A 55,124-nucleotide genomic window follows, 5' to 3' on the forward strand; every position below is an offset into this window, starting at 1 on the left:
GCCCGCGCCGGGCCGGCGCCGGCGCGGTTCGCTCGTCACCACCATCGGCTCGCGCTCGACCCGCCGCGGCTCGGCGCGCAGCGGGCGCGGCGGCGGGCGATAGGTCAGCGGCTCCAGCGCCTCGCGCGCGATGCGCGAGGTCACCTTGCGCGACTCGTGCCCGTAGGCGTTCATCAGCGCGTTGTCGCACATGATGTTCAGCCGGCGTGGATAGCCCTCGGCTTCGCGCAGCAGCACGCGCAGGGCGCCCGGGGTGAACAGCTCGGCGACAGTTCCGCCGGCGGCGGCGATGCGATGCTCCAGGTAGCGGCGGCTGTCGTCCGGGCTGAGCGGCCCGATGCGCGCGCGCACGGCAATGCGCTGGTTGAGCGGCCGAAGCTCCGGCCGGTCCAGTATCTCGTCGAGCTCGGGCTGCCCGACCAGCACGACCTGAAGCAGCTTGGCCGTCCGTGTCTCGAAATTGGATAGCAGCCGAAGCGATTCCAACGCATCGACCGGCATGGTCTGCGCCTCGTCGATCGCGACCACGACCGAACGGCCCTGCTCGAGCCGGCGCAGCAGCGCCGCCTGGATGTCGGCGACAAGGCGTCCGTGATCCGAAGTCTCCGGCGGCGTGGTGTCTTCCGGCGCGAGCTCGCTGCGCAGCGTTTGCAGCAGCTCGGACGCGCTGTGCACCGGCTGCACCAGATGGAGCACGTCAGCATTGTCCGCGCTGACCTGATCGAGGGCGTGGCGCAGCACGGTCGTCTTGCCGACACCCACCTCGCCCGTAATGGTGACGAAGCCCTTGCGCGCCATGATGCCGTATAGGATCGCCGCCAGCGCCTCCTGGTGCGCCGCGGTCAGCATCAGCAGCCTGGGATCCGGCGTCACCTGGAACGGCGCGGCCCGCAGCCCGAAATAGCCTTCATACATAGGGGCACTCCAGCGACACGGATGCCCGGTCGGCACGCTGTCCCTAATCTATGGTGCAGTGCAATAGTTCCGCGTGACCACATCCGGACAATTCGGTGACCGCATCGCCCGGCGCCCTGCAGCCGGAAATTTGCAGCTCGAGTTCGCTGACACAGCCATACATTGCGCAAAGCCGGCCGCCCCCCGGCTGTCGATTGGATTTACAGAATCCGCCGAAGCGTCTCTTCTTCGCAAAATAACCATCTGAAAAAATTGGTTAGCAATCGTCGGCACAAAAGTTGCTTAACCAAGAAATTTTGAGGGAGTGGGGACATGCCGCGCTTTACGATGTTAGCGACACTTGCCGTCGCTTGGTTGTTCATTGGCCTCAGTAGTGCTCAGGCTGGTGTTGTCTTCAACATGACGGGGGTCTGTACCTCGGCATTCTGCGGATCCACCGGACAGAATCCGGGCGATCCCATCTCGGGCTTCGTCGAGTTCGAGAATTTCGACGCCGCACCCAACGGGTCCTTCCTGGTTCCCACCAACTATCACTTGGAATTCGGCAATGTGGTGCTGACCACTGCGATCACCAGCTACTTCCTCAAGGGCGGGCACGACACGTTCCAGAAGATCGACGATCAGCATATCGGCCCCGGCGACTTCAAGGTCTGGGGCAACCCGATCAACCTGGCGATTATCTTCGTCGGCAATTGCTTCGGCTGTGCGGCCAACGACTGGGCCTATGGGTTCTCGCCGGGATCGTTCGGCACCTTCGAGTTCACCCGCGAAGGCAGCTCGGAGGTTGTGGAGCCGGCCTCCATGGCATTGCTCGGTGTGGCCCTGCTCGCCTTCGCCGCATGGCGCCGCCGTCCGGGGCCCTGAGGGCGGAAGCCATCGGCTGGCTCCGGCGGCGCCCGCAGGCGCCGTTCGCAAAAGCGAATCCCGCTGTTCCGCTGAAGCCGCGTTGCGGTAGTTTCGCCGCAACGCGGGTTCAATCGGACAACAGAGGGAAACGCTCATGGCTGAAGCTTATATCGTCGCCGCGGCGCGCACGGCCGGTGGCCGTAAGGGCGGCCGGCTGAAGGACTGGCACCCGGCCGATCTCGCCGGCAAGGTGCTGGACGCCCTGGTCGCGCGCAGCGGTGCCGACCCGGCGCTGATCGAGGACGTGATCATGGGCTGCGTCGGCCAAGCCGGCGAGCAGGCCTTCAACATCGCGCGCAATGCGGTGCTCGCCTCCACACTGCCGGAATCGGTGCCGGCAACCTCGGTCGACCGGCAATGCGGCTCCTCGCAGCAGGCGCTGCATTTCGCCGCCCAGGCCGTAATGTCCGGCAGCATGGACGTGGTGATCGCCGCCGGCGTCGAGAGCATGACGCGGGTGCCGATGGGCCTGCCCGTGATCGTGCCGGCCAAGGCGGGTTTCGGCTTCTACAAGAGCCCGAAGATGGAAGCGCGCTATCCCGGCATCGAGTTCAGCCAGTTCACCGGCGCCGAGATGCTGGCGAAGAAGCACGACCTCACCAAGGACGAGCTCGACGCCTTCGCCTATGAGAGCCATCGCAAGGCGATCGCCGCGACCCAGGGCGGCCGTTTCAAGGACGAGATCGTGCCGGTGGAGATCACCACGCCCGAAGGTGCCAAGGAGCAGCACACCCAGGACGAAGGCATCCGCTACGACGCCAATCTCGACGCCATGCGCCAGGTGAAGCTCTTGGCCGAGAACGGTCGTCTCACCGCGGCGAGCTCGAGCCAGATCTGCGACGGCGCCTCGGGCTGCGTCGTCGTCAACGAGAAGGGGCTGAAGGCGCTCGGTGTTCAGCCGCTCGCCCGCATCCATCACATGACGGTGGTCGGTGGCGATCCGGTCATCATGCTGGAAGCGCCGATCGCGGCGACCGAGAGGGCGCTGAAGAAGGCCGGCATGAAGATCGACGATATCGATCTCTTCGAGGTCAACGAGGCCTTCGCCTCGGTGCCCAAGGCCTGGCTCAAGCAGACCGGCGCCGATCCGGATCGGCTGAATGTCCATGGCGGCGCCATCGCGCTCGGCCATCCGCTCGGCGCGTCGGGCACCAAGCTGATGACCACCCTGGTGCATGCGCTCAAGGCGCGCGGCAAGCGCTTTGGGCTGCAGACGATGTGCGAGGGCGGCGGTCTCGCCAACGTGACCATCGTCGAACGGCTCTGAGAAACAAGAATAGCGGGTGCCGGCTCGACCCGGCGCCCGCCAACGATCCAGGGAAACGTCCATGCAACTCGACAAATCCATCGCCGCCGTAATCACCGGCGGCGCGTCCGGCCTCGGCGAAGCCACGGCGCGGCTGCTGGCGAGCCACGGCGTCAAGGTCGCGATCTTCGACATGAACGACGCCAAGGGCGAAGCCGTTGCGAAAGAGCTCGGCGGCGTGTTCTGCAAGGTCAACGTGACCTCGGATGCCGAGGTCGATACTGCCTTCGCCAAGGCGCGGGGTGCCATCGGGCAGGAGCGCATCCTGATCAACTGCGCCGGCACGGGAAACGCCTTCAAGACCGCCTCGCGCGCCAAGGGCACCGGCGAGATCAAGCATTTCCCGATCGACCAGTTCGACCGCATCATCCAGATCAACCTGGTCGGCACCTTCCGCTGCATCGCCAAGTCGGCCGCCGGCATGCTGACCCTGCCGCTGCTGGCGAATGGCGAGCGCGGCGCCATCGTCAACACGGCGTCGGTCGCGGCCGAGGACGGGCAGATGGGCCAGGCCGCCTATTCGGCCTCCAAGGGCGGCGTGGTCGGCATGACCCTGCCGATTGCTCGCGATCTCTCGGGCGAAGGCATCCGCATCAACACCATCCTGCCCGGCATCTTCAACACGCCGCTGATGAACGGCGCGCCGCAGAACGTGAAGGACGCGCTGTCCGCCTCGGTGCCGTTCCCCAAGCGGCTCGGCGATCCTTCCGAATATGCGTCGCTCGCGGTCGAGATGTGCCGCAACAGCTATTTCAACGGCGAGGACGTCCGCCTCGACGGCGCCATCCGCATGGGACTGCGCTGATGGAGGTTTCGCTCAAGGGCCGCACCGCGCTGGTCACCGGCGCCAGCCGCGGCATCGGTCGCGCCATCGCCATCGCGCTGGCGCAATCCGGCGCCGATGTCGCGGTCAATTACCGCCGCGAGAAGGCCGCCGCCGACGAGGTGGTGGCGGCCATCACCGCCCTCGGGCGCAAGGCCAGGGCCTATGCCGCCTCGGTCGAGAGCGTCGAGGACGATGCCCGCATGGTGGCGGAGGTGGTGCGCGATTTCGGCGGCATCAGTATCCTGGTGAACAATGCCGGCATCGCCTCGCGCGGCCAGTCGGTGGCCGATACCGATCCGGCGGAACTCGAGCGCGTGCTGCGCGTGCACGCCATGGCGCCGCATTTCCTCTCCAAGCTGGTGCTGCCGCATATGCGCAAGGAAAAGCGTGGCGACATCATCATGATCTCCAGCGTGGCGACGCAGAGCCTGGCCGCCAACGGCGCGCCCTATTCGATGGGCAAGGCGGCGATGGAGGCGCTGGCGCTGACCTTGGCGAAGGAGGAGCGCAAGCACGGCATCCGCACCAACGTGGTCGGTCCGACCCTGACCGATACCGAGATGGGCCGCCGCCTTGCGCAGGCTCGGACCGGGGTCAAGAACATCCACGAGCTCGATGACCAATATCCATTCGGCCATGTCTGCAGCCCGGAGGAAGTGGCGGCCGCGGTGGTCTATCTGGTCTCCGATGCCAACCCCTATGCCAACGGCCAGAAGCTCTACATCAACGGCGGCGGCTGAAGCCGCGCAGAGGCAGTGACATGAAAGTTTCCGAAGCTCTGGCGAGCCGCATCTCGGCCCGCGCCTTTCTCGACAAGCCGGTCGAGAAGGAGAAGATCATGGCCATTCTCGAAGGCGCCGCCCGCGCGCCTTCCGGCGGCAATTTGCAGCCCTGGCATGTCTGGGTCATCGCGGGCGAGGAGTTGGCGCGGTTCAAGGCGCTGATCGCCGAGCGGATGAAGACCACCCCCGGCGGCGAGGAGACCGAGTACCACATCTATCCGCCGAACCTGAAGGATCCCTACCGCTCGCGCCGCTACAAGTGCGGCGAGGATCTCTATGCGACCATCGGCATCGGTCGCGACAACAAGCCGGCGCGGCTGATGCAGCTTGCCAAGAACTACCAGTTCTTCGGCGCGCCGGCGGCGATGTTCTTCGCCATCGACCGCGACATGCAGGAGGGCCAGTGGGCCGATCTCGGCATGTACATGCAATCGATCATGCTGCTGGCGCGCGAATACGGCCTGCACACCTGCCCGCAAGAAGCCTGGGCGCGCTGGCACAGCGCGATCCGCGAGTTCGTCGGCATGCCGCCGGAGCTGATGCTGTTCTCCGGCCTTGCCATCGGCTACCTGGACGAGGCGCACCCGATCAACACGCTGCGCACCGACCGTGCGCCGTTCGACGAATACGTTTCGTTCCGCGGCCTCTGAGGCGCGCCGCATGCAGCTCGCCAAGCCGCGCTTCGATGTCGGGCTGTTCACCAACCGGCTGGAGCCGATGCTGGCCTTCTACCAGGGCGAGCTCGGCCTCAGCTTCGACCACATGCTGCCGCTCGGACGCGGCCTCCGGCAGCATCGGCACGACGTCAACGGCTCGGTGCTGAAGATCAATCACGCGCGCGACCCGCTGCCGGTGGCGGCCCCGGCGGGCTGGCGCGAGCTGTTGATCGCGCGGCCCGGCATCGCGGTGCCGGAGCAATTGCACGATCCGGACGGCAACGCTGTGACCCTGGTGCCGCCGGGCCATCACGGCATCACCGGCATCGCCATCCGCTTGGCCGCACGCGAGCCCGATTGGCACCGCGATTTCCTCGGCCGCATCCTCGCCCTGCCGGCGCAAGGCGAGGACGGCTTCCGGCTCGGCGACGGCGTGATCCTGCTGGAGAAGGATGCGGCGGCGGCGGTCGACCTGGCGATGGACGCGAAGGGCTTCCGCTACATCACCATTCAGGTGATCAAGGTGGATACGGAGCATGCCGCGATCCTGGCGCGCGGCGGTCGCGAGGGCCGCGCGCCGCAGACGCTCGGCAGCACGGCGCGCATCTCCTTCGTGCGCGATCCGGACGGCAACTGGATCGAGATCTCGCAGCGCGCCTCGCTGACCGGCTCGCTGGATCAGGGCTGAAGCGCGAGCCGCGCCGCCGCTTCCGCCTCGATACGCGGCCAGGCATAGAGCATCGGCACGACGCGCCCTTCCGCCCAGTTCGCCACCTGGTCGGCATAATGCGGGCTGCCGGGATGGCCGGACGCGCCGTGGAATACGCCCCAGAGCGAGTTGTCGAAGCCGCCGACATCGATGACATAGCGCGCGATCGGCCCGTACGCGGCCTCCATGCCGCCGGCACAGAAGGCGCCGGTCGCGCAGACCGTGTCGCCATCGCCGGCGACGGACGCGGCGGGCGGATCGAGCAGTGCGGCGGCATCCGGAAAGCAGGTGGAGAGCGGATGCACGAAACGCGGCCGGTGCACCTCGCCCCAGGGCTTCGGCGCGCCCGCCCCGTCTACCTCGTCGAGCGCCGCAGCGATCGCCTCGTCCCAGCTTGCGCCGCCGAGCAGCGCGCTGTCGTCGCGGCGCAGCAGGCCCGGCAGGGTCCACCAGAGCTGGTTGAGCGGCGCCACGCCCGGCGCCACGGCAAGCAGCGGATCGCGCGCCGCGCGCGCGAGGCCGGAGCGCTCGGCCAGGATGCGCGTCATGGCGCGACGCACGGCGTAGTAGGCGGTCGCCGCGGTCGAGCTGCGCTCCATGCGGCAGTCCCAACCAGCGATCAGATCACGCAGTGGCGAGTGCGGCGCCTTGGCGATGCGGTCGCGCAGCTCGCGCGCCGGCACGCTCGCCACATCGGTGTGCAGTGCGTTCATGTCCTCGACTGTCGCGGCGTCGAGTGCTCTCAACCGTTCCAGAATGCGCCGGGCGCGATAGGGCGGATGGCAGTCGGTGGTCAGATAATCCGCGTGATCGTCGGCGACGAAGCGGTTGTTGGCGGTGACGATGACGCCTTCGGGCGGATCGATGTTGCGCGGCATGCGCTCGAACGGCACCGCGCCCTGCCATTCATGCGCGCCGGTCCAGCCCGGCACCGGCAGCCACCCATTGCTGCGCGGGCGCACCGGCACCACGGCGCGCACCAGATGGCCGATACGGCCCGAGATGTCGGCGGCGACCAGGTTGTGGTCGATCAGGCCGAAGCCGCGCGTCGCCTCGAACAGCGCGTCCACCGAACCCGCGCGCATCATCGGCTCCATGCAGGCGAGCGACAGGTCGGCCGCATCGAACTGCACCGATTGCAGCGTCACCGCCGCGCCGCGCGCCGGATCGCCCGCGATCACCGGGCCATGATGCGTCGACTGGACGATGACGCGCGCGGCCGCGGCGCTGCGTACGGAAATTGTCTCCTCCCGCCGCGCGACGGCCCGCCATTCGTCACGGAACCGATAGCGCTCCCCGCCGGCATCGAACCGCTCGACGAACAGGTCGTGGATATCGGCAAAGGCATGGGTGACGCACCACGCGACCTTGCCGTTATGGCCGTAATGCGGAAAGCCCGGCACGCCCGGCACCGTCAGGCCGATCACATCGAATGCGTCGCAGGCGACATGCGTCTGCGCGTACATGCCGGGAATGTCGAAGGTGCGGTGCGGATCCCCGGCCAGGAGCGGCCGGCCGCTCGCCGTGCGCTTCGGCGCCAGCGCCCAGTTGTTGCTGCCGCCGCCGGTGGCGTCCGCCGCGCCGAGTGCGGCGACCGCCTCCAGCGCCGGGGCGAGATCGGCCAAGGTCGCGACCCAGCGCTCGGCCTCGATGCCGGTCGGCATGCAGAGCAGGTCGCGGCCGCCATCGTCGTAGCGCAGCTTGCCGATGTTGTCGGGGCCGATGGCGCGCAAAGCGGCGGCGCGCCACAGCTTGAACCAGACCGATCCCATGAGGAATCCGCGCTGGCGCATCACCGCGATGCCGGCCCAGGGCTCCCAAAGCTCCGGCGCGGCGTCGAGCAGGCGGTATTCCACCGGCGCCGGTCCGCGCGCGATGCAGGCGTTCACGCCGGCGGCATAGGCTTCCAGCATGCCGCGCGCCGCCGGGGGCAGGGCGGCGAAGTCGCGCTTCGCGGCGCCGAGCGCGTCGAGCCGGCGCGCAAGCTTGTCGGCAGGCAGGCCGGACGGCCCGGCCCATTCGGCCCAGCGGCCGACCGCGCGGCGCAAGGTCGATTCCATCTGCCAGAGCCGGTCCTGCGCATGCGCGAAGCCGAGCGCGAACCAGGCATCGGCCGTACCGCGGGCGCGGATATGCGGAATGCCCCAGGGATCGCGGAAGATCTCCGCCTTGCCTTCCAGACCCGCGACCCTGAACTCGCCCTGCGTCTCGGGCACCGCCGCCCGCGCATCCGCCACCGTGATCGACGCCATCGCCACTTGCCCCTTGTCGAAGCCGATCTTGCCTCAGGCCGGGTGGTCGCGCCACAAACGGCACGTCGCTTGCAGGCCGGACGGGCCGATGCCTAAGGTTCGTGCAGGATGCTGCGCTTTCTGATTCGCCGCCTGATCGTCGCCCTGCTGGTCGCCGCCACGGTGCTGACGCTTGCCTTTGCCCTGACCCGGCTGTCGGGCGATCTCGCCATTTCCATCGCCGGCCCGAACGCGACCCAGCAGGATGTCGAGCTGGTGCGCAAGGCCTATGGGCTCGACCGGCCGCTGATCGTGCAGTTCGGCAGCTGGGTGGGGCGCGCGGCGGTCGGCGATTTCGGCGAGAGCTACTTCTTCAAGCAGCGTGTCGCTTCGCTGATCGGGGAACGCATGCCGATCACGGTCACTTTGGGCCTGGTCGGGCTCGCCATCGCGCTCGCGATCTCCCTGCCGCTCGGCGTGCTGGCCGCGGCGCAGGAAGGCCGCCTGGCCGACCGCATCGTGCAGGGCATCACCCTGATCGGCCAGGCGATGCCGAGCTTCTGGCTCGGCCTCATCCTGATGATCCTGTTCGGCATCCGGCTCGGCTGGCTGCCCGTCTCCGGCACCGGCTCGTGGCAGCATTTCGTCATGCCCGGCATCGTGCTCGCCTTCACCGCGGTGCCGGCGCTCACCCGGCTCACCCGCAGCGGCATGATCCAGGCGTTGTCGTCGGACTACATCCGCACCGCGCGGGCCAAGGGGCTGTCGCGCCTTTCCATCCTGCTGAAGCACGCGCTGCGCAACGCGGCCATCCCGGTCGTCGCCATCGCGGCCGTGCAGCTCGGCTTCATGCTCGGCGGCTCGATCGTGATCGAATCCGTCTTCGCGCTGCACGGCGTCGGCTTCCTCGCCTGGGAGAGCATCGGCAAGAACGACTTCCCGGTGGTGCAGGCCGTGGTGCTGGTCCTCGCGGTGATCTATGTCGGCCTGACGCTCGCCGCCGACCTCGTCAATGCGGTGCTGGACCCGAGGCTGCGCGGACAATGACCGACATTGCCGTCGTCTCCGTCACCACCGCGGGCCCGCGCCGCGGCTGGCGCTCGCTCGGCACCTGGCTCGGCGCCGCCGTGGTCGGGATCACGCTGTTCGCCGCCATCTTCGGCCCCTGGCTGGCGCCACACGATCCCTTCACCCAGGACCTGACCCGGCGTCTGCTGCCGCCGTTCTGGATGGACGGCACCGATCCGGCCCATCCGTTCGGCACCGACCAGCTCGGCCGCGACTATCTCTCGCGCCTGATCTACGGCGCCCGCATCTCCATGCTGATCGGCATCGCGGTCACCATCACATCCGGCGTGATCGGCATCGTGCTCGGCGTGATCGGCGGCTTTGCCGGCGGCAAGGTGGACGATGCCGTGCTTTTCGCCATCACCTGCCGCCTTTCCATCCCCGTGGTGCTGGTGGCGCTGGCGGTGGTCGGCCTGCTCGGCAGCTCGCTGACGCTTCTGGTGCTCACGCTCGGCCTCTTGCTCTGGGACCGCTTCGCCGTGGTGGCCCGCAGCACCACCATGCAGGTGCGCAATCTGGATTTCGTCGCCGCCGCGTGGTGCGCCGGCTGCTCGCGCGGCTACATCCTGGCCCGCGAGGTGCTGCCCAACATCGCAAGCCACCTCGCCGTCGTGGCGACGCTCGAGATCGCGCTGGCGATCCTGCTCGAGGCGGCGCTCTCCTTCCTCGGCCTCGGCGTGCCGCCGCCCTTGCCCTCCTGGGGGCTGATGATCGCCGAGGCGAAGGAATACATGTTCTTCAGTCCCTGGGTCATCATGATCCCCGGCGTCGCGCTGTTCGTGCTCGTGTTCGGCATCAACCTGCTCGGCGACGGCCTGCGCGACCTGCTCGGCACGGGGGAGCGCAGTTGAGCGAGGCGCTGCTCGACATCGCCGGCCTCAGGGTCACCTTCGCCGGCGGCACCGCCGCGGTGCGCGGCACCGCGATCGCCGTCAACCGTGGCGAGACCCATTGCCTGGTCGGCGAAAGCGGGTGCGGCAAGTCGGTCTCGGCGCTCGCGGTGATGAACCTGCTGGCGCGCGGGGCGAGCCGCAGCGCCGATCGCCTGCGCTTCGCCGGCGAGGATCTGCTCAGCCTCTCCGATACCGGCATGGCGCGGCTGCGCGGCAACCGGATGGCGATGATCTTCCAGGAGCCGATGACCAGCCTCAATCCGGCCTACACGGTCGGCTCGCAGATGACCGAGGTGCATCGCCGGCACAAGGGCAGCTCGCGCCAGGTTGCGACCGACCGGGCAGCGGAAATGCTGGCCCGCGTCGGCATCACGGCACCCGGCATGCGGCTCGGCCAGTTTCCGCACCAGCTCTCGGGCGGCCTGCGCCAGCGGGTGATGATCGCCATGGCGCTGATGTGCGATCCCGAGCTGCTGATCGCCGACGAGCCGACCACGGCGCTGGACGTCACCGTGCAGGCGCAGATCCTGCGGCTGCTCGCCGGCCTGCAGCGCGATCTCGGCCTCGCCGTGCTGCTGATCACGCACGACCTCGGCATCGTCGCCCGCGTCGCCGATCGCGTGTCGGTCATGTATGCGGGCGAAGTGGTGGAAAGCGCGCGGACCAACGACTTGTTCGCCCGGCCGCAGCATCCCTATACGCGCGGCCTGCTCGATTGCGTGCCGGTGCCGGGCAAGATCCGCCCGGGCGAGCCGCTCGGCTCCATTCCCGGCGTTGTGCCGCGCGTCCGTGCCGGCTTCCAGGGCTGCGGCTTTCGCGACCGCTGCGCCTTCGCCATGCCGGAATGCGCGGCGGAGGTGCCCCGCCATGCCGCCGGCGAGGCCCACGACTATCTTTGCCGCTTGGCCGCCGACTGGTCCGGCCTTCGGGGCGCGGCATGAGCGCAACGCCGGCGATCGAGGTCAAGTCGGCCCGCCGCACCTTCCGCACATCCGGCGGCTTGTTCGGAACGGCGCGGGAAGTGGTGGCGGTGGACGACGTCTCGCTGGCGGTGCCGGCGGGCAGCGTGCTCGGCATCGTCGGCGAAAGCGGCTGCGGCAAGTCGACCCTGGCGCGGCTGATCCTGGGTCTGCTGCCCACGACGGCGGGCGAGGTCCTGGTCGACGGCCAGCGCCTCGACGGTATGGACCGCCGCTTCCGCGCCGAGCTGATCCAGCCGGTCTTCCAGGATCCGTTCGCCTCGCTGAACCCGCGCCGGCGCATCGGCGACATCGTCGCCTTGCCGCTGGTCGCGCAGGGCAAGTTCGCCGGCGCGGAGATCGGCCGCAAGGTGGCGGAGATGCTGGAGCGCGTCGGCCTGGCGAGCGACATGGCCGGCCGCCTGCCGGCGGAGCTGTCGGGCGGCCAGCGCCAGCGCGTCGCCATCGCGCGCGCCCTGATCCTGCGGCCCCGCATCGTGGTCTGCGACGAGCCGACCAGCGCGCTCGACGTCTCGGTGCAGGCGCAGATCCTGAACCTGCTGGCCGAGCTGCGCCGCGAGTTCAACCTCACCTATCTCTTCATCAGCCACAACCTGGCCGTGGTCGAGCATGTCGCGACCGAGGTGGCGGTGATGTATCTCGGCCGCATCGTCGAGCAGGCGCCGACGGCGGAGCTGTTCCATGCGCCGCGCCATCCCTATACGCGGGCGCTGCTCGCCTCGGTGCTGACGCCGGAGCCGGGTCTCGGCGTGCCCGATGTGGGGCTCGGCGATATTCTCCCCGATCCGGCCAATATTCCGCCGGGCTGCCGCTTCCACCCGCGCTGCCCGGTCGCGATCGAGCGCTGCGGCAGCGTGGCGCCGCCGCTCTTGGCGGCGGCGCATAGCCGCGTCGAATGTCACCTGGCGGTGGCGGGCGCGGCCTGACGCCGCGCCCGTTTTCGGATCACTTCCACTTGGCGAGGAAGAAGCGCGGCAGCTCGTCCGGATAGGGCTTGAAGTCCAGATCCTTCACGAAGCCGTAGGTGTTCACGTAGGTGTGCATCGGCAGCCAGTAGGCCTGCTCCGTCACCCGCTTGATCGCGGCGGCATAGGCGGCCTGGCGCTTGATCGGGTCGTTGGTCGAGCCGCCCTCGGTCAGGAACTTCTGCAGCTCCGCATCGCGGGCATAGTCGTCGTTCCCGCCGCCGAACATCACCGGCATGATCGCCGAGACGTCGTTGATCGAATAGCTGCCCCAGCTGCCGAGATAGAGCGGGTTCTCACCGCGCCAGGACCGCTGGATGGCGGCCGCCACCTGCAGCTGGCTGACCCGCGCCTTGATGCCGACCGCCTGCAGGTAGTTCTGCACCGCGGCTGTCCAGGGCGGCAGGACATAGCTGACCAGCTCGGTCTCGAAGCCGTTCGGATAGCCCGCCTCGGCCAGCAGCGCCTTGGCCTTGGCCGGGCTGTACTCGTATTTCACCGCCGCCTCGGCGTCGCAGCCGAACTGGGTCGGGAAGCAGGGCGCGGGCGGCACGCGTGAGCCGCCGGTGACCAGCTGCTTGGCGATCGTCTCGCGGTCGATCGCATGCCAGATCGCCTGCCGCACCTTGGTCTTCGTCAGCGGATTGCCGGCGCCGCTGCGCCCGGCGGCGTCGATCGACAGATAGCCGATGCGCATGGATTCGGCGCGCGTCGCCTGCAGGTTGGGCATGCGGGAGACGGCGTCGAACTGGTCGGGATTCATGTTCCACAGCCAGTCGGTGCGGCCGGACAGAAGCTCGGTCATTTCCGTCGCCGCGTCGGGCACGAAGCGGACCGAGATCTTCTTGATCGCGGGCTTGCCCTTCGGACTGCCGGCCCAGTATTCCTCGAAACGTTCGTATTGCAGGCCGGAACCGGTCTCCACCTTGGTTATCTTGTAGGGGCCGGAGCCGACCGGCGCCTTGGCATAGCCTTCGGCGCCGACCTTTTCGCGATAGGCCTTCGGCCAGATCGGCGTGACGAAGGACAGATATTCCAGCGCCGCCGGCGTCGGCTTCTTCATCACGATGCGTACGCTGTAGTCACCCAGCTTCTCGGCCCGGTCGATCCAGGCGTAATTGCTCGGCGTCGCCACCTTGCTGTCGGGGCTGGCCACCGTGTTGATCGTGTAGACCACGTCGTCGGCGGTCAGCGTGCTGCCGTCATGGAACTTGACGCCCTGCCGCAGGGTGAATTCCAGCGTCACCGGATCGACCAGCTTCCAGGCGGTCGCGATCAGCGGCTTCATCTCGAACGTCGAGGGCTCGCGATAGACCAGCGTGTCCCAGGCATGATGCGCCTGGATCAACCCGGTACGTTGCGAGTTGTAGTAGGGGTCGATATTGGGCACCGCGTCGCGGAATACCACCCGCAACGTATCGGCGGATTTCTGGGCCATGGCCGGCCAAACGCCGACCCCCAAAGCCATCGCGATCGTGATACCGGAGAACAGAGCCCGCGCGCGCATCGCTACCCCCTTGCTGCTATCCATCAAGCCTAGGAGCGCCCGCGGCACCCCGGCAAGCCCGATGCAAGGTTCAAGCCGCGTCGCAGCGGCAGATCAGGCCTGTGTTTCCAGCGCTTCCGAGGCGGCCAGCCAGTCGGCCTCGGCGGCGGCGATGCGCGCTTCCAGCTCGGCGCGGGCGCGGGCGAGATCGGCTGCCTTGGCGGCATCGGCATAGGTCGCGCCGTCGGCGAGCCTGGCATCGAGCGCGGCCTTCTCGCGGTCGAGCTTCTCGATCAGCGCCTCGGCCGCCTTGGCGCGCTTGCGCAGCGGCGCCAGGGCCGAGCGCGCATCGGCGGCACTGCGCCGGTCTTCCTTGCGCGTGCCGTCGAGCTTTTTCTCCGACCCGTTCGCGGACCGGCGACGATCCAGCACCCGCTTGCGATAGCTCTCGATGTCGCCGTCATAGGGACGCACGGTGCCGTCCTCGACCAGCCACAGCCGGTCGGCGACCAGGTCGACCAGGCGGCTGTCATGGCTGACCAGGATGACGGCGCCCGGGAAATCGCCGATCGCCCGCACCAGCGCCTCGCGGGCGTCGATGTCCAGGTGGTTGGTCGGCTCGTCGAGGATCAGCATCTGCGGCTCGCCGGCGGTGATCAGCGCGAAGACCAGCCGTGCCTTCTCGCCGCCCGACAGGTCGCGCGCCGGCACGTCGGCCTTGGCCTGGGCGAAGCCGAAGCGGCCGAGCCGCGCGCGCACCTTGGGCTCGTTCGCCTTCGGCATCAGGCGCGAGAGATGCTGAAAGGCCGTCTCCGCCGGGTTCAGATCCTCGATCTGGTGCTGGCCGAAATAGCCGGCGGAGAGCTTCGGCGCGCGCCTAAGCTCGCCCGCCATGGCGCCGAGCCGGCCGGCCAGCAGCTTGGCCAGGGTCGACTTGCCGTTGCCGTTGGCGCCGAGCAGCGCGATGCGGTCGTCCGGGTCCAGGCGGATATCGATCCGCTTCAGCACCGGCTTGCCCGGCTCGTAGCCGACCGCGACGTTGTCCAGCGTGATCAGCGGCGGCGCCAGGTTGTCCGGCTCCGGGAATTGCAGGTTCGGCACCGCCTCCTCGATCACGCTCGGCAGCGGCTCCAGCTTGGCGAGCCGCTTCAGCCGGCTCTGCGCCTGCGGCGCCTTCGATGCCTTGGCGCGGAAGCGGTCGACGAAGGATTGCAGGTGCTTGCGCTCCACCTCGCGCTTGGCGGCGACGGCGCGGTCGCGCGCGATGCGCTCGGCGCGCAGCCGCTCGAACTCGCTATAGCCGCCGGCATAGCCGACCAGCTTCTTCTGATCGATATGCACCGTCATGTCGGCGACCGCGTCGAGCAGGTCGCGGTCGTGGCTGACCAGGATCAGGGTGCGTGGGTAGCTGGCGAGGAAGCTCTCCAGCCACATCGCCGCTTCCAGGTCGAGATGGTTCGACGGCTCGTCGAGCAGCAGCAGATCGGCATCGGCGAACAAGGCGGCGGCGAGCGCCGCGCGCATGCGCCAGCCGCCGGAGAAATGGCCGAGCGGGGTCGATTGCATCCCCTGGTCGAAGCCGAGACCGGCCAGGATGGTCGCCGCCCGGGCCGGGGCGGCGTGCGCGCCGATCGAGTCCAGGCGCGCGTGGATCTCGGCGATGCGGGAGGGATCGGTCGCAATCTCCGCCTCGGCCAGCAGCCGGGTGCGCTCCGCATCCGCCGCCAGCACCACGTCGATCGCCTTGAGCTCGCCGCCCGGCGCCTCCTGCGCCACGCTGGCAAGGCGTGCGGTGGGGCGCAGGTTGATGCTGCCCGCCTCCGGCCCGATCTCGCCTTGGATCGCCTTCAGCAAGGTCGACTTGCCGGACCCGTTGCGGCCGATCAGGCCGACCCGCTTGCCGGCGGGCACGTGCACGGTCGCGCCCTCCAGCAGGACGCGGCCGCCGACGCGGATCGTGAGGCCGTTGATGTGCAGCATGGCCGCTGCCTATAGCATGCTCGGAACGGAGGGCAACTCCATGCAGGGTGCCTGGATCGAAGACTTGGCCTGGCCGGAGGTGGCGGCGCGGATCGCGGCCGGCGCGCCGGTTGTCGTGCCGGTCGGTGCGCTCGCCAAGGAGCACGGCCACCACCTGCCGATGAAGACCGACTGGCTGCTCGCGCGGGCGCTGGCCGGCGGCGTGCTGGCCGAGCTCCCGGTGCTGGCGGCGCCGGTGATCACCGCCGGCTTCTACCCGGCCTTCATCCGCTATCCGGGCAGCCAGTCGCTCTCGGCCGAGACCTTCCAGCAGGTGATGGAGGAGACGCTCGACCTGCTGATCGAGCAGGGCGCTCGCAAGCTCGCCATCGTCAATACCGGCGTCTCCACCGAACCCGTCATCACCATCGCTGTCCGCAATATCTGGCAGCGGCATGCGGTGAAGGTGGCGGTCAGCGACATCCGCCGGCTCGGGCTCGGGCTCCGCGGCAGGCTCCGGCAGAAGGGCGGCGGCCATGCCGACGAGCAGGAGACCTCGCTGATCCTGGCGATCGCGCCGGAGCTGGTGCGGTTGGATCTGGCCAAACCGGATTACGGCAATCCGGGCCCGGCGACGGTGTTCGCCCGGCCGGTCGAGTTCAGCCCCGATCCGGCGAGCGGCATCGACTACACGGCGACCGGGGCGACCGGCGATCCGTCGCTCGCGACGCCCGAACTCGGCCGCGAGATCCTGGCCGAGATGGTGCGCGAGCTGGTCGAGGGCCTGCGCGCGATCTATCCGGAGAGCTTGGCCGGATCGAGCGCCAGATAGGTCCAGGCGATGGTGGCGGCGGCCAGCGCGGTAATCTCGGCCGTGTCATAGGCCGGCGCCACCTCCACCACATCCATGCCCTGGAAGCGGATGCCCTGCAGCCGGTTCAAGATGGCGAGCGCCTGCCAGGTGAACAGGCCGCCGACCTCAGGCGTGCCGGTGCCGGGCGCCTGGGCGGGGTCCAGCGCGTCGATGTCGAAGGTGAGATAGGCGGGTGCTGGGCCGACCACCTGGCGGATGCGCTCGGCGATGGCGGCCGGCGCGTTCATATGCACGTCCTCTGCCGAGAGCGTGGTGACGCCTTTCGCCCGCGTCCACTCGATGATCGGCGCATCCGCCGGCGAGCGGATGCCGAGCTGGATCATCCGTTTGGGATCGACGATGCCTTCTTCGATGGCATGGAAGAAGACGGAGCCATGCCCGTGCACGGCGCCGAAGCTGTCCGGCCAGGTGTCGAGATGGGCGTCGAAATGCACCAGCGCCAGCGGCCCGGTGCGCTTCGCCAGGGTGCGAAGCAAGGGCAGAGTCAGGGCATGGTCGCCGCCCAGCGCCACCAGATGCGGCAGGCCGCGCGCCGCTGCCTCGATCCGGCCGAGGCTCGCCTCCAGGTCGCCGATCGCCACCGGCAGGTCGCCGATATCGGCGACGCCGAGCGCCTTCGGGTCGCGGCCCGAGAGCGGATGCGCGCCGTCGACCAGCATGCGGCTGGCGCGGCGGATCGCCGCCGGGCCGTCGCGCGCACCGGCGCGGTTGGTGGTGCCGAGGTCGAGCGGGATGCCGGCCACGACATAGCGCGTCGCGGCATCGCGCGGGCCCTGGCCGAGAAAGCCGGGTGGCGTGGCGAAGGTGGGGGCGAGCGTGCTCATGCGCCCGGATGCCCGGCGGTGAAGAGCAGCGGCGGCGCGTCCACGTCCACCAGGCGTGCGCGGTCGAAGCCGTTGAACCCGGTGCGCAGAGCCGCGCCATAGGCGCCGAGTTGGCCGATCTCGATCCAGTCGCCCTCGCGGATATCCGCCGGCAGCGGCCAGGGCCCGGCCATGCGGTCGACGCTGTCGCAGGTCGGGCCGAACAGCACGAAATCCGCCATCTCGTTCGCGGCGGCGCCGTCTGGCCGGATCAGCCGCGCCGGGAAGCGGAAGCCGGGCGCGCCGGCATCCGAGAGGCTGCCGTAGATGCCGTCGTTGACGAACAGCTCCTGCCCGCGGCGATGCTCGACGCGCACGACGACCGACGTCGCGGCGCCGACCAGCGCCCGGCCCGGCTCGCACCAGAGCGCCGGCGCCAAGCCCGCCGGCAGCGCAGCGACCGCCTCGCCGATCGCGTCGATGAACTGGTCCAGCGCCGGCGGCGTGCTGCCGGGATAGGCGAGCGGAAAGCCGCCGCCCACATCCAGCACGTCGAGCCCGACGCCGGCCTCGGCCGCGATCTCGCCGGCATAGGCGATGGCGCGGGCATAGGCCATTTGGTCTAGGCATTGCGAGCCGACATGGAAAGCGAGGCCGATCCGCGGCGCCGCGGCGCGGCAGGCGCGCAGCAGCGCCACCGCCGTGTCGCGCTCGGCGCCGAACTTGCCGGAGAGGTCATAGGCCGCAGCACCCTTGGGCAAAGCGAGGCGGACGATGAGCCCGAGATCGGACGCGCCGCCGGTCTCCTGGCTGAGCTTGGCGAGCTCCGCCTCGCTGTCGAGCACGAAGTCGCGGATGCCGAGCGTGGCATAGGCCTCGCGGATCGCCTCGCGCGCCTTCACCGGATGCATGAAGCGCATCACCGCATCGGGGAAGAGCTGGTGCACCAGCCGGGCCTCGGTGATCGAGGCGACGTCGAAGCTCTGCACGCCGCCGGCGCGCAGCGCCCGCAGCACGCGCGGCTCCGGATTGCACTTGACCGCATAGAGAACCTCGCCCGGAAAGCGCGCGACGAAGCGGCGCGCCGTCGCGCGGGCGAGGCGGGGGCGGAAGCAGTGCAGTGGCTCCGAAGGGCGCAGCTCTGCCACCAGGGCGTCGACGGCCGGCGCGATGCGCCGGTCGAAGCTGCGTCGAAGCGGGGATACGGCTAGGCGGGTGCGTGTATTCGCCGGCATGGGCGTCGAGCTTCCCTCTCAGCACCGGTCCACAAGACCGGCTCGGCCAAAAAGGACGCTTGGCGTCGCCGCTTGGCCATGCGCTCGAGCATGACGTCCGCACGTTCGTTTTGCGTCGTGGCGTGCATCTAGGGACTATCGCCCGGTATTCAAGAAGAATCTGTTATCGTTGGCCGTATTTCCCATCTCGGGGGACGAATGCGCGTCGTCACCGCCGGCCGGGCCATCCCGGCGGACACATTCCCGCCCCGTTCGACCGGCGCCGGGCCGTGAGAGCCTGCGTCGGTCGGATGCTGCGCGGCTTCGCCTTCGCGGCCTGCCTCACCAGTTTCGCCGCCGCTGCGGCGGAATTCGTGCCGGGCGTCGACGACCTGCCGCTGATGCCCGGCCTCGAGGCCAATGCGGCGGCCTCGACCGCCTTCGAGACGCCAACCGGCCGCATCGTCGAAGCGGAGGCGCAGGGCAGGGGCGTGAGCGAGGCCGAGGTCCGCCGCTTCTATGCCGGCACCCTGCCGGCGCTCGGCTGGAAGCGCGTGGACGACCGCCGCTACGATCGCGCCGGCGAGCGGTTGAGCCTCGGCTTTGCGCAGCGGCAAGGCCAACTTGTGGTGCGTTTCGACATCCGCCCGCGCTGAGTCTATAAGCGCGGCGCGCGCCCGTCGGAGGAGGAGATGCCATGACCTACCAGAACATCATCGTCGAGACCCGCGGTGCCGTCGGTCTGATCCGCCTCAACCGGCCGCAGGCGCTCAACGCGCTGAACGCGCAGCTGATGGACGAGGTGAGCGCGGCGGTCGATGCCTTCGAGGCCGACGATGCGATCGGCTGCCTCGTGGTCACCGGCAGCGATAAGGCCTTCGCCGCCGGCGCCGACATCAAGGAGATGCAGTCCAAGACCTACATGGACGTCTACAAGGAGGATTTCATCACTCGCAATTGGGAGCGGGTGGCGCGCTGCCGCAAGCCGGTGATCGCCGCGGTGGCGGGCTACGCGCTCGGCGGCGGCTGCGAGCTGGCGATGATGTGCGACTTCATCCTCGCCGCCGACAACGCCAAGTTCGGCCAGCCGGAAATCAATCTCGGTACCATCCCCGGCGCCGGCGGCACTCAGCGCCTCACCCGTTTCGTCGGCAAGTCGAAGGCGATGGAGATGTGTCTCACCGCGCGGATGATGGATGCGGAGGAGGCGGAGCGTTCCGGCCTCGTCAGCCGCATCGTGCCGAAGGACCAGCTGCTCGACGAGGCGCTCAAGGTGGCGACCAAGATCGCCGAGCTGTCGCGCCCCGCGGTGATGATCGCCAAGGAATCCGTCAATCGCGCCTACGAGACGACCCTGGCGGAGGGCGTCAGGTTCGAGCGGCGCATCTTCCATTCCACCTTCTCGACCCTGGACCAGAAGGAAGGCATGCAGGCCTTCATCGACAAGCGGAAGCCGAATTTCCAGCACAAATAGCCCGGAAATCCGCCCGGAATCCGCTTATCCGACAGGCTGTTAACGATATCGCGCCGGGCGCGTTGACGGGCCGGGACCGCATCGCTATAAGCCCCGCTTCCTACGGAATTCCGGATCGATCCAGGCCATGGCAAACCACAAGTCCGCCGAGAAGCGCGCGCGTCAGACCGAGAAGCGCACCGAGCGCAACCGCGCGCGCCGTTCCCGTCTTCGCACCTTCGTCAAGAAGGTCGAGCTCGCCATCGAGGGCGGCGATGCCGGCGCGGCGGAGACGGCGCTGAAGGCGGCGCAGCCCGAGCTCGCGCGCGGCGTCAGCAAGGGCGTCATCCATCGCAACACGGCGTCGCGTAAACTGTCGCGTCTCACCCTGAAGGTGAACGCGATGCGCACGGCGTCGTAAGCCGCATCGCGCATTTCGGATCGGCTGGGGCCGCGCGGCAACGCGCGGCCCTTATCTTTTCATCCGGCTTCGCTTCCTCGACATCGCATCGAAGCGTGAGCGCCGACATCGCATCGCGCGAACTCGCGCTGCGCGATCGCACGCAGCGAAGGCGACGAAACATTGCGACGAGTCTGTGTCGTTTTCGTCACGATCGTCATCCGTGATTCGGAATCCGCAGAACTCCGCGATTCGCGATGCTTGCAGCCCAACAGCCCCTTCGCTACGCTTCCTTCATCGACATCGTCGAACGGGGCTGGCCCCAAGCATTCTTGCAGCGATGTGATGAACGACGCGGGCGGTCGAACAGACTCTCGCGATTGCAAAGTGCGTGCTGAGTTGCGGAGCTAACAACGATGGCTGGTCGCAGTCGGTCAGTGTGGTGCTCCGGGGTTGTCGTGGTGGGAGACACGATGACAAATTTCCGGGGGCGCCGCGGAAGGCAGAACCGACGCGATGGGGGAGGTGTTACGCAATGAGCTCTCCACCAAATGCGGGCTATGCGGGCGACGTTGGCGTCGCCGACGCGATGAAGGCATTGACCGACGAGCCCAAGGCGGTGCTGGTCGATGTCCGGTCGCAGCCGGAATGGACCTTTGTCGGGCTTCCCGATCTGAACGCGATCGGCAAGCGTCCGCTCTGCATCGAATGGCAGGTGTTTCCGGGCATGGCGGCAAACTCGAATTTCCTGTCGCAGCTCGCCGATGCGGTGCCGGAGCGCGACGCACCCGTCTATTTCCTGTGCCGCAGCGGCGCTCGGTCGCGCGCCGCCGCCATTGCCGCCACCACGGCCGGGTTTGCCCGCGCCTACAACATCGCCGGCGGATTTGAGGGCGATCTCGACGACCGAGGCCACCGAGGTAGTCGGACCGGTTGGAAAGCAGCCGGTCTTCCCTGGCGCCAGAGCTGACGCGCTTTCGGCAGCCGGGGGAATTCGGGAATGTCGAGCGACACGACAGGACGGTCGGCCATGATGATGCTGAACGAGGAATGGGACCGCGTGCGCGCGCGTCTGCGCGCCCAGACCGGCGATGCGGCGTTCAACAGCTGGCTCAAGCCGCTGGCCCTGCACGACCAGGACGTGGTGGCGGATGCCGTGGTGCTGTCCACCACCACGCCGTTCATGCGCGACTGGGTGACCACCCACTACCTGACCAAGATCCGCGACCTGTGGCGGACCGAGCGTCCCGCGGTGCGTGATGTCCGGGTGGTCGTGCGCGCGGCCGCCCGGCCGCCCGGCCCCAACCCGGCGGCGAACGCGCCGGCCGAGCTGCCGGCGCCGGTGGAGAAGACCGTCCCCGCCGCGCCGATGCGCGCGCAGCCGTTCGACGAGTTCGACCGCGCGCTCTCGGCGCCGTTCGATCCGCGTTTCACCTTCGAGAACTTCATCGTCGGCCGGCCGAACGAGCTCGCCTATGCCGCGGCCCGCCGGGTCGCCGAGGCGGCCTCGGTCGAGTTCAACCCGCTCTACCTCTATGGCGGCGTCGGCCTCGGCAAGACGCATCTCTTGCACGCCATCGCGCTGCATATCCGTGCCCGCGATCCGAAGCGCCGCGTCGTCTATCTCTCCGCCGAGCGCTTCATGCACGAATTCATCCGCGCGCTGCGCTTCAAGGACACCATGGCGTTCAAGGAGCAGCTCCGCTCGGTCGACGTGCTGATGGTGGACGACGTGCAGTTCATCGCCGGCAAGGAGACGACGCAGGAGGAGTTCTTCCACACCTTCAACGCCTTGATCGATCACAACCGGCAGATCGTGCTGTCGGGCGACCGCTCGCCGGCGGATCTCGACAAGATCGAGGACCGGCTGAAATCCCGCCTCGGCTGGGGCCTCGTCGCCGATATCCACCCGACCGATTACGAGCTGCGCCTCGGCATCCTGCAGGCCAAGGCCGAGCGCGTCGCCGCCAGCGTGCCGCCGAAGGTGATGGAGTTCCTGGCCTATCGCATCTCCTCCAACGTGCGCGAGCTGGAAGGCGCGCTGAACCGCCTGCTCGCCTATCAGAGCCTGGTCGGCCGGCCGATCACCTTGGAATCCGCGCAGGACGTGCTGCAGGACCTGCTGCGCTCCAACGACCGGCGGATCACCATCGAGGAGATCCAGAAGAAGGTCGCGGCGCATTACAGCATCAAGTTGAACGACATGGTCTCGCATCGCCGGGCGCGCGAGGTGGCCCGCCCCCGGCAGATCGCCATGTACCTCGCCAAGCAGCTGACTTCGCGCAGCCTGCCGGAGATCGGAAGGCGGTTCGGGGATCGCGACCACACCACCGTCTTGCACGCGGTGCGACGGATCGAGGAACTGCGCTCGACCGACGCCACCTTCGCCGAAGACCTCGACTTGCTGCGGCGCCAGCTCGAATCCTGAGGCGGAATCCGGCGGCTCGAGCACCCATGTCAACCGCATTGGGCGCTTGAGCCTTTTCCCCTTTGTTCTGCTATAGTTTCCTCCCGTCCTGCGGTGCCGCCCGATTCTTCGCGGGTAGCTCCAAAGGCGGGTTTTTCAACCGCCGATCCAGCCGAATTCGGGGCCCATGAAGCTCAGCATCGAACGGGTCGCGCTGCTTACGGCGCTTGCGCATGTGCAGAGCGTGGTCGAGCGGCGCAACACCATCCCGATCCTCTCCAACGTGCATCTCGACGCGGCCGATGGCGCGCTCGCGCTGACCGCGACGGATCTCGACATCGCCATCGTCGAGAAGGTGCCGGCCAAGGCGTCGCGCGCCGGGGCGACGACGGTGCCGGCGCATACGCTCTACGACATCGTGCGCAAGCTGCCCGACGGCGCCGAGATCGAGCTCGCGCAGAAGCCGGGCGACACGCGGCTGCAGTTGCGCGCCGGGCGCTCGGAATTCACCCTCGCCTGCCTGCCGAAGGAGGATTTCCCGGTCATGGCGGCGGGTGACCTGCCGGCTAAATTCAATATCTCCGCGGCCGATCTGCGCCGCCTGATCGACAAGACGCGCTTCGCCATCTCCACCGAGGAGACGCGCTACTACCTGAACGGCATCTATCTGCACGCGGCGCAGTCGGCCGGCGTGCCGGTGCTGCGCGCGGTGGCGACCGACGGCCATCGCCTGGCGCGGGTCGAGACGCCGCTGCCCGATGGCGCCGCCGCCATGCCGGGCGTCATCGTGCCGCGCAAGACGGTGAACGAGCTGCGCAAGCTGATCGACGGCGTCGACGGCGATGTCGAGGTGGCGCTGTCCGACACCAAGATCCGCTTCGCCGTCGACGAGGCTTCGCTCACCTCCAAGCTGATCGACGGCCAGTTCCCGGATTACGAGCGCGTCATCCCGCCGGACAATCCGCGCGCGCTCGCCATCACGGCCTCCGACCTCGCCCAGGCGGTGGACCGCGTCTCGACGATTTCCAGCGAGCGGAGCCGCGCGGTGAAGCTCGCCCTCGACAAGGACCGCCTTCTGGTCTCCGCCACCTCGCCCGAGAACGGCACCGCGGTGGAGGAGCTGACCGCCGCCTATAACGAGGGCGCGCTGGAGATCGGCTTCAACTCGCGCTACCTGCTCGACATCATGGACCAGGTCGAGAAGGGCGGCGAGGCGCGCTTCGCGCTCAAGGATTCCGGCTCGCCCACCGTGGTGCGCGATGCCAGCGACGAAGGCGCGCTGTTCGTCATCATGCCGATGCGGGTCTGACCCGGCTGAATCGTGATTACCGCTGCTGAATCTGCCATGTCCGCGGCACCGGCGTTCCGCGCCGGGCAGGCCGTGACGCGCCTGGCGCTGACCGATTTCCGCTCCTACGCGGCGCTGGCGCTCGACCTCGATCCGGCGCCGGTGGTGCTCACAGGGCCGAACGGCGCCGGCAAGACCAATCTGCTGGAGGCGCTCTCGTTCCTCGCGCCCGGCCGCGGCTTCCGGCGGGTGCGCCTCGGCGACGTCACGCGGCTGGGCGGCCGCGGCTGGTCGGTCTTCGCCCGCATCGACGGCCCGCGGGACGCGGTCGAGATCGGTACCGGCCTGGTGCCGACGGAGGAAGGCAGCGTCGAGCGGCGCGCGGTCCATATCGACGGCGCCGATGCCGGCGGCGGTGCCGCGCTGGCCGGGGTCGCTGCGCTCGACTGGCTGACGCCGCAGATGGACCGGCTGTTCCTGGAAAGCCCCGGCGGCCGGCGGCGCTTCCTCGACCGTCTGGTCTACGGCATGGTCCCGAACCATGCCCGCCATGTCGCCGCCTTCGAGAAGGCGATGCGCGAGCGCCAGCAATTGCTCCGCTCGGGCGGCGGCGACGCCGCCTGGCTCGCGGCGCTGGAAACGACCATGGCCGAGATGGGCGTCGTCGTCGCCGCCGCGCGGCGCGAGGCGATGGCAAGGCTCGATGCGGCGCTGGCGGCGGGCGAGGGGCCGTTTCCGCGCGCTGTCGTTGCCGTCACCGGCTATCTGGAAGATGCGCTGGCCGCCGACCCGGCGGTCGAGGTGGAGGATCGCTACCGCGCCGCCCTCGCCGGCTCCCGGTCCCGCGATGCCGAGGCCGGCACGACGGCGCTGGGCCCCCATCGTTCCGACCTTCTGGCGCGCCATGCCGCCAAGGACATGCCGGCCGAGCGCTGCTCCACCGGCGAGCAGAAGGCGATCCTGATCGCCATCGTGCTCGCCAATGCCAGGCTCACCGCGGCGCGCCGGGCCCTGCCGCCGATCCTGCTGCTCGACGAGATCGCCGCCCATCTCGACACCACCCGCCGCGAGGCTCTCGCCCAGGCGATCCTGTCGCTCGGATCGCAGGCCTGGCTCACCGGCACCGATGCCGCCCTGTTCGAAGGCTTTCGCGGCCACGCACGGTTTCTCACCGTTCGCGACGGCCGCTTGGTAGGATAGAACCCATGAGTGACCCCGTTCGCCGCCGCGACGACGCGGCCGAGGAATATGGCGCCGAGAGCATCACGGTGCTGCGTGGCCTGGAGGCGGTTCGCAAGCGCCCGGGCATGTATATCGGCGACACCGAGGACGGCTCCGGCCTGCATCACATGGTCTACGAGGTGGTGGACAACGCCATCGACGAGGCTTTGGCTGGCTATTGCGACACCGTCGATGTTGTGTTGAACGCCGATGGCTCCGCCACCATCCGCGACAACGGTCGCGGCATCCCGACCGATCTGCATGAGGAGGAAGGCGTCTCCGCCGCGCAGGTCATCATGACCCAGCTGCATGCCGGCGCGAAGTTCAACCAGAATTCCTACAAGATCTCCGGCGGCCTGCACGGCGTCGGCGTCTCGGTGGTGAACGCGCTGTCCAGCGTGCTGGATCTCCGCATCTGGCGCGGCGCCAAGGAATATTTCATGCGCTTCCGCGACGGCGTGCCGGAGGCGGACCTCGTCGTGGCCGGCCCCTGCGATCCCGCCAAGCGCGGCACCGAAGTCACCTTCACGCCCTCGCCCGTCGTCTTCAAGATCATCGAGTTCGACTACGCGACGCTGGAGCATCGCCTGCGCGAGCTCGCCTTCCTCAATTCCGGCGTCACCATCCGCTTCTCCGACCTGCGCGGCGTGGAGCCGAAGCAGGTCGAGCTGCACTATGTCGGTGGCATCGAGGCCTTCGTCCAATATCTCGACCGCAACAAGACGCCGCTGCACAAGCCGCCGATCGCCGTGCGCGGCGAGAAGGACGGCATCCTGGTCGAAGTGGCGCTGCAGTGGAACGACAGCTACCACGAGACGATGCTCTGCTTCACCAACAACATCCCGCAGAAGGATGGCGGCACGCATATGGCCGGCTTCCGCGCCGCGCTGACCCGGCAGATCAACAACTACGCGCAGGAAAGCGGCATCGCCAAGCGCGAGAAGGTGGCGATCACCGGCGACGACGCGCGCGAGGGGCTGTCCTGCGTGCTCTCGGTCAAGGTGCCGGACCCGAAATTCTCCTCGCAAACCAAGGAGAAGCTGGTCTCCTCCGAAGTCCGCCCGGTGGTCGAGAACGTGCTGAACGAAGGCCTCGCCACCTGGTTCGAAGAGCATCCGGCCGAGGCCCGCACCATCATCGGCAAGGTGGTGGAGGCGGCGGCGGCGCGCGAGGCGGCGCGCAAGGCGCGCGAGCTGACGCGCAAGAAGGGCGCCTTCGATCTCGCCGGCCTGCCCGGCAAGCTCGCCGAGTGCCAGGAGCGCGATCCGGAGCGGAACGAGCTCTTCCTGGTCGAGGGTGATTCGGCCGGCGGCTCGGCCAAGCAGGCGCGCAACCGCGTGTTCCAGGCCGTGCTGCCGCTCCGCGGCAAGATCCTGAACGTCGAGCGCGCGCGCTTCGACAAGATGCTCTCATCGGGCGAGATCGCGACCCTGATCACCGCGCTCGGCACCGGCATCGGCTCCGACGATTTCGACGTCGGCAAGGCGCGCTACCACAAGATCATCATCATGACCGACGCCGATGTCGACGGCGCGCATATTCGCACGCTCCTGCTCACCTTCTTCTACCGCCACATGCGGCCGGTCATCGATGCGGGCTTCCTCTATATCGCCCAGCCGCCGCTCTACAAGGTGAAGCGCGGCCAGTCCGAGACCTATTGCAAGGACGAGCGCGAGCTCGAGGAGTACCTGCTGAACGGCGGGCTCGACGGCGCCGTGCTGTTCCTGGGCGACGGCAGCCAGCGCGCCGGCGTCGACCTGCGCAGCCTAGTCGAGGAAGCGCGCGCCGCGCGCGGCCTCGTGCAGTCGCTCGCCCGCCGCTACGACCGGCGCCTTGTCGAGCAGGCGGCGATCGCCGGCGCGCTCGACCCGGCGGTGCCGGAGGATCCGGCGCGCGCCGCCGACGCGGCGGCCGAAGTCGCCAGGCGCCTGGACGCGCTGTCCGACCCGACGGAGCGCGGCTGGAAGGGCGTCGCCGCGCCGGGCGGCGATCTCCGCTTCGAGCGCACCGTGCGCGGCGTGACCGAGACGCATCTGCTCGACGCGGCGATGTTCCGCGCCGCCGAGGCGCGCAAGCTCGGCCGCTTCGCCGAAAGCTTGCATTTGGTCTACGCCACGCCGGCCCGGCTCCGCCGCAAGGAGGAGGAGGTGCAGGTCGCCTCGCCGACCGACTTGGTGGAGGCGGTGATGGCCTTCGGCCGCAAGGGCCTCTCCATGCAGCGCTACAAGGGCCTCGGCGAGATGAACCCGGAACAGCTCTGGGAAACCACGCTCGACCCCGAGGTGCGCTCGCTCCTGCAGGTCAAGGTGCGCGAGGCCGACGAGGCCGACAGCATCTTCGCGACCTTGATGGGCGACGTGGTCGAGCCGCGCCGCGAATTCATCCAGTCCAACGCGCTCGAAGTGGTGAACCTCGACGTGTGAGCATGGCAGAAGCACCGAAAAGCCGGATCGGAGCACTAGATATTGCGCAGCTGATCTCTGATCGAATCGGCTCCTACGTCCATATGGAGTTTTTCGAATTCTTAGTAGCGGAGGGCGACACCGTTCGCTGCTGGTATATGAACGGGGGTGGCTCTGGCCCGTCGTTTGAGGTCAACCTCAAACACACCGATCAAGGTTGGGTGCTGGACCTCAAGGAACATCCTCCGGGGACGGAGCAGACTATCGAAACCCCTTAAGGTGTTCTGGCTGTTGTCGGCGCGAACCTTGGTCGGCAATGTCTCAGCCCGCGACCTCTTCCGTCTCCACGATCCAGTACTTGGCCGTGCAGATATCGAGCGTGCGCGCGGCGATGTCGCGCCAGGCCACGTGAGCTTCGTCATAGCTGCGGAACGGGCCGAGCTCGACCGGCGCCTGGCCCGGCTCCAGCCTGGTGAAGGACATATCCGTGTAGATGCCGCCTTTGACGTGGAACACCTGAAACCTCCGTTCCGACGTCAAATCGCATAGCAGCCGGGGGTTGCCGAAAAATTGACGCGGTTCAGGCCGTATGCCGCGCCGCCCCCTCCCGCTTGTCGAACAGGGCCCAGACGCCCTCCTCGCCGTCCCAGGAGCCGCGTGTGGCCGCTTTGGAATATTCGGTAGCGCGCTGCTCGAAGAAATTGGCGTGCTCGACCCCGTTCAGGATCTCGACCAGCCAGGGCAGGGGGTGCGGTTTCAGCTGCTTGTAGCCGGCCTCGGTCTCGGCGAACCAGCCGAAGACCGGCGGCAGCTTCAGCTGGGTCAGCCGCCAATCGGCGATGTAGCGCACATAGGCGCGGATCTCCTCCGCCTTCATGCCCTCGATCTTGCCGATGCCGAAGGCGAGGTCGATGAACTTCTCCTCCAGCCCCACCATGGTCTTGGCGACGTCGACGATGTCGTCGCGCACCGCCGATGTCACCGCGCCGGTCTCGCGGTTCCACTGGTGATACAGCCGGATAATGCCCTCGCAATGCAGGCTCTCGTCGCGCACCGACCAGGAGACGATCTGGCCCATGCCGTTCATCTTGTTGTGCCGCGGGAAGTTGAGCAGCATCGCGAAGGAGGCGAACAGCGACATGCCCTCGGTGAAGGCGCCGAACATCGCGAGCGTGCGCGCCACATCGGCGACGCTGCCGACACCGAAGCTGTGCATGTAGTCGGCCTTGGCCCGCATTTCGGCATAGTCGCGGAACGCTTCGAATTCCGCCTTCGGCATGCCGAGCGTCTTCAAGAGCAGCGCATAGGCGTCGATATGCACCGTCTCCATGTTGGAGAAGGCGGCCATCATCATCTGCACTTCCAGCGGCTGGAAGATCGGGATGTAGCGCTTCAGGTAATTGTCGCCGACCTCGACATCGGACTGGGTGAAGAAGCGGAAGATCTGGGTCAGCAGCCGGCGCTCGGAATCGGTCACCCGGTCCGACGCCCAGTCCTTGATGTCGCCGCCGAGCGGCACTTCCTCGCCCATCCAATGGGTCTGCTGCTGGCGCTTCCAGAACTCGTAGGCCCAGGGGTAGCGCTCGATATCGTAGGTGCCGGTCGCCTGCAGCAGGCCGACCTTGCCGGTGCCGATCAGGCTTTTCGGGTCGATGGTGGAGAGGTCGATGCCGCGCAGGCTGATCACTGACATGCGAGGCACTCCTCGTAATCGGTGCGGGCCGCGACGCTGAACGCGGCCACCTTACCCTCCATCTTGCCGGCGAAGGCGGCGCGGCTGATCGATTTGGAGCGGCAGTAATAGAGGCTCTTCACGCCGCGCTTCCAGGCCGACCAGTGCAGCATGTGCAGGTCCCACTTATCGATATCGGCCGGCAGGTAGAGGTTGAGCGACTGACTCTGGCAGATATAGGGCGCGCGATCGGCGGCGAACTCGACGATCCAGCGCTGGTCGATCTCGAAGGCGGTGCGGAAGGTCGCCTTCTCGTCCTCGTCCAGCGCCGCGAGATGCTGGACCGAGCCTTCATGCTCCACGATCGACTGCCAGGTTTCGGCTGTGTCGATCCCCTTCGCCGCCAGCACCTTGGCGAGATAGGGATTGCGCACCGCGAAGGCGCCGGAAAGCGTCTTGTGCGTATAGATATTGGCCGGAATCGGCTCGATGCAGGCGCTGGTGCCGCCGCAGATGATGCTGATCGACGCTGTCGGCGCGATGGCGATCTTGTGGCTGAACCGCGCCTTCATGCCGCGCTCGGCCGCGTCCGGGCAGGCGCCGCGCTCTTCGGCCAGCAGCACGGAGGCGGCATCCGCCTCGCGGCGGATCTTGCGGAAGATGCGGAGGTTCCACGCCTTGGCGATGGCGCTCTCGAACGGCACGCCGCGCGCCTGCAGGAAGGAATGGAAGCCCATCACGCCCAAGCCCACCGAGCGTTCGCGCGTTGCCGAGTATTTGGCGCGCGCCATGCTGTCCGGCGCGGTCTCGATGAACTGCGTCAGTACGTTGTCGAGGAAGCGCATCACGTCCTCGATGAAGCCTGGCTCGTCGCACCACTCGTCCCAGGTCTCGATGTTGAGCGAGGAGAGGCAGCAGACGGCGGTGCGGTCCTCGTCGCGATGATCGCGCCCGGTCGGCAGGGTGATCTCGCTGCACAGGTTCGAGGTCGAGACCTTGAGGCCGAGCTCCTTCTGGTGCTTCGGCAGCGCCCGGTTCACATGGTCGATGAACAGCAGGTACGGCTCGCCGGTCTGCAGCCGGGTCTCCAGGATGCGCTGCCAGAGCTGGCGCGCATTCACCGTGCGCATCACCTCGCCGGTCTTCGGGCTGCGCAGGCCGAACATGCGGCCGTCCTGCACGGCTTCCATGAACTCGTCGGTGACGTTGATGCCGTGATGCAGGTTCAGGCCTTTGCGGTTGAAGTCGCCGGAGGCCTTGCGGATCTCCAGGAACTCCTCGATCTCCGGATGGTGGATGTCGAGATAGACCGCGGCCGAGCCGCGCCGCAGCGAGCCCTGGCTGATCGCGAGCGTGAGCCCGTCCATCACATGGATGAAGGGGATGATGCCCGAGGTCTCGCCGCAGCCCTTCACCGCCTCGCCGATCGAGCGCACGCCGCCCCAATAGGTGCCGATGCCACCGCCGTTCGAGGCGAGCCAGACGTTCTCGTTCCAGGTATCGACGATGCCGTCGAGGCTGTCCGGCACCGCATTGAGGAAGCAGGAGATCGGCAGGCCGCGCGTGGTGCCGCCGTTCGACAGCACCGGCGTCGCCGGCATGAACCACAGCTTCGACACCGCGTCGTAGATGCGCTGGGCGTGCTCGACATCGTCGGCATAGGCGCAGGCGACGCGGGCGAACATGTCCTGATAGCTCTCGCCGGGCATCAGGTAGCGGTCCTGCAGGGTCGCCTTGCCGAACGGGGTCAGCAGATCGTCGCGGCTGCGGTCGAGCCTGAGGTCGGCAGGCTCCGGGCGTTTCGCCAGCGGTGCCGGCGCGGGCGCGCGCTGTGCCGGGCGCGGCGGGGCCGGCGGGCGCATCGGCACAAGGTTGCCGTGACGATCGAATTCGAGAGCGAGCGCAGACATGAAACCCCCTGACAGAATCCCTTGAGATTCTCGCCGACCACCTTGTTCTTCCCGGGGGAGGGGCGGGCGCACCTGGAGTCCTCGTGGCTCTCGCCACGCGCCAGCCTGCGGCCGCCGGACACCCCGCCCGGGGACGTTTACCCGCTCACGGCAGGTCTCCTGGCTTGCGGATCGCGGCGGCTGTCGCGCCTTCCCGGTCAGGATCCCAGAACCCGATTCAGGTCTGGCCCTGCACCAGTGGCACTCTGCGACGGCCGCTTCCCGCTTACAGTTGCGGGGGCAGCCCCGGCTTGATCGCCTCGTCAGGCGACCGACCGGGTTCCCTCTTCACCCCAGATTTGGCAATCCGGGGCACCGTGAGCCGCTAGATATTGGGGTCGCGTCGGCCCGGCCGTCAAGCATATCGAACAGGCGATGCGCGACGAGGTGCGCCCCGTGGCACGCGCGCAACGCTCCCGCCGTCACGCCGGGCGAAACGGCCTCGTCTTCCGCTCACCCTGACCAAGGAGAGCCCGATGACCGATGCCCGCGCCGTGCGCTACGAGATCGAAATTCCCGGTGTTCTGCAGGCGATGGGCGCCGTGCATGAAGCGATCGATGCGCAGGGCCTCGACCGCAGGCTGCGCCACCTCGTGCTGCTGCGCGCCTCGCAGATCAACCGATGCGCCCACTGCGTCAAGATGCACACCCGCGAAGCCCGCGCCGACGGGGAGAGCAGCGAACGCCTCGACCGCGTGATCGTGTTCGAGCAGTCGAGCGAGTTCAGCGCGGAGGAGAAGGCCGCGCTCGCCTGGGCCGAGGCGCTGACGGTGGTCGACGCGCGGACCGACTACGCCGCGCTGCGCGCCCGCCTGCGCGCGCATTTCAGCGAGCGGGAGATCGGCGCGCTCACCGCGAACATCGCGATGATCAATCTGTGGAACCGGCTGCACCTGTCGCGCTACTGACCTGCCGCGTCACGCCTCGCGCATGAAGTAGATGAAGTCCAGCTCCGGCGGTGCCGTGCCGGTCTGCGACAGCTGGTCGTGCGCCTGGCCGCGATGATGGGTCTGGTGATTGAAGACATGCGTCAGCAGCTGGTCGAGCGGCTGCGACCAGGTCTCGCCCGCCATGTTGCGATAGGTGAAGGGCCGGCCGAATGCCGCGTCGTCGATCGCCTCCACCACGCGCAGGATGCGCGCATCTTCCGCCTCGCGCGCCACGCGCAGGCCCGGCAGGTCGCCATAGGGAATGTGCCCCAGGCTCTGATAGGGCTGCGGCTTCCCTTCGAAGCGCGCGAGCCACAGCCGGTCGGCCACCAGGATGTGGCTGAGCGTGCCGTGCAGGCTCTTGAAGAAGGCCGGGCGGGGCTTCAGGTACTCCGCCTCGGCCAGGCTCGCACAGGCGGCGTAGAGCCGCTGATTGGCCCACCGGTTGTAGCGGGCCAGCCGGGTGAAATGGGCGCGTTCGATCGGCATGGCACGGTTCCCTCCGCCGGCTATCCTGGCGCGGGCCGAAGCCAGCCACCAGGGGGCGCGCGATGTGGAAGATTCTACTGATCCAGGGGCCGAACATGAGCTATCTCGGCCGCCGCCAGCCCGAGCTTTACGGCAAGACCACCGCGGCCGAACTCGACCGGCTGCTGCTCGACCATGCCGCCGGGCATGGCTGCCAGCTCGAGATCTTCTACAGCCATGTCGAGGGGGAGGCGATCGGTCGTATCTACCAGGGCGTCGAGGACGGGATCGACGGCCTGCTGATCAACCCGGCCGCCTGGCTCTATGCCGGCTATCCGCTGCGCGACACGCTCAGGGCCATGAGCTTCCCGATCGTCGAGGTCCATATGACCAATATCGACCGGCGCGGGCTCAAATCCATCACCGCCGAAGCGGCGCACGGCACGATCGCCGGCTTCGGCATTCACTCATACCTGCTTGGCCTGGATGCCCTGTTGCGGCTGCTGGCCGAAAAGGGCGCAAACCGCTAGTCTCCCCCGCCCAAGCCCTGCTTCCCTCTGCCACTCCTTTCCCCTGGAGATTTCATGCGGAAACTGCTGCTGCCGGCCCCGGCCCTCGCGGTCCTGGGCGCCGCCCTGCTGGCCGGCGCCGTGCCGATGGCCGGGCCTGCCTTGGCCCAGGCGCCGGTGATGAACCTGACGCCGGCCGGCGAGGACGTGGTGGTCGGCCGCGTCAACGGCATCGACATCCGCCGCTCCGAAGTGACCGCCGTGGTCGAGACCCTGCCGGAACAGTACCGCCAGCTGCCGGGCAACTACCTGTTCGACCTTGTGCTGACCCAGCTCATCGACCGCAAGCTGATGGCCGCCGCCGCCGAAACGGCCAAGCTCGGCGACGACCCCGAGGTCAAGCAGCGCATCGCCATGGCGCGCGAGACCGCGCTGCAGGAAGCCTGGCTCGGCCGCGAGATCGAGAAGGGCGTGACCGAGGAGAAGATGCGCGAGCGCTACAAGAAGATGCTGGCGGAGCAGCCGGCGGAGGAGGAGATCCGCGCCCGCCACATCCTGGTCGAGAGCGAGGAGGCGGCGAAAGGCCTGATCGTGGAGCTGAAGAAGGGCACCGACTTCGCCGCGCTGGCCAAGTCCAAATCGACCGGCCCCTCGGCCAATAACGGCGGCGATCTCGGCTTCTTCAAGCGCGAGGACATGGTGCCGGAATTCACCGAGGCGGCCTTCAAGCTCAAGGCCGGCGAATACACCGATACGCCGGTGAAGAGCCAGTTCGGCTGGCACGTGATCAAGCTGGAGGAGCGCCGAAAGGCGCCGCCGCCGGATTACGAGGCGAGCAAGGAAACGCTGCGCCGCGAAGTGACGCGCGACGTGGTGGTGGCGCTGGTCGAGAAGCTGCGCGCCGGCGCCAAGGTCGAGCAGTTCGATGCCCAGGGCAATGCCAAGCCCGAGGCGCCGGCCAAGAAATAGCCGCACCGAAAAAATCCGGACACGAAGACGACCGCCATGGCTAAACCGCTGCCCGTCTCTCCGCTCGCGCCGAAGAACCCGCCGCGCTTGCCGCCGCTCGGCGGCGTCGAGATCGCCGTCGGCAATTCCGGCACCCGCTATCAGGGCCGCGCCGATGTGCTGCTGATGCGCTTTCCCAAGGGCACCACGGTGGCCGGCCTGCTGACGCGCTCCAGCATGCCGGGCGCGCCGGTCGACTGGTGCCGCAAGCATCTGCCCAAGGGCCGCGCCCGCGCGCTGGTGGTCAATGCCGGCAATGCCAATGTCTTCACCGGCAAGGCGGGTAAGCAGGCGGTGGAGGCGGTGGCCGCCGCCGCCGCCAAGGTCGCGGGCTGCGCCGCCGGCGAGGTGATGCTCGCCTCGACCGGCGTGATCGGCCAGATCCTGCCGCATGACAAGATCGCGGCGACGGTCACCAGCATCGGCGGCCAGCTCGCCTTCGATGCCTGGCGCTATGCGGCGGAGACCATCCGCACCACCGACACCTTCGCCAAGGTCGCCACCGCGACGGTGGAGATCGGTGGCGTCCCGGTGCGAATCAACGGCTTCGCCAAGGGCTCCGGCATGATCGCGCCCGACATGGCGACCATGCTCTGCTTCGTCGCGACGGACGCGAAGATCCCGGCGGAGGTGCTGCAGGCGCTGCTCGCCAAGGGCAACGAGCTCTCGTTCAACTGCCTGACCGTCGACGGCGACACCTCGACCAGCGACACGCTGCTGATGTTCGCGACCGGCCAGGCCAAGCATGCGGCGATCAAGTCGGCCACCGACCCCAAGCTCCGCCATTTCGTCGAGGCGCTGAACGGCCTGCTCGCCGACCTCGCCGAGCAGGTGGCGCGCGACGGCGAGGGCGCGAAGAAACTGGTCACCGTCAATGTCGCCGGTGCGGCGAATGCGAAGGCGGCGCGCCGCATCGCGCTCGCCATCGCCAACTCGCCGCTGGTGAAGACGGCGATCGCCGGCGAGGACGCCAATTGGGGCCGCATCGTCATGGCGATCGGCAAGTCGGGCGAGAAGGCCGACCGCGACAAGCTGGTGGTCAGCATCGGCGGCCAGCAGGTGACGCAGAACGGCATGATCCGGCCCGGCTACGACGAAGCCAAGGCGACCATGCATCTGCGCGGCCAGGAAGTGACGATCGGCGTCGATGTCGGCATCGGCAAGGGAACGGCCAAGGTCTGGACCTGCGACCTGACCCACGGCTACATCGACATCAACGCCGATTACAGGTCGTAAGGGCGCCGGGTCGTGACCAAGCCGGTCATCCTGGTCGCCGCGGTCGGCCTGGTGGATGCCGATGGCCGCGTGCTCCTGGCGCAGCGTCCGCCCGGCAAGAAGATGGCGGGCCTCTGGGAATTCCCCGGCGGCAAGGTTGAGCCGGGCGAGACGCCGGAAGCGGCGCTGATCCGCGAGATGCACGAAGAGCTCGGCGTCGACATCAAGGAAGCCTGCCTCGCGCCCTTCACCTTCGCCTCGCACGCCTATGACGACTTCCACCTGCTGATGCCGCTCTATCTCTGCCGCCGCTGGCAGGGCACGCCGGCGCCGCACGAGGGCCAGGTGCTGAAATGGGTGCGGCCGAAGGAGATGAAGGACTATCCGATGCCGCCGGCGGATATACCGCTGGTAGCAATGCTGCGGGACTATTTGTAGAGCGCCCGTTTCGCAATCCCTTCTTCTTTACCGCCGGTTCACCGAGAACGAGCAGGCTGCGCCATGGCAGAGGAGAGCTCCCATGAAGCCTGTTTCGTCCAGCACAGCCCCGGCAGCCTTCAGCAAGCCGGTGCCGCCCGGCATCGCCAAGAAGGAAGATCAGCTGCCGCCCGGCCAGCTCAAGCGGCTCGACAATCTGCCCAAGGGCATCGAGACGCGCTTCCCGCGGCCTGAGCCCGCCGCCGAGCCGGCACCGACCGAAACGCCCGTTACCGCCGGCGCGCTCGGTGGTTCGCTCGACGTCACTGTCTGATCCAAGCGGGGAAACGCGCGATGAGATCGCCGATCAATTTGCTAGCCGCCGCGCTGGCACTGGGACTCGGGCTGGTCGCGCCGGCGCAGGCCAGGAACGACAAGGCCATCGATTGCGCCAAGGCCGAGAACGCCAAGCGCTCGGAATGCGCCAATGCGCTCGGTCAGACCAAGGAGAACCAGCGGACGAACAAGGGTGGCGCAGCGACCGGCGCCGACCGTTCCGGTACGATGCAGGACTTGAACGCGGCGCGCGAAAAGAAGGGTGGCGGCAAGAAGAACTGAGCCCCTGCCGCCCGCTTCGGGCGCTCTTCTACGGTTTCACCACCAGATTGTTCTGAACGGCTTTCACACCTTTGACACCGTTCGCTACCGTCGTGGCGCGTGCCTTCGCTTCGGCCGTCTTCACGTCGCCCGTCAGCTTGACGATGCCGTTATTTGTGGTGACGTCGATCTTGAAGACGTTCAGCTGCTTGTCGTCGATCAGCTTGGCCCGGATGGTGTTGCTGATCGTCGAATCGTCGATGTACTCGCCCGCCGTCTGGTCCTTGGCACAGCCGGCCAGGGGGCCGGCCACCAGGGCCGCTAATGCGAAAGCTGCGAGCAGATGGCGCCTGTTCATGTCGGTCTCCCTTGAGATCCAGCATCGATCCGCATTTCGGTGGCGGCTGACATGACCGCCATCCGCGCATTACCAAATTGCGTCCGCCGCCGGTCGGTCACATTGATCCGCGTCAACAATGTAGGCGAGCGAAATCGGAGGAGGGGAGGATGACGTCGCGAACAGCCGTCGTCGCTGCACTGACAATGGTCGTCGGCGTGGTCGCGCCGGCGCCGGCGATGGACACCAGGCCATTGTCGGGGACCTATGCGATCGGCTCCGCCACCCTCGTCGATCCGCCACCGGGGGAGAGCAAGGACCGCGTGCTGTTCTATATCGACGGCGCCGCTGCCAAGGAGATCTACGACGCGATGCAGGCCGAGGCGCGGCCGAGCGCCTGCGATCCATCGCTCCGCAGCAAGACGGCGGGGATGCTGGAATGCAGCCGAGGCCCCGGCGGCGACTATGAATGCTCGATTGGCGTGTTGCTGACGAAGGGCACGAGTGTGAGGGCGAGCGTCTGCTGACCGGGGCCGCTATCGTCCGGCCTTCTCGCCGGCCGGCCGCTCTTCGGTGCCGAGCGCCTCGGCGAGGCGCGCCTTGGCGCTGCCCGGCTTGAGCGGCTTCGGCTGCGCGGCATGCGGCGCCCAGCCGGTCAGGGTGACGAGCTCGAAGGTCGCCGGCACGCGGCCATCCGGCGTCGCGAACATCTCCGCATAGATCTGCATTGCCCGCAGCAGGGTCGAGCGGCGGAGCGAGCCGCGCCTTTCGGTCAGCGCCGCCGTCTCGCCGGCGCCGCGCAGCTCGCGCAGCAGAGCGAGCGGGTCGGCATAGGTGACGGTGATGATCTCGCTGTCGGCCACCGGCAGCGCGAAGCCGGCGCGCTGCAGCAGGCCGGCGCCGTCGCGCATGTCGAGGAAGGGCGCGACGCGCGGGCTCGCGCCGCCTTCCACCTCGGCCTCGGCGCGCAGCAGCGCCTGGCGCAGCTCGGTCAGGGTGCGCCCGCCCGGCAGGCCGGCGAGGAGCAGGCCGTCCGGCTGCAGGATGCGGGCGATCTGGAGCAGCGTTCCCGGCAGGTCATTGACCCAGGTAAGCGAGAGCGGCGCCAGCACCAGGTCGAAGCTGGCCGGCGCGAAGGGCAGCCATTCCTCGTCGGCCACCACGCCGGCGCTGCCGAGCAGCCCGGCCGCAGGCGCCGCATGGACCAGCGTCGCCACGCCGGCGCGGCCGGCGAGCGCGCTCGCCACCATGTCGCCGCGCCCGCCGAGGTCCAGCGCGCGCGGAAAGGCCCGCTTCACGTCCAGTACGCGGTCGACCAGGCGCGTCGTCACCTCGCGATACAGGAAATCGTGGCGCGCAAAGCCGGCGGCGGCGCGCGCCAGATGGCGGCGCTTCAAGGCGCGATCGAAGGGCAGGGCGCTGTTCGGCTTCACCCGGGCAGGATAGTGCGGGCCGAGGCCCGGGTCAGGTCTAGGAAGCGGGGGCCGCCTCGCCGCCCCGCGCGGGGCCCGGCTCGCCCCCATTGGTTGCGGCCGCTTCCGGCGCCTTGAGCCGCGTCCGCGCCAGCTCGCCCGTGCCCTCCAGGATCGGATAGGCGACCGAGGTGAGGTGGCCGTTGATCCGTTTCAGGTCGCGGATCACGTCGAGATGGATGGCGCTGGTCTCCAGGCTCTCCGGCCGGCCTTCCTTCAGGCGGCCGAAATGGCTCTGGGCCGCCGCGATCTCGGCATCGCGCACCTCGACCTTCTCGGCCAGCAACCGGCGCGCCAGGTTCGGGTCGCGCGTCATGAACACGTTGAGCGCGAGCTGCATGGTCTCGGTCACGCGGGTGTGGAAGGCGGCAAGCTCGCGCCGGCCCTCGGGCGAGAAGGCATAGCGGTTCTTGATCTTCTTCGCCGCCAGCTCCATCAAGTTCTTGTCGATGATGTCGCCGACATGCTCGAGATTGGTGACGAAGGTCAGGATCTCGACGAAGCGGCCGCTCTCCTCCAGCGACATCTCGCCGCGCGAAACCTGGATCAGGTAGAGCTTGATCGATTCATGCAGGCGGTCGACCGCGTCGTCGGCCTGCTCCACCGACTTGGCGAGTTTCAGGTCGTCCTTCTCGAACACCGCCATGGTGCGCGACAGCATGCCGGAGACCAGATCGCCGAGATGCAGTGTCTCGCGCGCGGCGGCGGCCAGCGCTTCCGAGGGGCTGTCGATCGCGCCGGGATCGAGATAGCGCGGCGATGCCGGGTCCTCGTCCTTCGGCGCCGCCGGCAGAATCCGCGTCGCGACCATGGCCACGAGGTCGAGCACGGCGAGGCCGATCACCGCGACGGCGAGGTTGTAGGCGGAATGGAAGTGGATGGCGGCCCGCGCCGGCGACACGTCCAGCATGCCGATCCAGCCGGTCAGCTGGCCGAGGAAGGGCAGGGCGGCAATCGCCACCACGCCCCGCATGATGACATTGCCGAGCAGCACGCGGCGCGCCTCCGGCGCGGCGCCCCATTGATCGATCAGCGGGGTCAGCGCGCCGCCGAGATTGGCGCCCAGCACCAGCGCCAGCGCCAGCGGCACCGAGACGGTGCCGGCCGCGGCGAGCGACATCACGAACAGCACCATGGCCAGGCTCGAATGCGCTGCCCAGGTCAGCGCCGTCGCCGCGATCAGCGCGATCCAGGGCTCGCCCTCCATGGCGTGCAGCAGGACAGAGAGGCCTTCGGATTCGCGGAGCGGCTCGGCCGCGCCGCGGATCAGGCCGAGTGCCAGCAGCAGCAGGCCGATGCCGATGCTGATCCGGCCGACATGGCGGGCCCGGTCGGCATTGGAGCTCATGAACGACACGACGCCGATCGCGATCAGCACCGGCGACACCATGCCGAGATCGAAGGCCAGCACCTGGGTCGCGACGGTGGAGCCGAGATCGGCGCCCAGCATCATCGCCAGCGCGACCGGCAGCGCGATCAGCCGCCGGCTGGCGAAGGAGGAGACGATCAGCGCGGTGGCGAGGCTGCTCTGCAGCAGGGCGGTGACGCCGAGCCCTGCGGCGAAAGCGCCGAACCGGTTGCGTCCACCGGCCGCCAGCGCCCGGCGGAGCGTGCCGCCGAAGGCGCGGGTCATGCCGGTGCGCACCATCCGCACAGCCCAGAGCAGCAGGGCCACGCCGCCGATCAGATGGATCAGAAGCTCGGTGCCGTTCATTTCCGGCCGTGTGCGGCTCGAATCACGATGCGCATATGCTCCGCCCGCAGGTGCTCGGGCGCAAGCCAATATTACAGAATTGTGACAGAAGCTTGCGGCGCCGTGCCAGCCTAACGGCCAAGCTTTAACAAGCGTTCCCGCCGGCGCGCCGTTTCGAGCCTCAGGCCAGGTCGGCGATCAGCGCTTTCCGCACCGCCGGCGGCAGGATGGCGAGGTGCAGGTAGTTCGGGTGGCTGAAGCCCAACATGGCCTGCACCGACGGATCCTTGAACGCCGTTGCCTGCGCGTCGGTCAGCGGGAATTTCAGGAAGTGGATGGAGGAGGTCTTGCCGTCCTCCTTGGTGCGCTCGACCTCGCTCTCCGCGACCGCGGCGACCTTGTCGTTGCCGATCGTCAGGCTGCAGGTCTCCTCGATTCCGGTCAGCTGGCGCAGCTCCCGCTCGCGGCGCACCGGATCCTCGATCTCGAACATCACGGTGGCGATCAGCTCGCGCCCGTTCGGGATCAGCGGGTTGTAGGCGCGAAGCTCGTCCTCGATCTGCGCTTCGCCGCCCTTCTCGATGCGTAGCATCTCGTGGATCTGGTGCCACATCGTGGCGTAGCACTCGAAATGGAAGGTGCAGAACGGGCCCACCTCCATCCGGCGGTCGCGCTTCAGCGCGATCACCTCGGCGCGGCGCTCCTTGCGCACGCGCTCGTACTCCGCCATCGGCAGGATGTCGGTGCGGGTGATGGTGCGTTTCTGGGCAGCGTTCATGGCAGCAATCCGTAGGCCTTGGCCATCAGTTCGATCGGATGCCAGGAGCGTTGCGGCGCCCCGCCGTCGCCCAGCATCCCGATGCCTTGCACGATATGGTCGGCGGCCAGCGGGCATTCCGACGCCAGATGCGCCTTGCCCTTGGCCGCCTGGCGGGCCACCGGCTTGCCCACCTTGATCGCGGTCTGGAAATTCTCCTTCATCACGCCCCAGCTGCCGCCATGGCCGGAGCAGCGCTCGATCACGGCGATATCGGGCGAGGGGACCAGGCGCAGCATCTCCGCGCCCTTCGCTCCCATGTTCTGCGCCCGCGCATGGCAGGCGAGATGCAGGCTGACGCCGCCTTCCAGCGGCTGCATGCCGGGCGCCAGGCCATAGCGCTTGCCGAGCCCGACCACGTATTCGGAAAGGTCCTGCGTCGCCTGCGCCAGCCGCTTGATGTCGGGATCGCCCGGCAGGATCAAGGGCCACTCGAATTTCAGCATCAGCGCGCAGGACGGCACCAGCGCGACGACGTCATAGCCCTGATCGACCAGCGGCAGCAGCTCCGCCGCCACCTTCTTCGCCCGCGCCGCCACGTCGGCGATGTCGCCATGCTCCAGCTTCGGCATGCCGCAGCAGGTCGGATGCACCACCTTTGTCTCGACGCCCTGCTTGTGCAGCACTTTCAGCGCCGCCTCGCCGATGCCGGGGCTGTTGTAGTTGACGAAGCAGGTGGCGTAGAGCACCGCCTTGGCGCCCTTCGCGGGCCCGTCCGCGGCCGGCCCGCCGGCATCCTTGGCCCGCGCGACGAAAGTGCGGCCGTGGAATTTCGGCAGATGGGCGCGCGCGTCGATGCCGACGGTCTTCTCCAAGATCGGCCGGGTCAGCCGGTTCTTCTCATCGCTCGCCCAGTTGGCGAGCGGCGCGACGGCGCCGGCCAGCCGGCCGTTGCGGTCCGTCTTGCTCAGCTCGCGCTCGGTCCAGCTCACCTTGCCCTTTTTCATCTCGACGGCGCGGTAGCGCAGCATCAGATGCGGGAAGTCGAGGTTGAACTCATGCGGCGGCACATAGGGGCACTTGGTCAGGAAGCACATGTCGCAGAGCGTGCAGGCATCGACGACCTGCTTGAAATCCTCGCTCTTGACGCCGTCGAGCTCTTCCGTCGGCGAGGCGTCGACCAGGTCGAACAGCCGCGGGAAGCTGTCGCACAGATTGAAGCAGCGCCGGCAGCCATGGCAGATGTCGAACACCCGGCGCAGCTCCGCATCGAGCTTCGCCTCGTCGTAGAAATCCGGATCGTTCCAAGCCAACGGGTGACGCATCGGGGCGTCGAGACTGCCTTCGCGCATATGACCTCCGCCCGCGGCGGGGTTATCGCCGCAAGGTCAGGACCGGAGAACTGCGCGGGAGGGCGCGATTGCTGCGCCCTCCCGCCAGTCTCTTATCTTCGTTGTCGTTGAAGTCTCGCCGCGCTCAGCCGAGCGTGTCGAGCGCCTTCTGGAAGCGGCCGGCATGGCTCTTCTCGGCCTTGGCGAGAGTCTCGAACCAGTCGGCGATCTCGTCGAAGCCTTCCTGGCGCGCGGCCTTCGCCATGCCCGGATACATGTCGGTGTATTCGTGCGTCTCGCCGGCGATGGCGGCCTTCAGGTTCAGGTTGGTCGGGCCGATCGGCTCGCCGGTCGCCGGATCGCCGACCTCTTCCATGAACTCGAGATGGCCGTGCGCGTGGCCGGTCTCGCCTTCCGCCGTCGAGCGGAACACGGCGGCGACGTCGTTGAAGCCCTCGACATCGGCCTTCTGGGCGAAATAGAGATAGCGGCGGTTCGCCTGGCTCTCGCCGGCAAACGCATCCTTCAGATTCTGCAGAGTCTTGGTTCCCTTGAGCGCTGGCATGCTTCCCTCCTACTGATCGAACAACCCGCGAAGAGCGCCGCCAGTGCCTGCGGTCGCCCTCCGACCCCGCCATGGGTGTAGACCCGGCGGGCCGGCGCTGTCAATAGTTTGGAATGATTTTAATCTGGTAGGGGCAGCGACCTAACGTCGCTCGGCCGCCTTCAGGCGCACGATCACATCGACGCGGGCGACTTCATGGCCTTTCGGTGCGATCGGCAGTTTGCGCACGTCCACCGCCGCGGCCGGGATGTCGATCAGCTCGCCCGACCGCTCGACCAGGAAGTGGTGATGGTCGGAGACATTGGTGTCGAAATAGCTGCGCCCGGCCTCGATCGTCACCTGGCGGAGCAGGCCGGCCGCGGTGAACTGGTGCAGCGTGTTGTAGACCGTCGCCAGCGACAGCCGCTCGCCGGCCGTCTTGCTCTCGGCATGCAGGCTCTCGGCGGTGACGTGCCGGTCGCCGTTCTCGAACAGCAGTCTGGCCAGCGCGAGCCGCTGCCGCGTCGGCCGCAGACCCGATTCGCGAATGCGCTGGCGCGCCGCTTCCTTGGCTCGATCGATCCGGCTCATGGCCGCGTATATAGGGCCAATCGCCAATGGCGGGAAGACCGGTTGATGGTTGACGCAGCCTTCACAGCGCCGACCGCCGGACCGTCACGCCCGGCCGGCGCTTCAGGTCGGGCTGCAAGGCAAGGCCGAGGCCAGGGCCTTCCGGCGCCCGGATCAGGCCGTTCCGGAGCGGCGGCAGGTCGGTCACCATTTCGCCGTACCAGCCGAAATAGAAGGCCCGCACCATCTCTTGGATCAGCGCGTTCTCGGCATGCAGCGAGAAATGCACCGCGGCGGCGAGCGCGACCGGGCCGGTGCAGTCATGCGTGGCGAACGGCACGTGCCAGGCCTCGGCCATGGCGGCGACCTTGCGCGCCTCGGTCAGCCCGCCGCCCCAGCCGATATCCATGATCAGCACGCCGACCGCGTCGAGCTCCAGCAGGCTGCGATACTGCGCCCGGCCGCCCAAGGTCTCCCCGGTGGCGATCTTGGTGGTGCTGGCGCGCGCCACGTCCTTGATGCTGGCCAGGTGATCCATCCGCACCGGATCCTCGATCCAGAACGGGCGATAGGGCTGAAGTGCCCGCGCGATCTCGCAGGCGGCCGGCTTCAGCCACAGCGCGTGCAGCTCCGCCATCACCTCGATCCGGTCGCCGAGCGCGCGGCGGATCTTGTCGAAGGGCTCCAGCGCCTTCGTCAGCTCGGCCGGCGAGATGGTCAGGCCGCGATTGGCTTCGGCGGCGAAATCGAACGGCCAGATCTTCATCGCGCCGATGCCCATTTCCAGCAGGCTCGCCGCCAGCTCGTCGGCACGGTTCAGGAAGGCGTCCAGGTCCTCGTACTCGCCGCGCGCCGCCTCCTCCGGCAGGCCGAAATTGTCGGTGCCCTGGGCCGGCCGGTTCTGCACATAGCGATAGCCGGCGCAGGTGTTGTAGACGCGGATCTCGTCGCGCACCGCGCCGCCGAGCAGCTGGTGCACCGGCACGCCCAGCGCCTTGCCGCCGAGATCCCAGAGCGCGATGTCGATCGCGGAGAGCGCCCGCATCTCGGCGCCGGTGCCGACATAGCCGCAATAGGGGATCATCGCCCGCCAGTGCCGCTCGATCGGCCGCGGGTCGCGGCCGAGCAGGATCGGCGCCAGATAGGCATGCACATGCGCCTCGGCCTGCGCCGCGCCGTAGAAGGTCTCGCCCAGACCGACCAGGCCCTGGTCGGTGTGCAGCTCGATCCAGAGCAGGTTCGGGTGGCTCTCGGCGCGGATCGTCTCGATCGCCGTGATCTTCATTGCGTCCCCCCGCTCGCTCCGCCGAACAGCCTAGCACCGCCGCCGCACCCGGCTAACCGGCCGGTAACGATATGCCAGCCAATCTGTCGCACCTGTTCTGCCCACCGCATGAGATCTCATGCCCACCGTTGCCGCCGCCCGTATCGACGAGGCCGAAGCGCCCCCGGCGCTGCGGGAGCGTTTGCGCGGCACCAACATCAACCCGGAGACGTATCTCGCCACCGACTACCTCAACCATTTCGCCGAGGTGGTCATGCTGCTCGAAATGCTGCCCTCGATGCCGGAATGCTTGAGCGATATCCGCGCCTGGGGCCCGAAATCCTACGAGGAGCACTTCCGGGACAGCGTGTTCAGCGACAAGGAACTTGCCATCCAGGCCTATTTGGAGGCCGATCCCGCCTCGCGCCGCCCCTTCGACGCGGTGATCGACGAGCTGCATGCCGTGCTGCCGGCCGGCATCGAGGCGGCGGCGGCTTTGATCGAAACCGGCGAAGCGGCTCGGCTCGAAGCCATGATCGCCGGCCTGCTGGACCAGGTGCGCGGGCTGCTCGACCGGGCAACCGCCTGCATCCACGGCCACACCACGACCATGGACCAGGCCTCGGTCGACGCGGCCATGGACCAGAACGCGGTGGATTCCTTGTTCGATTGATCGCAGCCCTCTATTGGCGCCATAACAGGCAATCGACAATCGATAATGCTGCGGCGCAGCAGCCCGGAACGGCCCGGAAACCCTGCCGGATCGCGCGGCACCACTTGATTATCACGTGATAAATATATGTCGCCATTGGGCGAATCGGATTTGGCATGCGACCAAAGTCGAGTGTCGAGACTCTTGACACCTGCTGCAACGCAACATAGGTTGATTCCATTGGCGCTTCGGCGCCAGTGCCCTTCTTGGGCGTTTCCTCCCTAGACTTGGGCCGTCGGCACATTTCGGCGGCCCTTTTTTCATGCCCGCCGTCGCCGAACGGCTAGTATCCCTGACCACAAGAAAGTCGGGTCAGGGGAACGCAGATGACGGCACTCGATCTCGAGATCACCGGCGGAACCATCGTCGACGGCACCGGCCGGCCGCGCTACCAGGGCGATGTCGGGGTGAAGGGCGGCAAGGTGGTCGCGCTCGGCAAGGTCGAGGGCGAGGCCGCCCGCACCATCGATGCCCGGGGCAAGGTGGTGGCGCCCGGCTTCGTCGACGTCCACACCCATTACGACGCCCAGGTCATGTGGGACCGCATGCTGTCGATCTCGCCCTGGCACGGGGTGACGACGGTGGTGATCGGCAATTGCGGCTTCGGCCTCGCGCCGACCAGGCCGCAGCACCGCGAGCTGATGATGCGCACGCTCGAGAAGGTCGAGGGCATGAGCATCGACGCCCTCAAGGCCGGCATCGGCGCCGATTGGGGCTTCGAGACCTTCCCGCAATATATGGACGCGGTGGAAAGCCGCGGCAGCGCCATCAATATCGGCGTGCTGTTCGGCCACACGCCGCTGCGCACCTATGTCATGGGCGAGGACGCGGTGCGCCGCGCCGCCACGCCGGACGAGGTGGCGGCGCAGGGCCGGCTCGTGCAGGAGGCGATGGATGTCGGCGCCATCGGCTTCGCCACCTCGCATGCGGCGACACATAACGGCTATGACGGCAACCCGGTGCCGAGCCGCATGGCCGGCATCGAGGAAATCGACGCCCTGGTCGCGGCCATGGCGTCCTCCGGCCGCGGCATCCTGCAGGCCACCATCGGCCGCACCCTGCTGTGGGACGAGTTCGAGCGTTTCGCCCGCGCCTACAAGGTGCCGGTCACCTGGACGGCGCTGCTCTCCGGCCTCGCCGGCCCCGGCTCGCATCGCCGCCACATGGAACGTGCGGCGCGCGACGTCGCCGAGGGGCTCCGCATCGTGCCCCAGGTCGCCTGCCGGCCGATCAATTTCGATTTCGACTTCAACGAGCCGTTCCCGTTCGAGATGCGCCCGCTCTTCGCGCCCACGATGAAGACCGACCGCGCTGGCCGGAAGGCGATCTACGCCGATCCCGAATTTCGGGCGGCGTTCAAGCGAGACAGCGCCGCGGAATCGCGCACCCCGCTCTCGCTCTGGTACGAGCGCGCGGTCGTCTCCGTGGCGCCGGGCCAGCCCGAGCTCGAGGAGCGGCCCTTGCGCGAGGTCGCCGCCAAGGCGGGCAAGGACCCGCTCGACCTCGCCCTCGACATGAGCATCGCGAGCGACTTCCGCGCCCGCTTCCGCTTCCCGATCCTGAACCACGACGAGGCGGAAGTGGCGGAGCTCATGGTCGACCCGAACATGGTGATCGCGCTCTCCGATGCCGGCGCCCACGCGAACCAGCTTTGCGACGCCTGCTACGCGACGCATCTGCTCGGTCACTGGGTGCGCGAGCGCGGCACGCTCACCCTGGAAGACGCGGTGCACAAGCTGACCCAGGTGCCGGCCGAGCTGTTCGGCATCGCCGATCGCGGCCTGCTGGCGGAAGGCCGCCCCGCTGACATCGTGGTGTTCGATCCGGCGACGGTGGGGGCCAGCGGTCTCACCCGCGTGCACGACCTGCCGGCCGGTGCCGACCGCTTGCGTGCCGATGCCTTCGGCATCGAGGCGGTGGTGGTCAACGGCACGCTCTTGCGCGAGCGCGGCCGCGATGCGCTGACCGCCGACGGGCCGCTGCCCGGGCGCCTGCTGCGTCACGGGCGGGCCGCTTAGATCTGCAAGGCTTGAAAAAAGGGTGGCGGCGCCACCGGCTCTCTAGGGGGGATGAGCCGGCGACGCCGCCGGACCGCGGCCGAGGGCGGGGGGACGGTTCGGCCGTGGTCTCTCTGTGCGGCCATCGCGCTGGCGCTCTTCAGCGCCGGGCGGCGACGGCCGCGCCATCTCGTCGGGTACCGGCACCCCGATGGCTGCGCGCCGACCGGGGGGAGGGGACATTCCATCGGTACGACACCACCGGGGCGCCGGCATCCCTTGATCCGGAATCTGGGTGCGGTTTGCGTCCTTGGCTCGACCGGAATGCGGCGGAAAGGTGGCGCTTGTTGCCGATCGCGTTGCCGTCGTATTCACTGCGCCCGCAACGCTGTGAGGAAGAGGACGACGTGGCGATACCACAGCGCGTGATGGATTACCTGCGGGCGAACGGCGTGCGCGAGGCGCCGGTGCTGGCGCGGCTCCGCGCCGAGACCGCGAAGCTGCCCAACGCGATGATGCAGATCGCGCCGGAGCAGGGCGCGCTCCTGCAGATGCTGGTGCGGCTGATCGGCGCACGCCGTTGCGTCGAGGTCGGCACCTTCACCGGCTACAGCGCGCTCGCCGTCGCGCTGGCATTGCCCGATGACGGGCGCATCACTGCCTGCGACGTCAGCGAGGAATGGACGCAGGTCGCGCGCCGCTATTGGGTCGAGGCCGGCATCGCCGGCAAGATCGATCTCCGCCTCGCGCCGGCGACCCAGACCTTGGACGCGCTGCTCGCCGCCGGCGGCGCCGGCACCATCGATTTCGGCTTCATCGACGCCGACAAGACCGGCTACGACGCCTATTACGAGCGCCTGCTTCAACTGCTGCGCCCCGGCGGGCTGGTCGTGTTCGACAACGTGCTGTGGGGCGGCAGCGTCGCCGACCCGGCCGACCGCTCGGCCGATACCGAGGCGCTGCGCGCCCTCAACGCCAAGCTCGCCACCGACCAGCGCATCGATCTCTGCATGGTCCCCGTCGGCGACGGCTTCTCGCTCTGCCGCAAGCGATGAGTTCGTCCGTTGTGAGCGACGCTCTGCCGAGGCGCCATACGATTCACGGGCCTCTTGGGCACCGCGAAGAAAGCCCTCTCCGCTCTCGAAGAGGGGGGAGAGGGTTGGGTGAGGTGGGGAGGATGCGGTTTGAGGATATGCGCGAGCGCGGTTGCGTTGCGCACAGGCGAATCTTGTCGAGAAGCGGTGCGCCCCACCTCTCCCAAACACTCTCCGCCCCTGAGGGGCAGAGAGGGCTTGCCACGGCAATCTTTGTTTCGACCCGATGAATCTCTTCCTCCTCAAGCGGTTCGCCACCTTCATCGCCACCCTGATCGGCACCTCGCTGGTGGTTTTCCTGGTGCTGGAAGTGCTGCCCGGCGATCCGGCGCTGGTCATGCTCGGGCCCGACGCGAACGAAGATGCGGTGGCGGCCTTGCGCGACAAGCTCGGGCTGAACCAGCCGGCGGTCACCCGCTATCTCGAATGGATCGGCGGCCTCGTCACCGGCAGCTTCGGCCAGAGCTATTCCTACGGCGTCTCCACCGGCGAGCTGATCGTCGAGCGGCTCTGGGTCACCGTGCCGCTCGCCCTGATGGCGATGCTGATGACGGTCGTCATCGCGCTGCCGCTCGGCATCCACGCCGCCTCGAAGCACAACAAGGCAGGCGACGTGGTGGTGATGGGGGTCAGCCAGCTCGGCATCGCCATCCCGAATTTCTGGTTCGGCATCCTGTTGATCCTGTTCTTCGCCGTGCAGCTCGGCTGGGCCTCGGCCGGCGGCTTCCCGGGCTGGGACGAAGGCGTGCTGGACGGGATCAGTGCGCTGTTCCTGCCGGCCATCGCGCTGGCCCTGGTGCAGGCGGCGATCCTCGCTCGCTTCACCCGCTCGGCGGTGCTCGACGTGCTGCGCGAGGATTTCGTGCGCACCGCGCGGGCCAAGGGCCTGACCCGCCGCGCCGCGCTCTGGGGCCATGCGGTGCGCAACGCGTTGATCCCCGTAGTCACGATCATGGGCCTGCAATTCTCCAACCTGCTCGCCGGCACGGTGGTGATCGAGAACGTGTTCCAGCTGCCCGGCCTCGGCCGGCTGGTCTTCCAGGCGATCGCCAACCGCGACGTGCCGGTGGTGCGCGATGCCGTCGTCATCCTCGCCGCCAAGGTGGTGATCATCAATTTCGTGGTCGACCTGCTCTATGCCTGGATCGATCCGCGCCTGAAGGCGCACGACGTATGACCGTTGCCGCGACGCCTTCCGCCGCGCCGGGTTTCGCCGCCCGCGCGCTGCGCCATCCGAGCTTCGTCGCCGGCGCGGTGCTGACCGGGCTGATCGTGCTTATGGCGCTGGTCTCCTATGTCTGGACGCCGCATCCGCCGCTCGAGATGACGGTGTCGCAGCGGCTCAAGCCGCCTTCCGAGGCGTGGTGGCTCGGCACCGACGCCTTCGGCCGCGACGTCGCCTCGCTGATCATGGCCGGCGCCCGCAACTCGATCCTGGTCGGCGTGGTCGCCGTCGGCATCGGCATGACGGCGGGCGTCGCCTTCGGTCTCTACGCCTCGGCGAAACGCGGATGGACGGAAGAGATCGTCATGCGGCTCTCCGATTTCGTCTTCGCCTTCCCGGCCATCCTCTCGGCGGTGATGCTGACCGCGCTCGCCGGCGCCGGCACCGCCAACTCGATCATCGCCATCGGCATCTTCAACGTGCCGGTCTTCGCCCGCATCACCCGCGCCGCTGCCAACTCGGTCTGGGCGCGCGAATTCGTGCTCGCCGCGCGTGCCGCCGGCAAGGGCGGCTTCCGCATCACCGTCGAGCACGTGCTGCCCAACATCGTCTCCATCCTGGTGGTGCAGGCGACCATCCAGTTCGCCATCGCCATCCTGGCCGAGGCCGCGCTCAGCTATCTCGGCCTCGGCACCAGGCCGCCGGATCCATCCTGGGGCCGCATGCTGAACGAGGCGCAGGCGCATATCTTCCGCAGCCCCACCCTCGCCGTCTTCCCCGGCATCGCCATTGCGCTCTCCGTGCTCGGCCTCAACCTGCTCGGCGACGGCCTCCGCGACCTGATCGACCCGCGGCTGGCGAGGAAGCGGTAGATGGACTCCGCGCTCGCGATCAGAGCCGCAATGCGAAGCCCTCTCCGCCCTCGAAGAGGGGGGAGAGGGTTGGGTGAGGTGGGGAGGATGCGGATTCCGGATGTGCGCCAAGGCGGATGCGCTGCGCACAGACGAATCTTGTCGAGGAGCGGCGCGCCCCACCTCTCCCAACCCTCTCCGCCCCTGAGGGGCAGAGAGGGCTTCTCGTGCAGGCACCGCTGATGCCGCTGCTCGAAGTCGAGAACCTCACCGTCACGCTTGCCACCAATCGCGGGCCGGGCGATGCGGTGCGCAATGTCGCGTTCGCGCTCGACCGCGGCGAGACCTTGGGCCTGGTCGGCGAGTCGGGCTGCGGCAAGTCGATCACCGCGCTCGCGCTGATGAGCCTTTTGCCGGAACGCGCCCGCATCGCCGGCAGCATCCGCCTCGACGGCCGCGAGCTCACCACCCTCGGCGAGGATCAGCTCTGCGGCCTGCGCGGCGACCGCATGGCGATGATCTTCCAGGAGCCGATGACCTCGCTCAACCCGGTGCAGACCATCGGCCGCCAGGTGGCGGAGCCCTTGATCCTGCACAAAGGGATGACGCGCGCCGCCGCGCGCGAGCGCGCGCTCGACCTGCTCGACCGCGTCGGCCTGCCCAACCCGGCGGCCAGGCTCGACCAGTTCCCGCACCAGCTTTCCGGCGGGCAGCGCCAGCGGGTCATGATCGCCATGGCGCTCGCCTGCGATCCCGACCTGCTGATCGCCGACGAGCCGACCACCGCGCTCGACGTCACCATCCAGGGTCAGATCCTCGACCTGATCCTCGACCTGGTGGAGGAGCGCGGCATGGCGCTGCTGCTGATCAGCCACGATCTCGGCGTCATCGCCGAAACGACCCAGCGCATGATGGTGATGTATGGCGGCAGCGTGGTGGAGGCGGGGCCGACGGCCGAGGTCTTCGCCCGCATGGCGCATCCCTATACGCGCGGCCTGTTCGCGGCGCGGCCGAAGCTCGGGCCGGCGACCGAGACGCCGCTCGCCACCATCGCCGGCGTGGTGCCGGAACTGGCCGACCTGCCGCCGGGGTGCCCCTTCGCCAACCGATGCCCGCTGATGATCCCGCCTTGCAATGACGGCCTGCCGCCGCCGCTGCCGATGGGGCCGGATCACATCTCGCGCTGCATCCGCGCCCGCGAGCTGGTGGCATCGGCATGAGCGCGGCGCTGGTCGAGGCGGAGCGGCTGCGCAAGGTCTATGCGCTGCCGCGCGAACGCTTGACGGCCCCGGCACCGCAGGTCGTCGCCGTCGACGGCGTGTCCTTCACCCTGCAGGCCGGCCGCAGCCTCGCCGTGGTCGGCGAGAGCGGCTCCGGCAAGTCGACCCTCGCGCGCCTCGTCATGGCGCTGGAACCGCCCACCGCGGGCCGCATCCTGCAATCGGGCCGCGACCTCGCCGCGCTGTCGCCCGGGGAGCTGCGCCGCGCGCGGGCGGACTTCCAGATGGTGTTCCAGGATCCCTACGGCTCGCTCGATCCGCGCCGCACGGTGGGCTGGACCATCGCCGAGCCGCTCTCGGCGCTCACCGATGCCGGCCGCGCCGAGCAACGCGAGCGCGTGGCCGAGATGCTGGCGCAGGTGGGTCTGCGCGCCGCCGATGCCGAGAAGTATCCGCACGAATTCTCCGGCGGCCAGCGCCAGCGCATCGCCATCGCCCGCGCGCTGATCACCCGGCCCAAGCTGATCGTCGCCGACGAGCCGGTCTCGGCGCTCGACGTCTCGGTGCAGGCCCAGGTGCTGAACCTGATGCGCGAGCTCGAGGCCCGCTTCGGCGTGACCTACCTGCTGATCAGCCACGACCTCGCGGTGGTCAACTACGTCGCCGCCGAGATCGCGGTGATGTATCGCGGCCGCATCGTCGAGCAGGCGCCGACGCGGGCGCTGTTCGACCGGCCGGCGCATCCCTATACCCGCGCGCTGCTCGAAGCCGTGCCGAAGCCCGAGCCCGGCCGCACGCGCCGCCGCCGCGCCCGTGCCGAGCCGGCCGGCGAGATCGGTACCGGCTGCAGCTTCGCGCCCCGCTGCCCCTTCGCCATCGACCGCTGCCGCGTGGAAGCACCGAGCTTGCGCAAGCTGGAGACCGGCCACGCCGCCGCCTGCCACAGGGCGGAAGAGGTGATTGCCGGTTAGCCCTTGGGATCGCCGAGCCGGCGCGCCACGGCAACTTGGCGTCGTGGCCGGGCTTGACCCGGCCACCCACGCGGTAGGGGCAGAGATGCGGTGAGCCGTGGATGCCCGGGTCAAGCCCGGGCATGACGAGCAAGCGATGTCGCGAGTGGGAGCGCTACGCCATCAATCTGGCCAGCACCGCGTCGAGCACGCGGCGGCCGGCGGGGGTCGCGACGATCCGCGTTGCGTCATCCTCGACAAACCCGCCGTCGATGAGCCGGCGCAGGTTGTCGCGGTCGATCGCCTGTTGGAGCTCAACGCCGGTCGCGGCGCGAAAACGCGCCTTGTCGATCCCCTCCGACAGCCGCAGGCCCATCATCAGCGCTTCCTCGGCCTGCTCGGCGGACGACAGCGCCGTGTCGGTCTCGGTCGCGTGGCTCTGAGCCTCCACCGCTTCGAGCCACGCCTCCGGCTTCTTCATCTGCGCCGTCGCATGCCGCGCGCCGTCGGCGACGATCCGCCCATGCGCGCCGGGGCCGATGCCGATGTACTCGCCATAGCGCCAATAGGTCAGGTTGTGCCGGCACTCGGCGCCGGGCCGGGCATGATTGGAGATCTCGTAGGCTGGGAGCCCCGCGCCTTCGCAGAGCGCCTGCGTCACTTCGTACAGCCGATCGGCCGGCGCCTCGTCGAGCGGCGCCCATTCGCCGCGCTTCACCGCGCCGGCGAAGCCGGTATTGGCCTCGATGGTGAGCTGGTAGAGCGAAAGATGCTCGCCGGCGAGCGAGACGGCCTCGCGGAACTCGCCGCGCCACTCTGCCTCGCTCTGCTCCGGCCGCGCATAGATCAGGTCGAAGGAGAAGCGCGGGAAGTGCCGCCGCGCCAGCTCCACCGCCGCCCGCGCCTCGCGCGCATCGTGCTGGCGGCCGAGGAAGCGCAGCGCCTCAGGGTCGAGCGACTGCACGCCGAGCGAGACGCGGTTCACCCCGGCCGCGCGGAAGGCGGCGAAGCGCCCCGCCTCGACCGAGGTCGGGTTGGCTTCCAGGGTCACTTCAAGATCCGGCGCCGGCGGGAACAGCTTGGCCGCGCGCGCGATCAGGGCCGCCGCCGTCTCCGGCGGCATCAGCGACGGCGTGCCGCCGCCGAAGAAGATCGAGGTGAGTTGCCGGGGCCCGGTGCGGGCGGCGAAATGCTCGAGCTCGGCCAGCAGCGCCAGGCGCCAGCGCGCCTGGTCCACGCTCTCCCGCACATGGCTGTTGAAGTCGCAATACGGGCATTTCGACCGGCAGAACGGCCAATGCACATAGAGCGCGAGCGGGGCGGGAGCGTCCATCTCCCCTGTCCCTAGCGCGCGGACGCGCCGGGGGCCAGCCCCGCGCGCGGCAGGTCAGGCGGCCAGCGCCTGTTCCGGCTCGACGATGCGCTGCTCCGGCAGGCTGATGCCGACGATCACGCCCGGCCCCTGGTCGGGATCGGCGACGAACAGCCCGCCGCCATGCGCCGCGGCGAGCGAATGCACGATCGGCAGGCCGAGCCCGCTTTGCCCGGCGCTCGCCACCCATTTGTCGTCGACGGCACCGAACGGCTCGGTCAGGCGGGCGCGCTTCTCGGCCGAAATGCCCGGCCCGCGGTCGCGCACGCCGAGGCGCAGCTCGCCGTCATGCCGCCAGGCCATCAGCGTGACCGTGCTGCCGGTCGGCGCATAGCGTAGCGCGTTGCCCACCAGGTTGAGCATGATCTGGCGCAGCGCCCGCTCGTCGGCCACCACCTCGTCGACCTCGCCGGCCTCGAACTCCATCGCGATGCGCTTCTGCAGCACCAGCGGCTTCAGGCTGCGCACCACGTCGTCGGCCATGGCGACCAGGGACAGCCGGGTCTCCTTCAGCTCGACATGGCCGTTCTGCAGCCGCGACAGGTCGAGCACGTCGTTCACCAGCGAGAGCAGATGCGTGCCGCAGCGGTGGATGTCGTCGCCATATTCCACATACTTGCGGAGATCGCTGCCCGGCACGCGCAGCTTGATCAGCTCCGAGAAGCCGAGGATCGCGTTGAGCGGCGTGCGCAGCTCGTGCGTCATCCGCGCCAGGAAGGCGGCCTTGACGTTGTCGGCCCGCACCGCGCGGTCGCGCGCCGCGCTGAGCTCGCGCATCAGCGCGAAATGGCCGACCTCCTGTTGCAGCAGGAAGCCGAAGCTGAGCACGGTCAGCGCCAGCACGCCGAGATAGGAAGGCAGCACCTCGCGCAGGAAGCCGGCGCCCGCGGCCGGATCGGCGACGAACACGGTGGCGGTGACGACGACGGTCAGCATCAGGATGCCGCCGCCGAGATGCAGCGCCAGGCGCCGGCCGCCATCGCTCCGCCAGGTATGGCGGATCAGGAGGCCGATGCCGACATAGAGCGCCGCCGCGATCATTCCCGGCAGCGCGCCGGCACCGCCCACCGCGAACCGTGCCGCATCGACGATCGCCATGGCGACCAGGCCGGAAAGCGGCCCGCCGATGAAGGCGGCGAGGAACAGCATGGAGGCGCGCAGGTCGATCTGCACGCCGGGCCCGACCCGCACCGGGTCGAGCAGCATGACGGCCGCCACCGCGCCGAAGGCGAGCCCGACGATGGCCTGCACGGCGCGGATGCCGATCCGGCTCTCGATATTCTTGGC

At 68.6% G+C, this 55,124-nt stretch carries 55 protein-coding genes and 1 riboswitch (1 of these 56 running past the window's edge); of the genes, 35 read left to right on the plus strand and 20 right to left on the minus strand.

All coding sequences use genetic code 11. The features are described from left to right. The coding region (locus DT074_RS04435; protein ID WP_119418613.1) for an ExeA family protein at nucleotides 1–915 on the minus strand (915 nt) is incomplete at its 3' end. 312 nt (nucleotides 916–1,227) lie between these two features. Here DT074_RS04435 and DT074_RS04440 point away from each other — a divergent pair. The 6 genes from DT074_RS04440 to DT074_RS04465 all read left to right on the plus strand — a co-directional run bounded on the left by DT074_RS04440 (nucleotide 1,228) and on the right by DT074_RS04465 (nucleotide 6,079). Further along, entirely contained in the window at nucleotides 1,228–1,779 is a 552-nt protein-coding gene (locus DT074_RS04440; protein ID WP_119418614.1) for a PEP-CTERM sorting domain-containing protein, read from the plus strand. Between the two features lie 136 nt (nucleotides 1,780–1,915). Continuing rightward, nucleotides 1,916–3,088: an acetyl-CoA C-acetyltransferase gene (locus DT074_RS04445; RefSeq protein WP_119418615.1), complete on the plus strand. Its 1,173-nt coding sequence runs from the start codon at nucleotides 1,916–1,918 to the stop codon at nucleotides 3,086–3,088. Nucleotides 3,089–3,149: 61 nt separating this feature from the next. After that, nucleotides 3,150–3,932, plus strand: coding sequence for an SDR family NAD(P)-dependent oxidoreductase (locus DT074_RS04450; RefSeq protein WP_119418616.1), 783 nt, complete (start codon nucleotides 3,150–3,152; stop codon nucleotides 3,930–3,932). Beyond that, a complete protein-coding gene (locus DT074_RS04455) occupies nucleotides 3,932–4,693 on the plus strand; it encodes an SDR family NAD(P)-dependent oxidoreductase (RefSeq protein ID WP_119418617.1) in 762 nt (253 codons plus the stop codon). The genes DT074_RS04450 and DT074_RS04455 overlap by 1 nt, the downstream gene beginning before the upstream one ends. A 20-nt stretch (nucleotides 4,694–4,713) precedes the next feature. After that, nucleotides 4,714–5,385, plus strand: coding sequence for a nitroreductase (locus DT074_RS04460; protein WP_119418618.1), 672 nt, complete (start codon nucleotides 4,714–4,716; stop codon nucleotides 5,383–5,385). Between the two features lie 10 nt (nucleotides 5,386–5,395). Continuing rightward, a complete protein-coding gene (locus DT074_RS04465; RefSeq protein WP_119418619.1) occupies nucleotides 5,396–6,079 on the plus strand; it encodes a VOC family protein in 684 nt (227 codons plus the stop codon). Here DT074_RS04465 and DT074_RS04470 read toward each other — a convergent pair. After that, nucleotides 6,070–8,352: a penicillin acylase family protein gene (locus tag DT074_RS04470; protein WP_119418620.1), complete on the minus strand. Its 2,283-nt coding sequence runs from the start codon at nucleotides 8,350–8,352 to the stop codon at nucleotides 6,070–6,072. The genes DT074_RS04465 and DT074_RS04470 overlap by 10 nt on opposite strands. A 108-nt stretch (nucleotides 8,353–8,460) precedes the next feature. On the opposite strand from DT074_RS04470, the gene DT074_RS04475 reads away from it, so the two are divergent. From DT074_RS04475 to DT074_RS04490, 4 genes are read left to right on the plus strand one after another with little or no spacing between them, the layout of a single operon-like run. Then, nucleotides 8,461–9,378, plus strand: coding sequence for an ABC transporter permease (locus DT074_RS04475; RefSeq protein WP_119418621.1), 918 nt, complete (start codon nucleotides 8,461–8,463; stop codon nucleotides 9,376–9,378). After that, nucleotides 9,375–10,250 carry an ABC transporter permease gene (locus DT074_RS04480; RefSeq protein WP_119418622.1) on the plus strand — a complete coding sequence of 292 codons (876 nt, stop codon included), beginning with the start codon at nucleotides 9,375–9,377 and terminating at the stop codon, nucleotides 10,248–10,250. The genes DT074_RS04475 and DT074_RS04480 overlap by 4 nt, the downstream gene beginning before the upstream one ends. Then, nucleotides 10,247–11,233, plus strand: a complete 987-nt coding sequence (locus DT074_RS04485) for an ABC transporter ATP-binding protein (protein ID WP_119418623.1) — start codon at nucleotides 10,247–10,249, stop codon at nucleotides 11,231–11,233. The genes DT074_RS04480 and DT074_RS04485 overlap by 4 nt, the downstream gene beginning before the upstream one ends. Then, nucleotides 11,230–12,198: an ABC transporter ATP-binding protein gene (locus DT074_RS04490; RefSeq protein WP_119418624.1), complete on the plus strand. Its 969-nt coding sequence runs from the start codon at nucleotides 11,230–11,232 to the stop codon at nucleotides 12,196–12,198. The genes DT074_RS04485 and DT074_RS04490 overlap by 4 nt, the downstream gene beginning before the upstream one ends. A gap of 19 nt (nucleotides 12,199–12,217) precedes the next feature. Here DT074_RS04490 and DT074_RS04495 read toward each other — a convergent pair whose 3' ends face one another. After that, complete coding sequence (locus DT074_RS04495) at nucleotides 12,218–13,675, minus strand: ABC transporter substrate-binding protein (RefSeq protein WP_368744418.1); 1,458 nt, start codon at nucleotides 13,673–13,675, stop codon at nucleotides 12,218–12,220. 162 nt (nucleotides 13,676–13,837) lie between these two features. Beyond that, the gene (locus DT074_RS04500) at nucleotides 13,838–15,703 is read right to left on the minus strand and encodes an ABC-F family ATP-binding cassette domain-containing protein (protein WP_119418626.1); all 1,866 of its coding nucleotides are present in this window, start codon (nucleotides 15,701–15,703) and stop codon (nucleotides 13,838–13,840) included. Between DT074_RS04500 and DT074_RS04505 the strand changes: the two genes are divergently transcribed. Continuing rightward, complete coding sequence (locus DT074_RS04505; RefSeq protein WP_162914620.1) at nucleotides 15,702–16,514, plus strand: creatininase family protein; 813 nt, start codon at nucleotides 15,702–15,704, stop codon at nucleotides 16,512–16,514. The genes DT074_RS04500 and DT074_RS04505 overlap by 2 nt on opposite strands. Here DT074_RS04505 and speB read toward each other — a convergent pair. Together speB and DT074_RS04515 are read right to left on the minus strand one after the other, a co-directional pair. After that, nucleotides 16,478–17,380, minus strand: a complete 903-nt coding sequence (gene speB, locus DT074_RS04510) for an agmatinase (RefSeq protein WP_119418628.1) — start codon at nucleotides 17,378–17,380, stop codon at nucleotides 16,478–16,480. The genes DT074_RS04505 and speB overlap by 37 nt on opposite strands. After that, complete coding sequence (locus DT074_RS04515; protein WP_119418629.1) at nucleotides 17,377–18,594, minus strand: type III PLP-dependent enzyme; 1,218 nt, start codon at nucleotides 18,592–18,594, stop codon at nucleotides 17,377–17,379. Before DT074_RS04515 ends, speB begins: the two co-directional genes overlap by 4 nt. A gap of 269 nt (nucleotides 18,595–18,863) precedes the next feature. Between DT074_RS04515 and DT074_RS04520 the strand changes: the two genes are divergently transcribed. The 9 genes from DT074_RS04520 to DT074_RS27910 all read left to right on the plus strand — a co-directional run bounded on the left by DT074_RS04520 (nucleotide 18,864) and on the right by DT074_RS27910 (nucleotide 28,022). After that, nucleotides 18,864–19,229: a hypothetical protein gene (locus tag DT074_RS04520; RefSeq protein ID WP_162914621.1), complete on the plus strand. Its 366-nt coding sequence runs from the start codon at nucleotides 18,864–18,866 to the stop codon at nucleotides 19,227–19,229. 41 nt (nucleotides 19,230–19,270) lie between these two features. Further along, nucleotides 19,271–20,047, plus strand: a complete 777-nt coding sequence (locus DT074_RS04525) for an enoyl-CoA hydratase (RefSeq protein ID WP_119418631.1) — start codon at nucleotides 19,271–19,273, stop codon at nucleotides 20,045–20,047. 127 nt (nucleotides 20,048–20,174) lie between these two features. Next, nucleotides 20,175–20,447 (plus strand): 30S ribosomal protein S20, encoded by a 273-nt coding sequence (gene rpsT / locus DT074_RS04530; RefSeq protein ID WP_119418632.1) that lies wholly within the window; start codon nucleotides 20,175–20,177, stop codon nucleotides 20,445–20,447. 514 nt (nucleotides 20,448–20,961) lie between these two features. Next, entirely contained in the window at nucleotides 20,962–21,396 is a 435-nt protein-coding gene (locus tag DT074_RS04535; RefSeq protein ID WP_119418633.1) for a rhodanese-like domain-containing protein, read from the plus strand. Nucleotides 21,397–21,426: 30 nt separating this feature from the next. Further along, a complete protein-coding gene (gene dnaA, locus DT074_RS04540) occupies nucleotides 21,427–22,854 on the plus strand; it encodes a chromosomal replication initiator protein DnaA (RefSeq protein ID WP_119418634.1) in 1,428 nt (475 codons plus the stop codon). A 166-nt stretch (nucleotides 22,855–23,020) separates the two neighbouring features. Beyond that, on the plus strand, nucleotides 23,021–24,142 hold the full coding sequence (dnaN, locus tag DT074_RS04545; protein WP_119418635.1) for a DNA polymerase III subunit beta: 1,122 nt from the start codon (nucleotides 23,021–23,023) through the stop codon (nucleotides 24,140–24,142). 36 nt (nucleotides 24,143–24,178) lie between these two features. Then, a complete protein-coding gene (gene recF / locus DT074_RS04550; RefSeq protein WP_119418636.1) occupies nucleotides 24,179–25,321 on the plus strand; it encodes a DNA replication/repair protein RecF in 1,143 nt (380 codons plus the stop codon). A gap of 5 nt (nucleotides 25,322–25,326) precedes the next feature. Continuing rightward, nucleotides 25,327–27,765, plus strand: coding sequence for a DNA topoisomerase (ATP-hydrolyzing) subunit B (gyrB, locus tag DT074_RS04555; RefSeq protein WP_119418637.1), 2,439 nt, complete (start codon nucleotides 25,327–25,329; stop codon nucleotides 27,763–27,765). Between the two features lie 2 nt (nucleotides 27,766–27,767). Next, nucleotides 27,768–28,022 carry a hypothetical protein gene (locus DT074_RS27910; protein WP_162914622.1) on the plus strand — a complete coding sequence of 85 codons (255 nt, stop codon included), beginning with the start codon at nucleotides 27,768–27,770 and terminating at the stop codon, nucleotides 28,020–28,022. Between the two features lie 43 nt (nucleotides 28,023–28,065). Here the strand turns inward: DT074_RS27910 and DT074_RS04560 are convergent, their stop codons facing one another. The 3 genes from DT074_RS04560 to DT074_RS04570 all read right to left on the minus strand — a co-directional run bounded on the left by DT074_RS04560 (nucleotide 28,066) and on the right by DT074_RS04570 (nucleotide 31,326). Next, complete coding sequence (locus DT074_RS04560; RefSeq protein WP_119418638.1) at nucleotides 28,066–28,260, minus strand: DUF4170 domain-containing protein; 195 nt, start codon at nucleotides 28,258–28,260, stop codon at nucleotides 28,066–28,068. Between the two features lie 64 nt (nucleotides 28,261–28,324). Next, on the minus strand, nucleotides 28,325–29,437 hold the full coding sequence (locus DT074_RS04565; RefSeq protein WP_368744419.1) for a ribonucleotide-diphosphate reductase subunit beta: 1,113 nt from the start codon (nucleotides 29,435–29,437) through the stop codon (nucleotides 28,325–28,327). Beyond that, nucleotides 29,428–31,326, minus strand: coding sequence for a ribonucleoside-diphosphate reductase subunit alpha (locus DT074_RS04570; protein ID WP_119418640.1), 1,899 nt, complete (start codon nucleotides 31,324–31,326; stop codon nucleotides 29,428–29,430). Before DT074_RS04570 ends, DT074_RS04565 begins: the two co-directional genes overlap by 10 nt. Before the next feature lie 132 nt (nucleotides 31,327–31,458). Further along, nucleotides 31,459–31,700, minus strand: a riboswitch (cobalamin riboswitch). Between the two features lie 141 nt (nucleotides 31,701–31,841). Between DT074_RS04570 and DT074_RS04575 the strand changes: the two genes are divergently transcribed. Then, complete coding sequence (locus DT074_RS04575) at nucleotides 31,842–32,273, plus strand: carboxymuconolactone decarboxylase family protein (RefSeq protein WP_119418641.1); 432 nt, start codon at nucleotides 31,842–31,844, stop codon at nucleotides 32,271–32,273. 9 nt (nucleotides 32,274–32,282) lie between these two features. On the opposite strand, the gene DT074_RS04580 is transcribed toward DT074_RS04575, so the two are convergent. Continuing rightward, nucleotides 32,283–32,783, minus strand: coding sequence for a DinB family protein (locus DT074_RS04580; RefSeq protein ID WP_119418642.1), 501 nt, complete (start codon nucleotides 32,781–32,783; stop codon nucleotides 32,283–32,285). Between the two features lie 62 nt (nucleotides 32,784–32,845). Between DT074_RS04580 and DT074_RS04585 the strand changes: the two genes are divergently transcribed. The 6 genes from DT074_RS04585 (at nucleotide 32,846) to DT074_RS04610 (ending at nucleotide 36,529) form a co-directional block, all read left to right on the plus strand. Then, complete coding sequence (locus tag DT074_RS04585) at nucleotides 32,846–33,292, plus strand: type II 3-dehydroquinate dehydratase (protein ID WP_119418643.1); 447 nt, start codon at nucleotides 32,846–32,848, stop codon at nucleotides 33,290–33,292. Between the two features lie 54 nt (nucleotides 33,293–33,346). Then, nucleotides 33,347–34,240: a peptidylprolyl isomerase gene (locus tag DT074_RS04590; RefSeq protein ID WP_119418644.1), complete on the plus strand. Its 894-nt coding sequence runs from the start codon at nucleotides 33,347–33,349 to the stop codon at nucleotides 34,238–34,240. A gap of 36 nt (nucleotides 34,241–34,276) precedes the next feature. After that, nucleotides 34,277–35,515, plus strand: a complete 1,239-nt coding sequence (gene argJ, locus DT074_RS04595) for a bifunctional glutamate N-acetyltransferase/amino-acid acetyltransferase ArgJ (protein WP_119418645.1) — start codon at nucleotides 34,277–34,279, stop codon at nucleotides 35,513–35,515. A 12-nt stretch (nucleotides 35,516–35,527) separates the two neighbouring features. Beyond that, nucleotides 35,528–35,932 (plus strand): (deoxy)nucleoside triphosphate pyrophosphohydrolase, encoded by a 405-nt coding sequence (locus DT074_RS04600; RefSeq protein ID WP_119418646.1) that lies wholly within the window; start codon nucleotides 35,528–35,530, stop codon nucleotides 35,930–35,932. 82 nt (nucleotides 35,933–36,014) lie between these two features. Further along, on the plus strand, nucleotides 36,015–36,245 hold the full coding sequence (locus DT074_RS04605) for a hypothetical protein (RefSeq protein ID WP_162914623.1): 231 nt from the start codon (nucleotides 36,015–36,017) through the stop codon (nucleotides 36,243–36,245). Nucleotides 36,246–36,265: 20 nt separating this feature from the next. Then, nucleotides 36,266–36,529, plus strand: a complete 264-nt coding sequence (locus tag DT074_RS04610; protein WP_119418648.1) for a hypothetical protein — start codon at nucleotides 36,266–36,268, stop codon at nucleotides 36,527–36,529. Between the two features lie 28 nt (nucleotides 36,530–36,557). Here DT074_RS04610 and DT074_RS04615 read toward each other — a convergent pair whose 3' ends face one another. Beyond that, nucleotides 36,558–36,866, minus strand: a complete 309-nt coding sequence (locus DT074_RS04615) for a BON domain-containing protein (protein WP_119418649.1) — start codon at nucleotides 36,864–36,866, stop codon at nucleotides 36,558–36,560. 149 nt (nucleotides 36,867–37,015) lie between these two features. On the opposite strand from DT074_RS04615, the gene DT074_RS04620 reads away from it, so the two are divergent. Continuing rightward, nucleotides 37,016–37,372 carry a hypothetical protein gene (locus tag DT074_RS04620; protein WP_162914624.1) on the plus strand — a complete coding sequence of 119 codons (357 nt, stop codon included), beginning with the start codon at nucleotides 37,016–37,018 and terminating at the stop codon, nucleotides 37,370–37,372. Between the two features lie 9 nt (nucleotides 37,373–37,381). Here the strand turns inward: DT074_RS04620 and DT074_RS04625 are convergent, their stop codons facing one another. The 7 genes from DT074_RS04625 to DT074_RS04655 all read right to left on the minus strand — a co-directional run bounded on the left by DT074_RS04625 (nucleotide 37,382) and on the right by DT074_RS04655 (nucleotide 44,497). After that, on the minus strand, nucleotides 37,382–38,278 hold the full coding sequence (locus DT074_RS04625) for a methyltransferase domain-containing protein (protein ID WP_368744420.1): 897 nt from the start codon (nucleotides 38,276–38,278) through the stop codon (nucleotides 37,382–37,384). A gap of 37 nt (nucleotides 38,279–38,315) precedes the next feature. Continuing rightward, nucleotides 38,316–40,031, minus strand: coding sequence for a Na/Pi cotransporter family protein (locus DT074_RS04630; RefSeq protein ID WP_119418652.1), 1,716 nt, complete (start codon nucleotides 40,029–40,031; stop codon nucleotides 38,316–38,318). Between the two features lie 160 nt (nucleotides 40,032–40,191). Further along, entirely contained in the window at nucleotides 40,192–40,788 is a 597-nt protein-coding gene (locus DT074_RS04635; RefSeq protein WP_119418653.1) for a DUF3501 family protein, read from the minus strand. Continuing rightward, on the minus strand, nucleotides 40,785–42,119 hold the full coding sequence (locus tag DT074_RS04640) for a heterodisulfide reductase-related iron-sulfur binding cluster (protein ID WP_119418654.1): 1,335 nt from the start codon (nucleotides 42,117–42,119) through the stop codon (nucleotides 40,785–40,787). The genes DT074_RS04635 and DT074_RS04640 overlap by 4 nt, the downstream gene beginning before the upstream one ends. A gap of 124 nt (nucleotides 42,120–42,243) precedes the next feature. Continuing rightward, nucleotides 42,244–42,663: a rubrerythrin family protein gene (locus DT074_RS04645; RefSeq protein ID WP_119418655.1), complete on the minus strand. Its 420-nt coding sequence runs from the start codon at nucleotides 42,661–42,663 to the stop codon at nucleotides 42,244–42,246. 141 nt (nucleotides 42,664–42,804) lie between these two features. Then, the gene (gene irrA, locus DT074_RS04650; RefSeq protein WP_119418656.1) at nucleotides 42,805–43,233 is read right to left on the minus strand and encodes an iron response transcriptional regulator IrrA; all 429 of its coding nucleotides are present in this window, start codon (nucleotides 43,231–43,233) and stop codon (nucleotides 42,805–42,807) included. Nucleotides 43,234–43,294: 61 nt separating this feature from the next. Continuing rightward, nucleotides 43,295–44,497, minus strand: a complete 1,203-nt coding sequence (locus tag DT074_RS04655; protein ID WP_119418657.1) for a mandelate racemase/muconate lactonizing enzyme family protein — start codon at nucleotides 44,495–44,497, stop codon at nucleotides 43,295–43,297. A 118-nt stretch (nucleotides 44,498–44,615) separates the two neighbouring features. Here DT074_RS04655 and DT074_RS04660 point away from each other — a divergent pair, with 118 nt between their 5' ends. The 7 genes from DT074_RS04660 (at nucleotide 44,616) to DT074_RS04690 (ending at nucleotide 52,486) form a co-directional block, all read left to right on the plus strand. Beyond that, the gene (locus tag DT074_RS04660; protein ID WP_119418658.1) at nucleotides 44,616–45,149 is read left to right on the plus strand and encodes a hypothetical protein; all 534 of its coding nucleotides are present in this window, start codon (nucleotides 44,616–44,618) and stop codon (nucleotides 45,147–45,149) included. 365 nt (nucleotides 45,150–45,514) lie between these two features. Continuing rightward, nucleotides 45,515–47,206, plus strand: a complete 1,692-nt coding sequence (locus tag DT074_RS04665) for an N-acyl-D-amino-acid deacylase family protein (protein WP_119418659.1) — start codon at nucleotides 45,515–45,517, stop codon at nucleotides 47,204–47,206. 407 nt (nucleotides 47,207–47,613) lie between these two features. Continuing rightward, entirely contained in the window at nucleotides 47,614–48,240 is a 627-nt protein-coding gene (locus DT074_RS04670; protein WP_119418660.1) for a class I SAM-dependent methyltransferase, read from the plus strand. A gap of 265 nt (nucleotides 48,241–48,505) precedes the next feature. Next, the gene (locus tag DT074_RS04675; RefSeq protein ID WP_119418661.1) at nucleotides 48,506–49,456 is read left to right on the plus strand and encodes an ABC transporter permease; all 951 of its coding nucleotides are present in this window, start codon (nucleotides 48,506–48,508) and stop codon (nucleotides 49,454–49,456) included. After that, nucleotides 49,453–50,316, plus strand: coding sequence for an ABC transporter permease (locus DT074_RS04680; protein WP_119418662.1), 864 nt, complete (start codon nucleotides 49,453–49,455; stop codon nucleotides 50,314–50,316). The genes DT074_RS04675 and DT074_RS04680 overlap by 4 nt, the downstream gene beginning before the upstream one ends. Before the next feature lie 221 nt (nucleotides 50,317–50,537). Next, a complete protein-coding gene (locus DT074_RS04685) occupies nucleotides 50,538–51,515 on the plus strand; it encodes an ABC transporter ATP-binding protein (protein WP_119418733.1) in 978 nt (325 codons plus the stop codon). Then, nucleotides 51,512–52,486 (plus strand): ABC transporter ATP-binding protein, encoded by a 975-nt coding sequence (locus DT074_RS04690; RefSeq protein WP_119418663.1) that lies wholly within the window; start codon nucleotides 51,512–51,514, stop codon nucleotides 52,484–52,486. Before DT074_RS04685 ends, DT074_RS04690 begins: the two co-directional genes overlap by 4 nt. 154 nt (nucleotides 52,487–52,640) lie before the next feature. Here DT074_RS04690 and hemW read toward each other — a convergent pair whose 3' ends face one another. Continuing rightward, nucleotides 52,641–53,798, minus strand: a complete 1,158-nt coding sequence (gene hemW / locus DT074_RS04700; RefSeq protein ID WP_119418664.1) for a radical SAM family heme chaperone HemW — start codon at nucleotides 53,796–53,798, stop codon at nucleotides 52,641–52,643. 54 nt (nucleotides 53,799–53,852) lie between these two features. Then, nucleotides 53,853–55,124: the 3' portion of an ATP-binding protein gene (locus DT074_RS04705; RefSeq protein WP_162914625.1), read on the minus strand. 72 nt of this gene lie beyond the right edge of the window; only the last 1,272 of its 1,344 coding nucleotides appear in the window; its start codon lies off the right edge, out of view — the gene reads right to left on this strand; its stop codon occupies nucleotides 53,853–53,855.

Source organism: Desertibaculum subflavum (genome assembly GCA_003576705.1).
Lineage (GTDB): Bacteria > Pseudomonadota > Alphaproteobacteria > Ferrovibrionales > Ferrovibrionaceae > Desertibaculum > Desertibaculum subflavum.

Excerpts from the sequence above, each read along its gene's own strand:
- DT074_RS04440 (WP_119418614.1), top strand. The coding sequence starts at position 1,228 with ATGCCGCGCTTTACGATGTTAGCGACACTTGCCGTCGCTTGGTTGTTC.
- DT074_RS04445 (WP_119418615.1), top strand. The coding sequence starts at position 1,916 with ATGGCTGAAGCTTATATCGTCGCCGCGGCGCGCACGGCCGGTGGCCGT.
- DT074_RS04450 (WP_119418616.1), top strand. The coding sequence starts at position 3,150 with ATGCAACTCGACAAATCCATCGCCGCCGTAATCACCGGCGGCGCGTCC.
- DT074_RS04455 (WP_119418617.1), top strand. The coding sequence starts at position 3,932 with ATGGAGGTTTCGCTCAAGGGCCGCACCGCGCTGGTCACCGGCGCCAGC.
- DT074_RS04460 (WP_119418618.1), top strand. The coding sequence starts at position 4,714 with ATGAAAGTTTCCGAAGCTCTGGCGAGCCGCATCTCGGCCCGCGCCTTT.
- DT074_RS04465 (WP_119418619.1), top strand. The coding sequence starts at position 5,396 with ATGCAGCTCGCCAAGCCGCGCTTCGATGTCGGGCTGTTCACCAACCGG.
- DT074_RS04470 (WP_119418620.1), bottom strand. The coding sequence starts at position 8,352 with ATGGCGTCGATCACGGTGGCGGATGCGCGGGCGGCGGTGCCCGAGACG.
- DT074_RS04475 (WP_119418621.1), top strand. The coding sequence starts at position 8,461 with ATGCTGCGCTTTCTGATTCGCCGCCTGATCGTCGCCCTGCTGGTCGCC.
- DT074_RS04480 (WP_119418622.1), top strand. The coding sequence starts at position 9,375 with ATGACCGACATTGCCGTCGTCTCCGTCACCACCGCGGGCCCGCGCCGC.
- DT074_RS04490 (WP_119418624.1), top strand. The coding sequence starts at position 11,230 with ATGAGCGCAACGCCGGCGATCGAGGTCAAGTCGGCCCGCCGCACCTTC.
- DT074_RS04495 (WP_368744418.1), bottom strand. The coding sequence starts at position 13,675 with ATGGCCCAGAAATCCGCCGATACGTTGCGGGTGGTATTCCGCGACGCG.
- DT074_RS04505 (WP_162914620.1), top strand. The coding sequence starts at position 15,702 with ATGGCCGCTGCCTATAGCATGCTCGGAACGGAGGGCAACTCCATGCAG.
- DT074_RS04500 (WP_119418626.1), bottom strand. The coding sequence starts at position 15,703 with ATGCTGCACATCAACGGCCTCACGATCCGCGTCGGCGGCCGCGTCCTG.
- speB (WP_119418628.1), bottom strand. The coding sequence starts at position 17,380 with ATGAGCACGCTCGCCCCCACCTTCGCCACGCCACCCGGCTTTCTCGGC.
- DT074_RS04515 (WP_119418629.1), bottom strand. The coding sequence starts at position 18,594 with ATGCCGGCGAATACACGCACCCGCCTAGCCGTATCCCCGCTTCGACGC.
- DT074_RS04525 (WP_119418631.1), top strand. The coding sequence starts at position 19,271 with ATGACCTACCAGAACATCATCGTCGAGACCCGCGGTGCCGTCGGTCTG.
- rpsT (WP_119418632.1), top strand. The coding sequence starts at position 20,175 with ATGGCAAACCACAAGTCCGCCGAGAAGCGCGCGCGTCAGACCGAGAAG.
- DT074_RS04535 (WP_119418633.1), top strand. The coding sequence starts at position 20,962 with ATGAGCTCTCCACCAAATGCGGGCTATGCGGGCGACGTTGGCGTCGCC.
- dnaA (WP_119418634.1), top strand. The coding sequence starts at position 21,427 with ATGTCGAGCGACACGACAGGACGGTCGGCCATGATGATGCTGAACGAG.
- dnaN (WP_119418635.1), top strand. The coding sequence starts at position 23,021 with ATGAAGCTCAGCATCGAACGGGTCGCGCTGCTTACGGCGCTTGCGCAT.
- recF (WP_119418636.1), top strand. The coding sequence starts at position 24,179 with ATGTCCGCGGCACCGGCGTTCCGCGCCGGGCAGGCCGTGACGCGCCTG.
- gyrB (WP_119418637.1), top strand. The coding sequence starts at position 25,327 with ATGAGTGACCCCGTTCGCCGCCGCGACGACGCGGCCGAGGAATATGGC.
- DT074_RS27910 (WP_162914622.1), top strand. The coding sequence starts at position 27,768 with ATGGCAGAAGCACCGAAAAGCCGGATCGGAGCACTAGATATTGCGCAG.
- DT074_RS04565 (WP_368744419.1), bottom strand. The coding sequence starts at position 29,437 with ATGTCAGTGATCAGCCTGCGCGGCATCGACCTCTCCACCATCGACCCG.
- DT074_RS04570 (WP_119418640.1), bottom strand. The coding sequence starts at position 31,326 with ATGTCTGCGCTCGCTCTCGAATTCGATCGTCACGGCAACCTTGTGCCG.
- DT074_RS04575 (WP_119418641.1), top strand. The coding sequence starts at position 31,842 with ATGACCGATGCCCGCGCCGTGCGCTACGAGATCGAAATTCCCGGTGTT.
- DT074_RS04580 (WP_119418642.1), bottom strand. The coding sequence starts at position 32,783 with ATGCCGATCGAACGCGCCCATTTCACCCGGCTGGCCCGCTACAACCGG.
- DT074_RS04585 (WP_119418643.1), top strand. The coding sequence starts at position 32,846 with ATGTGGAAGATTCTACTGATCCAGGGGCCGAACATGAGCTATCTCGGC.
- DT074_RS04590 (WP_119418644.1), top strand. The coding sequence starts at position 33,347 with ATGCGGAAACTGCTGCTGCCGGCCCCGGCCCTCGCGGTCCTGGGCGCC.
- argJ (WP_119418645.1), top strand. The coding sequence starts at position 34,277 with ATGGCTAAACCGCTGCCCGTCTCTCCGCTCGCGCCGAAGAACCCGCCG.
- DT074_RS04605 (WP_162914623.1), top strand. The coding sequence starts at position 36,015 with ATGAAGCCTGTTTCGTCCAGCACAGCCCCGGCAGCCTTCAGCAAGCCG.
- DT074_RS04610 (WP_119418648.1), top strand. The coding sequence starts at position 36,266 with ATGAGATCGCCGATCAATTTGCTAGCCGCCGCGCTGGCACTGGGACTC.
- DT074_RS04615 (WP_119418649.1), bottom strand. The coding sequence starts at position 36,866 with ATGAACAGGCGCCATCTGCTCGCAGCTTTCGCATTAGCGGCCCTGGTG.
- DT074_RS04620 (WP_162914624.1), top strand. The coding sequence starts at position 37,016 with ATGACGTCGCGAACAGCCGTCGTCGCTGCACTGACAATGGTCGTCGGC.
- DT074_RS04630 (WP_119418652.1), bottom strand. The coding sequence starts at position 40,031 with ATGAACGGCACCGAGCTTCTGATCCATCTGATCGGCGGCGTGGCCCTG.
- DT074_RS04635 (WP_119418653.1), bottom strand. The coding sequence starts at position 40,788 with ATGAACGCTGCCCAGAAACGCACCATCACCCGCACCGACATCCTGCCG.
- DT074_RS04640 (WP_119418654.1), bottom strand. The coding sequence starts at position 42,119 with ATGCGCGAAGGCAGTCTCGACGCCCCGATGCGTCACCCGTTGGCTTGG.
- DT074_RS04645 (WP_119418655.1), bottom strand. The coding sequence starts at position 42,663 with ATGCCAGCGCTCAAGGGAACCAAGACTCTGCAGAATCTGAAGGATGCG.
- irrA (WP_119418656.1), bottom strand. The coding sequence starts at position 43,233 with ATGAGCCGGATCGATCGAGCCAAGGAAGCGGCGCGCCAGCGCATTCGC.
- DT074_RS04655 (WP_119418657.1), bottom strand. The coding sequence starts at position 44,497 with ATGAAGATCACGGCGATCGAGACGATCCGCGCCGAGAGCCACCCGAAC.
- DT074_RS04660 (WP_119418658.1), top strand. The coding sequence starts at position 44,616 with ATGCCCACCGTTGCCGCCGCCCGTATCGACGAGGCCGAAGCGCCCCCG.
- DT074_RS04665 (WP_119418659.1), top strand. The coding sequence starts at position 45,515 with ATGACGGCACTCGATCTCGAGATCACCGGCGGAACCATCGTCGACGGC.
- DT074_RS04670 (WP_119418660.1), top strand. The coding sequence starts at position 47,614 with ATGGATTACCTGCGGGCGAACGGCGTGCGCGAGGCGCCGGTGCTGGCG.
- DT074_RS04675 (WP_119418661.1), top strand. The coding sequence starts at position 48,506 with ATGAATCTCTTCCTCCTCAAGCGGTTCGCCACCTTCATCGCCACCCTG.
- DT074_RS04680 (WP_119418662.1), top strand. The coding sequence starts at position 49,453 with ATGACCGTTGCCGCGACGCCTTCCGCCGCGCCGGGTTTCGCCGCCCGC.
- DT074_RS04685 (WP_119418733.1), top strand. The coding sequence starts at position 50,538 with ATGCCGCTGCTCGAAGTCGAGAACCTCACCGTCACGCTTGCCACCAAT.
- DT074_RS04690 (WP_119418663.1), top strand. The coding sequence starts at position 51,512 with ATGAGCGCGGCGCTGGTCGAGGCGGAGCGGCTGCGCAAGGTCTATGCG.
- hemW (WP_119418664.1), bottom strand. The coding sequence starts at position 53,798 with ATGGACGCTCCCGCCCCGCTCGCGCTCTATGTGCATTGGCCGTTCTGC.